This is a genomic window from Pseudomonas sp. AAC (assembly GCF_000725445.1).
In the GTDB taxonomy this organism is placed as follows: Bacteria; Pseudomonadota; Gammaproteobacteria; order Pseudomonadales; family Pseudomonadaceae; genus Pseudomonas; species Pseudomonas citronellolis.
Genome location: NZ_KL647098.1, coordinates 406,032 through 463,327, shown reverse-complemented (window position 1 = coordinate 463,327; position 57,296 = coordinate 406,032). Strand labels below are relative to the sequence as shown.

Here is a 57,296-nt window from a genome sequence, read left to right as displayed (position 1 = left end):
CGCCAGCGCCGTGAGCAGCAGGGTGCGCGAGGCGGGCATGGCGGCTCCCTAGCGGCGCAGGTAGGCGGCGAAGTCGATGTCGCCGGCACTGAGAATGGCCTGCACCCGGTTGTGCACCTTGAGCTTGCGCAGGATCGCCGAGACGTGGGCCTTCACCGTGGTCTCGGCGATCTCCAGGTTGTAGGCGATCTGCTTGTTCGACTCGCCCTTGGTCATGCGTTCGAGCACCAGCAGCTGCTTGCGCGTCAGCGCCTGCAGCAGCTCCGGCGGGATGCCGTGCTCCTCGTGGCCGTTGCGCCGCGGCGAGGCCTTCTGCGTGCGGATGATGTCCGAGGGCAGGTAGACGTTGCCGTTGAGGATCTGCTCGATGGCCTCGGTCATCTGCGCCCGCGGCGAGGACTTGGTGATGAAGCCCACCGCGCCGTAGGTGATGGCCTGCAGCACCACCTGCTTGTCCTGCTCGGCCGAGACGATCACCACCGGGATGGTCGGCGCCTCGTTGCGCAGGTTCATCAGGCCGCTCAGGCCGTGCATGCCGGGCATGTTCAGGTCGAGCAGGATCAGGTCCAGGTCGTCGTGCTCCTGGGTCAGGCCCAGGGCGCTGTCGAGGTCGGCGGTCTCCATCACCTCGCTGCCGGGGAAGCCGTCGGCGATGACGTTGTGGATGGCCTCGCGGAACAGCGGGTGATCGTCGGCGATCAGGATCTTGTACATGGCCTACACCTCGTTGTTGTCGTTATGGGCGGCGGCTAGCCGTTGCCGGGTGTGCTCAGGGGAAAGGGTGCGGCTGGGCGTCCTGCAGGGGCAGGCCGGCCTGTTCCCAGGCGTCTACTCCGTCACGGTACCAGTAGAGCCTGGAATAGCCCAGCGCATGGGCGCGGCGGACCGCGTTCCAGCTGGCCCAGCAGTCCGAGCGGCAGTAGAACACCAGCGGGCGCGTCGGGTCGCCCTCGCTCAGCTGCCGCAGGTTCTCGCGGAAGTAGGCCTGCCAGGGCGCGCTCAGCACGCCGTCGCCGGTGTTGGCCAGCCACAGGCTGCCGGGCAGGTTGCGGTGCGCTTCGTTGGCCACGAACCGGCCGTTGAGCCAGGTGCGGCGGTACACGTCCACCAGGCGCGTGCGCGGCTCGCGGGCCAGCAGCGCTTGCAGGGCGGCGGTGTCCAGGGTGGTGGCGTGGTCGGCGCTGGCCGGGGTCGGGCTGCGGTACTGGCTGGTGCGGTAGCCGTCGCTGGAGAACAGCGCTTCGTCCGCATGGGCCAGCGGCAGGCCCAGCAGCGCGCAGAGCAGGGCAGGGGCTAGGCGGGGCATGGTGGCATCTCGATATTTATTCTTCTGCCCGCCATTACATGCCAGGGGCGCTGCTTTGGAAATTCGACGTCCGGAGGGTTGATCCAGTACCAAAGTAGGAGTTTTCAGCCCTTGCGCAGCGCCGCGTGCTGCGGGTTGAAGGTGAGCAGCGCAAGGCCGGCGAACAGCAGCGTCAGCCCCAGGCACACCGCCAGCGCAAGCGGGTTGAAGCGCTGGTACAGGGCGAAGCGCACCAGCTCCACGGCGTGGCTGAAGGGGTTGAGCGCGCACAGCCAGTACAGGCCCACGCTGGCCTCGCGCATCTTCCACAGCGGGTACAGCGCCGAGGACAGGAAGAACAGCGGGAAGATCACGAAGTTCATCACCCCGGCGAAGTTCTCCAACTGGCGGATGGCGTTGGACAGCAGCAGGCCCAGGGCGCTGAGCAGCAGGGCCGCCAGCAGCAGCGCCGGCAGCGCGGCGAGCAGCCCCCAGGCCGGCGGCTGCACGCCGTACAGCCAGGCGATGGCGAGGAAGGCGTATACCTGCAGCAGCGACACCAGCGCCGTGGCCAGCAGCTTGCCGGCCAGCAGGAAGGCGCGCGGCAGCGGGCTGGTGAGCAGCACGCGCATGCTGCCCATCTCGCGGTCGTAGACCATCGACAGCGAGCCCTGCATGCCGTTGAACAGCAGGATCATGCAGCACAGCCCGGGGACTATGTAGGTCTCGTAGGTCACGTAGGTGTCGTAGGGCTCGATGATCGAGATGCCCAGCGCGGCGCGAAAGCCGGCGGCGAACACCAGCAGCCACAGCAGCGGGCGCACCAGGGCGCTGAGGAAGCGCGAGCGCTGCAGCACGAAGCGCAGCCACTCGCGCATCACGATGCCGCGCAGGCACTGCCAGTAGGCGGCGGGGCCGAAACCGAGGGTGTCGTATGGCTTCATGCGCAGGCTTCCAGGCGGGTGAGGCGGGCGAAGGCGCGGGGCAGGTCGCCACCGTCGGCGGCGCTGACCTGGGCCGCTTCGCCCTGGGCCACCAGGCGGCCGCGGTCGAGCACCAGCAACTGGTCGTCGCCGCGCACCTCGTCCAGCAGATGGGTGGTCCACAGCACCGCCAGGCCCTCGTCGCGGCACAGCTGGCGCACGTGTTCGTTCAGCCCCTGGCGCGCCGCCGGGTCCAGCCCCACGCTGGCCTCGTCGAGCAGCAGCAGGCGTGGGCGGTGCAGCAGCGCGCGGGCGATCTCCACGCGGCGGCGGTGGCCGCCGTTCAAGGTGCGCACCTTGTCGCGGCGGCGCTCCTGCAGTTGCTGGCGGGCCAGTTCCTGCTCGATGCGGCCGGCCGCCAGGGCCCGCGGCAGGCCGTGCAGGGCGGCGTGGTAGCGCAGGTTCTGCTCCACGCTCAGGTCCAGGTCCAGGGTGCTCTGCTGGAACACCACGCCCAGCTGGCGCAGGGCCAGGCGCGGCTGGCGGGCCAGGCTGCAGCCGCACACCTCGATCTCGCCGACCTGCAGGTCGTACAGGCGCGTGAGCAGGGCGATCAAGGTCGACTTGCCGGCGCCGTTGGGCCCCAGCAGCGCGGTGAAGCGCCCGGCCGGCAGGGCGAAGTCGATGCCGTCCAGCGCCTTGCGCGCGCCGTAGGCGAAGCCCAGGCCCGCCACCCGCAGGGCGTTCATGGCGTCACCACCACGCCCCAGGGGTAGCGCCCGACCTTGATCGAGCGGGTCACCTTGAGGTCTTTCACGTCGATCACCGAGACGTCGCCGCTGACGCCGTTGGTGGCCAGCAGCAGGCTCTCGTCCGGGTTGAACGCCAGGTGCCAGACGCGGCGGCCCACCAGCAGGTAGTCGAGCACCTCGAAGGTCTTCGCATCCACTACCGCAATGTGGTTGGCCGGGCCCAGGGCGACGAAGGCGTACTTGCCATCGCTGGTCAGCTTCACGCCCACCGGCTGGATCTTGTCCGGGTGCACGCCCTTGATGGCGAAGCGCAGGCTCTTGAGGATCTTGCGGCTGGCCACGTCCACCACGCTGACGCTGCCGCCGATCTCCGCCGACACCCAGACCTGGCTGCCGTCCTTGTTGAACTCCGCGTGGCGCGGGCGCTGGTCCACCAGGGTGCTGTCCACCAGCTTCTGCGTGGCGGTGTCGATCCAGTGCAGCATGTTGGTGGTCTCGCTGGTGTTCACCGCCCACTTGCCGTCGGGGCTCACCGCCATGCCCTCGGGCTCCACGCCCACGTCGATCTGCCCGAGCACCTGGGCGGTCTGGGTATCGACCACGGTCACCAGCGCGTCGTCCTCGTTGGAGACGTACAGCCAGCGGTCGTTGGGGTGCAGGGCGAACTGCTCGGGGTCGGCGCCGGAGGGCAGCTGCCTGACGATCCTGCCGCTGGCCAGGTCCATTACCTGCACGGTGTCGGAGTCGCTGGCGCAGATGTACAGCAGCTTGTTGTCGTGGGACAGCGCCAGGCCGCGTGGGCGCTTGCCGGTCTCCAGGGTGCCGGTGACGGCCATGCTGTCCAGGTCGATGACGCTGATGTTGTTGTCCTTCTCGTTGGACACGTAGGCCTTGGCGGCGAAGGCCGGCGGCGCCAGGCACAGGGCGGCAGCCAGCAGGGAAGGGACCAGGGTGGCCTGGAGCATGGCAGGTCGGAAAATGGCGGCGCGGAACATGGCGTATCTCCAGATCAGGGCTTGGCGTCGGCGAGGCGGCAACGGCTTTCCGGGGCATCCAGGCCGAGGCTGTCGAGTTCGCTTGCGGGATGCAGGAAGCCTTCCTGCGGGGAGGTGCTGACCAGCGCGCGCGGCTGCACCAGGGGAATGGGTTGGCGCAGCTGGCCGTCCCAGGGGCGGTAGCTGAGTTTGTAGCCCTTGAAACCGTCCAGCGGCAGGTCCGGCGACAGCGCCAGGGCGCGGATGGCTTGCGGCTCGGCATTGCGCAGGCGCGTCACGGCGCTGGCCACGCTGCGCACGGCGACCCAGGCGGCGAAGTCGCGGTCGTTCATCCAGCGCTTGGCCTGGGCCTCGAAGCGCTTCTGCAACTGGGCGGCGCCGAAGGTTTCCACGGTCTTGTGCCAGCCCGTGGCGACCAGGCCCTGGGTGCCGGCCACCGGGCGCGGCAGCCAGGTGTTGTAGGGCACGTACTCGCCGAAGTCGCCGTGCTCGTCGGCCACCAGCACCACGTCGTAGTCGTCGCCGGCCTGGGTGAACAGCGGCATGTCGGCCTGGGCGCTGCGGCGTTGGTCGTTGGCGAAGGTGAAGGCCTTCTCCTCGACTATCTTCGCCCCGAAGCGCCTGGCCGAGCGGCGCAGGGCGGCGGCGTAGGCCTTGTCCCCGGGGCGCTGGCCGATGATCAACAGCCAGTGCGTCCACTTGCGCAGCACCAGGAACTGGGTGAGGGCGTCGGTCAGCATCAGCCGGCTGGGCAGGGTGTGCAGCACGTTGGCCGGGCACTGGTCGGCGCGCAACTCGTCGTCGGCGGCGCCGGCGTTGAACAGCAGGCTGTCCGGCAGCGCGGCGGCCAGTTGGCGCAGGCTCTCGGCCGGGGCGTTGACCACGAACAGGCGCAGGCCGTCGTCGTGCAGCTTGCGCGCCTCGGCCAGCAACTGCTGGGCATCGGCGCTGGTGGCGCTGACCAGGCTGTAGCGCTGCTTGAGGAAGCGCCCGGTGGTGTTGCTGTCGTCGATGGCCAGCTCGGCGCCGCGCAGGCCGGCGTCGGTAGGCTCGGGGATGATGTTCGACAGCAGCGGGCCGGGGTCGGGCGTGTAGCCGAGGTAGGCGATGCGCACCTGCAGTTCGGCCGGGGCATCCTCGGCACGCACGTTCAGGCAGAGCAGGGCAGCGCAGGCGACCGCCAGCAGGTAGGCCACGCCGTGCAGGGCGAACTGGCGCATGGGCGACTCCATTGTTGTTGTGTCGCCAGCATAGGAACGCGCCAGGGCCTGGGAAATATGCAGAAAGTACCGCCGGGGCAATACCAAGGTAGTAGATCGCCGCCGGCGGCCGCGCCCTAGCATGGCCCTACAACAACAAAGACAACGGGAGCCGAGCCATGCGTATCGCCGTCACCCTGGTACTGCCCATCCTGCTGATCCTCAGCCTGCTGGGCTTCGATTTCATGTACAGCCTGCACACCCGCCCCGGCGTGCCCAGCGCCTGCGTCGCCGGTCAGCCCTGCCGCGTGGGGCCCTAGGGCGCGGCCATGTCGGCGCTGTGGCGGATCAACCTGCTGGTCGGGCTGTTCTTCGCCCTGGTCGCCGCGCTGTGCGTGGCCGTGCTGCTGCACCAGGGCGACGAGGACGTGCGCCGCGAACTGGACGCCGCCCGCGCCGTGGTGGAATACCTGCGCGAGGCGGCGCTGCGCGACCCGGCCAGCCTCGACCAGAGCCTCACCGGCGGCCTGCGCCACGTGCGCGTGCACTGGCTCGACCAGCCGCCGCCGGCGCCGCGCGGCTGGCTCGACGAATGGCTGGCGGCGCGCCTGTACCCGGACGTCTACCACGCCGCGCCGCTGCAACTGGCCGACGGCCGCCGCGTGCAGCTGAGCGTGGACCCGCGCGACGAAATCGACGAAGTCCGCGACTCCCTGGTGCAGCTGCTGGCGCTGTTCGGCGTGGCCCTGGCGGTCAGCCTGCTAGCGATCCGCTGGGCGGTGCGCGGCGGGCTACGGGTGGTGGAGCAGTTGCAGGCCGCGTTCGGCGAGATCGCCCAGGGCCGCCTGCAGGTACGCCTGCCCGGCCATTCGCTGCCCGAGGCGCAGCGCCTGGCCGGGCGCTTCAACGGCATGGCCGAGGCCCTGGAGCTCGCCTGCCAGGAAAACGCCGAACTGACCCGCTCGCTGCTCGCCGTGCAGGAGCGAGAGCGCCAGGAACTGGCCCAGGCCCTGCACGACGACATCGGCCAGTACCTGGCCGGCATCCGCGCGCAACTCTTCCTGCTGCACAGCCTGCACGACCAACCCGCCGCGCAACCCACCCTGGAACGCATGGACCAGCACTGCCGCGGCCTGAACGACAGCTTCCGCGCGCTGATCCGCGACCTTTACCCGGTGGTGCTGGAGCACCTGGCCCTGGACGAAGCGGTGCGCGCCTACGTCGAGGACTGGCAGGCCAGCCAGGGCATCGCCTGCACCCTGCGCCTGCCCGACAGCCTGCCGCCCCTGGGCGACGCGGCCAAGGCGCACCTGTACCGCCTGCTGCAAGAGGCGCTGACCAACGTCGCCCGCCACGCCGGCGCCACCCGCGTGTGGGTGCGCCTGCAAACCCGCGGCGGCCACCTGTACCTGGCCGTGCGCGACGACGGCCGCGGCAGCGACGGCCCGCCCCGCGCCGGCATCGGCCTGCGCTCCATGCGCGAGCGCGCCCGCTGCCTGGGCGGCGAACTGCAACTGCGCAGCCAGCCCGGCCTGGGCCTGGCGCTGCGCCTGCGGGTGCCGCTGCCGGTGGCGGCATGAGAGGAGAGAAAGCGATGAAAATCCTGCTGGTGGACGACCATTTCGTGGTGCGCGAAGGCATAGCCGCCCTGCTGCGCGGCCTGCTGCCGGAAGCGGACGTGGTGGAAGCGGGCGACGGCGAGGAAGCGCTGCAAGCGGTGCAACGCGAGATTCCCGCGCTGGTCATCCTCGACATCGGCCTGCCCGGCATCAGCGGCCTGGAAGTCACCCGCCGCCTGCGCCAGCGTCTGCCGCAGTTGCGCGTGCTGTTCTTCAGCATGCACGACGAACTGCCCCTGGTGCGCCAGGCCCTGGACGCCGGCGCCGCCGGCTACGTGACCAAGGGCGCGGCCCCGGCGGTGCTGCTCGAAGCGGTGCGCCGCGTGCTGGCCGGCCAGCTCTACATCGAACAACCCCTGGCCACCCGCCTGGCCTGCCAGCCCAGGGGCCTGGAAGCGGGCGACCCGCGCCTGCACGGCCTGACCCGCCGCGAATTCGAAATCTTCGTCATGCTCGCCCGCGGCCTGCCGGCAAGGCAGGTGGCCGAACACCTGTGCGTGAGCGCCAAGACGGTGTCCAACCACGTGACGCTGCTGAAGCAGAAGCTGCAGGTGAGTTCCCACGCGGAGCTGGTGCACCTGGCGATCGATAGCGGGGTGCTGCGCGTGAGCGGCGAGGCATTGGCAGGGTAGGGACCTGGCTTTGCAGGGAATGGTGTGGATGGTGCCGCGTAGGAGCGAGCATGGCTTTTCGTAGGATGGTGTTGAGCGAAGCGATACCCATCACCATGGTCCGATGGGTATCGCAAGCTCAACCCATCCTACGAAAAGCGCCCCGGCGCAGCCGGCAAGGCAGTCGCTCCCCCAGGGGCTGGGAGGCGCAGGCGTAGGATGGCGTGGAGCGCAGCGATACCCATCTTGTCCCACGCATAACCTGCTTGGGTTTCCAACTACCTGTTGCTTGGCGTGATGTATTGCATCACACTTCGCCGCATGATCGTCAGCTTCCAGCACAAGGGCCTGGCGCTGTTCTTCAGAACTGGCTCCACCCGAGGAATCCGTGCCGACCACGCCAAACGCCTGGCGCGTATGTTGCCGTTCCTCGATCGAGCGGCCGCTCCGGACGACCTCAACCTGCCGGGCTGGCGTCTGCATCCCTTGAAGGGAGAACTGGACGGTTTCTGGTCACTCACCGTCAGCGGCAACTGGCGGGTGATCTTCCGCTTCATCGGCAACGACGTGGAACTTGTCGACTATCTTGATTACCACTGAACAGGAGGGGGTGCCCATGGTCATGTTCAATCCACCACATCCTGGCGAAACCCTGCGCGAAGACGTGCTGCCGGCGCTCGATATCAGCGTCACCGAACTGGCCCGCCGCCTGGGCTTCGCGCGCGAAACCCTGTCGCGGGTGCTGCACGGCCGCGCGCCCATCAGCCCGGACCTGGCCGTGCGCCTGGAGCTGGCCGGCATCGGCACGGCGCGCACCTGGCTCGGCGTGCAGGCCGACTACGACATCTGGCAGGCCAGGCACCGCGAACAACCACATATCGAGCGCTTCGCCGATATCGCCTGAAAACTGAAAAGCTCCGCGAATGCGGGGCTTTGCCTGTTCCGAAGCATCAGGGAGCTGCTTCGTAGGATGGCGTGGAGCGCAGCGATACCCATCGCCCCCCTGCGCACCACCTCCCCTGTAGGAGCGGACTTCGTCCGCGATCCGCGGCCACTCCCCCTGCAACGGTCGCCCTCAAGGCTCGAAAGTCACCGGCCGCAGCGGTGCGGTATTCACCTTCAGCTCGAACACATCCGGCCGCGCGTAGTGGCCGCAGGCGTCGAAATCGAGGTTGCCCTTGCTCAGCTGGGCCATGTCGAGGTCGGCGTAGAGTTCGGTCTCGCAGTCGAACACCGGGCCGGCCAGCACTTCGCCCTGCGGGCTGACGATCATGCTGCCGCCGCGCATCACGTACTCGTCCTCCTGATAGTCCAGGCCGAACGCCTCGCGATGCTGCTGCGGGTACTCGCCCAGGCGGATCGCCTGGCAGGCGGAGAGCACGAACACCCGGCCTTCCAGGGCGATATGTACCATCGAGCTGGCCCAGGACGGGCGGTCGTCCGCGGTGGGCGCGCAATACAGTTGCACGCCCTGGGCGTACATGGCCTGGCGCAGCGCCGGCATGTAGTTCTCCCAACAGATCACGCTGCCCAGCACGCCGAACTCGGTGTCCACCGGCGCTATCGTGGAACCGTCGCCGAAGCCCCAGATCAGCCGTTCCTGCCCGGTGGGCATCAGCTTGCGGTGGTAGCCGGCGATGCCGCGCCCCGGCGCCAATGTCACGGCGGTGCAGTAGAGGGTGCGGCCGAAGCGCTCGATGATGCCCACCACCACGGTCACGCCGGTCTGCTCCACGCACTCGGCGAGCACCGCCAGTTCCGGGCCGTCCAGCGCCACGGCGCCCTCGACGTAACGCTGGTACAGCTCGCGCCCCGCGGCGCTGCGGTTGCCCACCACGCTGCCGAAAGCCACTCCCTTGGGGTAGCCGCCGATGAAGGCCTCGGGGAACACCGCCAGCTTCGCGCCCTGTTCCGCCACGCGGCGGAGGATGCCGCAGGCCTTCTCGACGCTGGCCATCGGCTCGTAGGGAACGGAGGCGGCCTGGATGATTGCTACACGGGTCATTGGGGGCTCCTGACTGTCTGTTGAAAGGCCTAGAAACGGCTGATGTCGTTGTCGCGGGTTTCCGGCAGGGTCTTCCACAGCACCACCAGGCACACCAGGGAGACCGCCGCCAGGTACGCCGCGGGCAGGTTCGCGTCGCCGGTCTGGCGAATCAGCGCGGCGGCGATGAAGGGGCCGGGCCCGGCGAGGATCGCCAGTGCCAGGTTGTGGCCCAGGGCCGCGCCGGTGGAGCGGATCGAGGCCGGGAAGACTTCCACCAGCAACACCACGTCCATCACCGCGGTGATCGCCACCAGCACGCCCATCACGATCAGCCCGGCGAGGATCGCCAGCGGGTTGCCGCTGTTGAGCAGCAGGAAGATCGGATAGGCCAGCAGCGTGAGCGCGGCGGCAGCGCCCAGCAGCAGCTTGCGCCGGCCGATGCGGTCGCTGAGTTGGCCGATCAGCGGGTTGACGATCACATAGACCACCAGCGCCGCGCTGCACAGCCACAGCGCGCTGCTGCGCGGCAGGCCGACGGTGGAGACCAGATGGTTGTTGGCGTAGGTGATGAAGTAGTAGAGCGAGACGCCGAACAGCGCGGAGAAGGCGAAGGTGGTGACGAAGGCGCGGCGGCGCACGGCGCGGCTCGGGGCTTGCGCCTTGTGCGAGTCGCGCTGGCGGACCATCTCTTCGTAAACCGGGGTGTCGCCCAGCTTGCGGCGGATGAACACGGCGATGCCGGTCATCACGATGGACGCCACGAACGGCAGGCGCCAGCCCCAGGCCGCCAACTGCTGGTCATCCAGCGCCGAGGCGATGCTCGCCGCGGTGAAGGTACCGAACAGGAAGGCCAGTCCCGCCGTCCCGGTGATCACGCTGGCGGCGGTGGCGCGGCGGTTGGACGGGGCGCTCTCGACGATGTAGATGCCGGCGCTGGACCACTCGCCACCGACCATCATGCCCTGGATGAAACGCATGGCGATGAGCAGGATGGGCGCGGCGATGCCGATCGCCTCGTAGGAGGGCAGCAGGCCGATGATGGTGGTGCACACGCCCATGCCGAACACCGTGATGATCAGCACCGCGCGGCGGCCGAAGCGGTCGCCGATGGGCCCGAGGATCAACGCGCCGAAAGGCCTGGAGAGAAAGCCGACGGCGAACACCGCCAGCGATGAGAGTAGCGACACGCCCGGCGCGCTGGAGGGGAAGAACAGCATGCCGATCACCGCGGCGAAGTAGCCGTAGATGGCGAAATCGAACCATTCCATGAAATTGCCGATGCCGACCGCGATGGCCCGCTTGCGGATATCCGACTGTCCGCCCCTGGTCCGGATGCCGCCTGCACCCATGCTTTGCTCAATCGCGTCCACAGAATTCTCCAGCGCTTGTTATGTTGTTGTGGACGCCAGACTAGGAATCTCCTCGGGCACGGGGCAAACGATTAGCAAATATGAGCCGGATTAACGTACGTAATATCTCGCGGATCGACCTCAACCTTCTGCTCACCTTCCACTGCCTGATGACCGAGCGCAGCGCCACCCGCGCCTCGGCGATGCTGCACGTGACCCAGGGCGCGGTGAGCGCGGCGCTGCGCCGGCTGCGCGAGCATTTCGGCGACGAACTGTTCATCCGCACCGCCTCCGGCATGCAGCCTACGCGCAAGGCCATGGAGCTGGCGCCGAAGATCGCCGAGGCGCTGACCTCCATTTCCGCCGTGCTGGGCGCCGAGCCGGAGTTCTCCCCGCGCGATTCCAGCTACCTGTTCAACATCGGCCTGTCCGACGACATCGAGTCCTACCTCGCCCCGCGCATCGTCAGCGCGGCGGCGGAGCAGGGCCTGGGCGTGACTTTCGCCTTCCACCAGAGCAACAGCTCGCTGTGGAAGCAGTCGCTGCAGGATCCGGACATGGACCTGGTGATCTGCAGCGAGCCGAAGGACTTCAACACCAGCTATTCGTCCCAGGTGCTGTTCTCCTCCTCGTACTCCTGCCTGTTCCATCCGCGCGCCGGCGCGGCGGACGCACCCATCGGCCTGGAGGAATACTTCGCCGCCGACCACGTGCGCATCTCCTACGACGGCCGCCGCGGCTTCATCGACGACATGTTCGAGTCCGCCGGCTACGCCCGCCGCGTCATCGCCTCCTTCACCCACTTCAGCGGCGCCTTGACCACGCTGGTGAGCAGCGAGGCCATCGCCACGCTCCCGACCTTCGCCGCCGAGAGCTACGCGGCCATGACCCAGCTGCGCGCGAGCCCGGCGCCGCTGCCGGTGCCGTCCTTCCGCTGCTTCATGGTCTGGGACATCGCCAAGCACAGCAAACCGCACCACGAATGGCTGCGCCAGTTCATCGGCGAGCTGGCGCAGAAGCTCGGCTAGCCGCGAGAGGGCCATCCATTCGGCATCAACCTGTAGGCGTGGATCTCATCCGCGAATCGCGCCGGGACGTCCGGCTATCGCGGACAAGGTCCGCTCCTACGGGGGCAGGTCCCCTCGTAGGATGGTGTTGAGCGAAGCGATACCCATCGCCATGACCGCATGGGTTTCGCAAGCTCAACCCATCCTACGAAAAGCACCTCGACGCAGACAGTTGCTCCTACGGTTACAGGGAAGCACGGGCGTAGGAGCGGACTTCGTCCGCGATTGGATTCACCGGCCACGCCGGACGCCTCGGTGGCACGGCCGACGGCGGATAACCGCGAACGGTTATGCGCCCTACGTCCGGCCGCGCTCCTCTGCGGCGGCATACAACCGCTCGGCATCGGTCGCCAGGTATTCCAGCGCGCTGAAGGTGCCGTCCAGCACATCCTCGGCAGGCGCTCCCAGGTCCGGCGCGCCGGCCAGCAGGCGCAGCAGATTGATCAGGGCGGATTGACGGGATTGGGCAGCGTCGTAGAAGTCCGATGGGGCAGCGTGCTTGAGGGGATGGAGTAGAACTTGGGCAGAAAGGCTCATGAAAATCTCCCAGATTGATTCAGTCTTCCGCCTCCCGACGCCAATCGGGGAGGGCGGACCGTACAGGTTGGCGTACCGGAATCTGGGAACCGGCGCATCCGAAGATGCCCCGCACGGCCCGCCCATGACACGGGTGCAGCCACGCAAGGTGCCGGAGATTGACCCAGACACCTTCCAGAATTCCGGGACGCCAATCCCACACCGTTCTGTTGAGCGGCTGAGCAACGTCAGGGAGTTGCCGTGAGGCTGTCAATCGGGCGTGGCAAAGAGCGAGGCGGTTGGCCTGCATAGCCGCCGTAGGCGAATGGCTGCTTCCGACCCATAGCCGCCCTTCGCAGATGGCAGCTACCGGTCAAAAGCAAGCTGTCAAACGGCCCGTTGATGTAGAACAGGTTCGGCAACGCGACGGACTTGTAGTTCATGAACACATTGGCCCAGAATTCATCGAGATCTACACTCTCCTTGCCAATGACCGGCATCGGACGAAGGAATCCATCAGCATCGAAGCCGGTCCCCAGGATGATTGTGTCCAGCGGCTGGAAAGACCCATCCCTCAAGCGGATGCCATTTGTCTCAATCGGCTCGATACCTTCGGTCACGATCGAGACGATCGGCTGCTGTACCGCTTCATGGAATCCGCCAGATACGACAATGCGCTTGCAGCCAGCTTCGTAGTCCGGCGTTAGGGCATGCACAAAAAATAGGAATGGCCGGGTGTTGCGGTGCAACGTGACTGGCTTCAGACCACTAAAATGATGCAATTCGACAGAATAAGAATGAGTGGTTGTATACGCCGTGAGAATCCAGCCTCTTCCGCCTCTCAACAGCCTGCTTGCCTTTGAATCTGCAGCCCGTCATTTGAGCTTCACCCTTGCCGCCAAAGAGCTGAACGTCACGCAAGGGGCGATCAGTCGCCAGATTCGACTGCTAGAGGACTATCTCGGGAAGACGCTCTTCGAGCGAACGACCCGAACCATCAACTTGACCCCGGCAGGCGCTCAGTACCACGAGACCGTTCGAGAATGCCTGCTTCATCTGGCCCGCTCCACTGGCGAGATCCGGCAATGGCGAGGCGATCAGCAAGTGACGGTGGCCACCAGCACGGCCATGGCATCGCTCTGGCTTCTGCCCAAGGTTGCGGAGTTTCAAAGTCAGCACGAGGAGATCGATCTGCGAATAATCGCGCTCGACCATGTGAAAGACTACTCCCGACTCGATTGCGATCTGGCGCTGTACTACTGCAGTACCCCGCCCAAGGACATGGAAGTGACACCGTTGTTCTCGGAGGAGATCTATCTGGTCTGCAGCCCCGCTTACCTGGCGAAGAATCCCCAGCTTTCGTCGATCGACGGACTGTCTTCCTGCACTTGGTTGTGGCTCGAGGACTCGCAGCGCGACTGGATAGGTTGGCCGGAGTGGTTTAAGCGTCTGGGGCATGAGCCTGGGATCCCGAAGCATCGGGTCAATATCAATAGCTACAGCATGCTGATCCAGTCCGCCGTTAGCGGTCAGGGGGTCGCGCTGGCCTGGGACCGGTTGGTCGATGAGCCATTGAGCACAGGCAGCCTCGTACGACCGAATGATCTTTCTCTACAGACAGATGCAAAGTTCTGTTTGCTGGAGCCGCTGAGTGCGCGTAGGCCACGACAGAGCGTGAGGTTGTTCCGCGACTGGCTCATGGGGCTACCTTCGGTTCAAGGTTGAGGGGGCTACTATCGACAATCAAAGATCAGGACTTTCAGGCGCAGAAACGACCAAGGCCGTCAGCTTGTGGCTGACGGCCTTGGTGCTGTCAGGTGGCTAGTGGCTCTTCCGGTTCATTGCGTCCAGCCAATCGGGAAGGGCCACGGTATTGCCAATGTCAGCCGGCTCTTCGTGCGGTCATTGGGGAGACCGCAGCAGCCCCGCCCAGTACTGGTCCGCGAAGTTGCGAGACGCCCTTCTGGGAATGCTCCTGAACGAGTAGACGGCCGCCTGGGGGTAGGTCGGGCTGGCCGTTGAGCGACTCCTGCCGCAAGGTGCGGACCAGGGTGTAGCTCATTACGGTCATCAGGATTGCGATTGGCAGGCCGACGGCGATGCTCGCCATTTGGATCGCCTTGAGTCCTCCCGCCAGCAGCAGGCCGGCGGCGATGGCGCCTTCCAGCACGCACCAGAGCAGCCTGATCCAGTTGGGCGGATTGGTGCTGCCCAGCGCGTTCAGCGTACAGAGCACCTGTGTTCCCGCATCGGCCGTGGTGACGAAGTGCACCGCGAGCAGCAGGCAGACGAGGACGGACAGCACCGCGCCGACGGTCGGGCCATCCAGTTGCCCCAGCAGGGTGAACATCGCCGCAGTGGTTTCCTTCTTGGTCGCCAGGAGAACGGTGCCGCCTTCGAACCTGGTCTGCTCCTGGGCCACTTGGGCACTGGCAACTGTCTTCTGGTATTGCTGGCGTTCGGTCTGCTCGTTCTTCAGCGCCGCGCCACCGAACACGGACATCCAGAGGATGGTGACCAGCGTGGGTACGAAGAGGGCGCCTACGATCAGCTCGCGGATGGTGCGGCCCTTGGAAATGCGCGCGATGAACAGGCCCACGAACGGACCCCAGGTCATCCACCACGGCCAATAGAACGCCGTCCACCAGTTCTGCCACTGGGTGTCCTTCTGCGTGTCCATCCAGAGGCTCAGGCTCGGCAGGGTCTGGATGTAGTCGCCGGTGGATTCGAACATCAGGTTGAGGATGTAACGGGTCGGACCGATGGCCAGGACCACCAGCATCAGCGCGAAGGACATGTACATGTTGAGCGTCGAAATGCGCTTCATGCCCTTGGAGAGGCCGGCCAGCAAGGAAATGGACGCGATGATGGTGACGACCAGGATGATCGACAGCTGCAGCACGATGCTGATCGGCAGGCCGAACACCTGGTGAAGGCCGGTGTTGATCTGCGCCACGCCCAGGCCCAGCGATTGCGATACGCCGAACGCGGTGATGGCGACGCCCATGATGTCGACCACATGGCCGATCCAGCCATAGATGCGGTCACCGATCAGCGGGTAGAGGATGGAACGCAACGCCAGCGGCAGGCCGCGACGGTAGGCGAAGTATGCCAGGCTCAGGCCGATGAGGCTGAAGATCGCCCACGGATGCAGACCCCAGTGGAACAGGGTGATGCGCATAGCCGCGGTGGCGGCTTCGTCCGTCAGGCCCGCGGCGAACGGGTTGCCGGCGTAGTGCAGCATCGGCTCGGCCACCGACCAGAAGATCAGTCCGATGCCCATGCCGGCGCTGAACAGCATGGCGATCCATGAGCCGAAGCTGAACTCGGGCTCGTCATCGTCGGCACCCAGTTTCAGGTCGCCGTACTTGCTGGTGGTGAGGTACAGCAGGAGGCAGAGAATACCGCTTACCAGCGCTAGGTAGTACCACTTGAAGTTGTCGAGGATGAAGGTCGAGGCTGCTTCGAAAGTCTTCGCGGCTTGCTCGTTGGTGAACGCGCAGAACAGCACGAACAGCACCACGGTGACTATCGAGGCGAGGGTTACGGTGGGGTTGAGGCCTTTCAAAGGGCCCGTTTGTGCACGCATGGTTGTTGTCCCCTTTTATTTTTGTTCAGGGCTTTTTTTCGTGTGGAGCGAGGGTCAGGCATTGGCATCTGCCTGAATCACGGAGGTCGCTTCACGCTGGAATGATCCCGGGATGATCGTGCCCGAGATGTGGCAACAAAATGGTCGACGCTGGGCCTGGCGACAAATCATTTCTGCTCATCAATTAATTACCATGACTCATTAAATTGGGCGAGCCGCCTTTGTTTCAAATTCACGAACTGCGATGCTCACAAGGTTATTCGAAAATTTCACATTAATGAGAAAAGGTAATTAATTAGGCCGAAAAAATCGTTTGTCCGCTGCTTCCTCTCTTGCCGAAACTCGCCGCCATGCAGCAGGCCGAATCGGCTGCGCATTTCCTTCCGTGCCAAGCAAGAGAGAACAACAATGACTTCGACTGCCCCTCGCCTGATTCCGACCCATGCCCTGGAAACCGTCCTGGCTCCCATCCACGAAGCCCACGGTCTGACCAACGAGTTCTATACCGAGCAGCGCTATTTCGAGCTGGAGCGCGATCACGTGCTGGGCCGCAACTGGGCCTGCATCGGTTTCGCCAGCGACCTGCCGAAGAACAGCTACGTGAAGCCGGTGGATTTCATGGGGCTGCCGTTGCTGATGATGCGCAACCGCGAAGGCGTGGTGCAGGTCTTCCACAACGTCTGCAGCCATCGCGGCGTGAAGCTGGTGCAGGAAGCGGGCGAGGTGCAGGGCGTGATCCGCTGCCCCTACCACTCCTGGACCTATGACCTGAACGGCGGCCTGAAAGGCACCCCGCACGTCGGCGGCATCAACCAGCACAAGGACGAACGCTTCGCCTGCGAGAAGCACGGCCTGAAGGCGCTGCGCAGCACCATCTGGATGGACATGGTGTTCATAAACCTGTCCGCCGATGCGCCGGCGCTGGAAGAGCAGCTCGCGCCGCTGACCGAGCGCTGGACCCAGTTCCTCGGCACCGACGGCATGGACCTGATTCGCCGCGAGGCCAACAGCGGCGCGCTGAGCATCGAGGTCAACTGCAACTGGAAGCTGGCGGTTGAGAACTACTGCGAGTCTTACCACCTGCCGTGGGTGCACCCGGCGCTGAACACCTACTCGCGCCTGGAAGACCACTACAACATCATGTTCGACCAGTTCGCCGGCCAGGGCAGCCATGCCTACAACTTGTCCGACGTTGCCGGCACGCACCTGCCGACCTTCCCGTCCTGGCCGCAGGATCGCATGCGCACCGCCGAGTACGTGGCCTTCTTCCCCAACGTGCTGCTGGGCATCCAGGCCGACCACGCCTTCGCCATGATGCTGGAGCCGGTGGCGCCCGGTAAGACCATCGAGCACCTGCGTCTCTTCTATGTCGGCGACGAGGCCCTCGACTCCCGCTTCGAGGCTGCCCGCGACGCAGTGAAGGAATCCTGGCGCGTGGTGTTCGCCGAGGACATCGCTTCCGTGGAAGGCATGCAGAAGGGTCGCCAGTCCCCCGGCTACAACGGCGGCGCGTTCTCTCCGGAGATGGATCTGCCGACCCACTACTTCCACAAGTGGGCCGCCCAGCAGCTGCTCGACTACGCGCAGAAAGCCTGAGGTGAACGCCATGCATCAGATCGCATCGCACTGGCTGAACTTCATCGACGGCCAGTGGACCGACAGTGAGCAGCGCCTCACCGTCAATAATCCCGGCACCACCGAACCGGTCGCCACCATCGCCCAGGCCACCGTGGCCGACGCCGAGCGTGCCGTGCAGGCGGCGCGCCGCTGCGCCGACAGCGGTGAGCTGACCTGCGCCCGTCCGGCGCAGCGGGTCTCCTGGCTGCTGGAGATCGCCGCGCAGATCCGCGCGTTGACCGAGGAGGGCGCCTGGGTCCTGTGCCAGGAGAACGGCAAGCGCCTGCGCGATGCCCGCGACGAGTTCGTCGAGGCTGCGCGCTACTTCGAGTACTACGCCGGTATGGCTGACAAGATCGAGGGGACCTCCATTCCCCTTGGCAACGGCTACATGGACTTCACCGTCTACGACCCGATGGGCGTGTCGCTGCAGATCGTGCCGTGGAACTTCCCGGTTTCCATCTGTGCCCGCTCGCTGGCGCCGGCCCTGGCTGCCGGCAACGCGGTGGTGGTCAAGTCGCCGGAGCTTTCGCCGCTGGGACTGTGCGTCCTGCTTAAGGCCATCGAACGTGCCGGCCTGCCGCGCGGCGCGGTGAACCTGATCTGCGGTCGTGGCCGCGAAGTCGGCGCCTATCTGGCCGGGCACCGTGACATCGATCAGATCGTCTTCACCGGCTCGGTCGGCACTGGCCAAAGCATCCTGCGCACTGCCGCCGAGCATGCGATCCCCAGCGTCATGGAACTGGGTGGCAAGTCGGCCGCGCTGGTCTTCACCGACGCCGATCGCGAGCAGGTTCTGACGAGCGTCAGGAACGGCATTTTCTTCAATGCCGGCCAGGTCTGCTCGGCCATGTCGCGCCTGCTGGTGCAGCGCTCGGTGTATGACGAGGTGGTGGCCGACGTGGCGGAGATGGCCAAGGGGCTGAGCGTCGGTCTCGGCCAGGACGATCCAGACCACACGCCGGTGATTTCCGCAGGCCAACTCCAGGGAATCGAGGCCATGTGCCGGCGCGCTCAGGAACAGGGCGCGGTGGTAGCAGCTGGCGGCGAAGCGATCAGCGGGCTCCGTGGGCATTTCATGGCGCCCACGGTGCTGCGCAATGTGCACCCGCAGATGGAAATCGCCCAAGCCGAGGTGTTCGGGCCAGTCCTTGCGGTGATTCCGTTCGACACCGAAGAGGAAGCCATTGCCATCGCCAACGGAACCGATTTCGGCCTGGTGGCGGGCGTCTTCACTCAGGACCTCAACCGCGCGCTGCGCTGCGCACGGCGCCTGCGCGCTGGCCAGGTGTTCGTCAACGAGTGGTACGCGGGTGGCATCGAAACGCCGTTCGGCGGGGTAGGTCTGTCCGGTTTCGGCCGGGAGAAGGGGCAGGAGGCTCTCTACAGCTACGTTCGGACCAAGAACCTGGCCCTGCGTATCAAGGGCGAGTGAGGGCGCGGCTATGAAAAAGTGGCTCTGCATCATCTGTGGCCTGATCTATGACGAGGCCGTGGGCTGGCCGGACGACGGCATCGCTGCCGGAACCCGCTGGGAGGACGTTCCCGAGGATTGGCTGTGCCCCGACTGCAAGGTCGGCAAGTCCGATTTCGAGATGATCGAGATCAGTGAGCCGGTCACCGCCGTTGCCACTCCGCCGGCTGCGCTGAAGCGGCCGGTGGCGGCCGCAGTTACTGCCGGGCCGGTGGTCATCATCGGCAGCGGCTATGCCGGTTACGGCCTGGCCCAGGAACTGCGCAAGGCCAATCCGCAACTGGATATCCGCGTGCTGACCCAGGAGTCCGGGCACAACTACTCCAAGCCGGCTCTGTCCATCGCGTTGGCGCAGGGCCGCAGTGCCGCGGCGCTGGCCACGGAAAGCCCGATGGCGCTGGAGCGGCGCCTGGGCATCCGCATCTATACGCACTGCCGGGTCGAGCGGATCGATACCGAGGCGCGGCGACTTCACACCAGTCTCGGCGAGATGGATTACGGCCAGTTGGTGCTGGCCAGCGGCGCCTCGCCCGTGCGCCTGCCAATCGAGGGCTGCGCCGATGCGCTGCTCAGCGTCAACAACCTGCAGGACTACCACCAGTTCCGCGAGCGCCTGGAAGGCGTACGCAGCGTGGCAATCCTCGGCGACGGGCTGATCGGTTGCGAGTTCGCCAATGACCTGGCGAGCAGCGGTTATCAGGTACGGATCATCGGCCTGGGCGCCTGGCCGATGGAACGGCTGCTGCCGGAACAGGCGGGCCTGCAACTACAGCAGGCGCTGTCCGGCCTCGGCGTGCAGTGGAACCTGTACAGCACCTTGCAGCGTATCGAGCAGGATGGGGACGGCTATCGCCTGACCCTCTCCGACGGCCAGATCGTCGAGGCGGATCTCGTCCTCTCGGCTGTCGGCCTGCGACCGAACCTGCAATTGGCCGCGGACGCCGGTCTGGAGTGCGGGCGCGGCATCAAGGTCGACGCCAGTCTGCAAACTTCGAAACCAGGCATCTATGCCCTAGGCGACTGCATCGAGATCGACGGACAGCTGCTGCCTTACCTCGCGCCGATCAACGAAGGCATCCGCGCGCTTGCCCGGACCCTGCTGGGCCAGCCGACTCCCGTCAGCTACCCGCTGATGCCGGTCACGGTGAAGATTCCGGCCGCGCCGCTGTGCCTGCTGCCGCCGCCGGTCGATTGCGAAGGCCAATGGCGCTGCGACGCAACCGCAGACGGTCTGAGCGCGGCCTTCCATGACCCTGCTGGCGCCATGCGCGGCTTCGTCCTGCTCGGACGGCAGGCGCAACAGAAACGCAATGCCTGGCTGCAGAGCTGCCAGGACACCCAACAGAACGTGGCGTGAGTGCCGAACAATGAACAGTATCGTTAACCTGCCTCATGATGACCGCAGTTGCGGCTGGTACGCCGCGCTGCCCGAACCCTTCCCCTGCAAGCGTCTAGTAGGCGAGCAGAAGGCCGACCATGTGGTGATCGGCGCTGGCTTCGCGGGACTCGCCGCGGCGCGCCGGCTCGCCGAACACATGCCGCAATCGCGCATCCTGCTGGTGGATGCCCAGCGCATCGGCTACGGCGCCTCGGGCCGCAACTCCGGCTTCGTCATCGACCTGCCGCACAAGTTCGCCCTGGAGCATCCCGATCCGCAGCACAAGCAGCGCCTGTTGGGCCTCAACCGCGCCGCTATCGACCAGCTGCAGACCCTGATCGGACGCCATGGCATCGACTGCCAGTGGTCCCATGCCGGCAAGTACCAGGGCGCTGTCGGTGAGCGCGGTCTCGCCTACCTCGATCATTTCGAGAAGCTGATGGCTGACCTCGGCGAACCCTACCGCCTGGTGGAGCGCAATGAGCTGGCCGGAGTGCTGGGTACAAACTATTACAGCCGCGCCATCTTCACGCCGGGCTGCTACCTGATGCAGCCGGCCGCGCTGGTGCGCGGGCTGGGCGATTCGCTGCCGCAGAACGTCGAGGTGCTGGAGGAATCGCCGATCCAGCGTCTGGAGCGCGACGCCAACGGCCGCTGGGTCCTGCATGGCAACGAGGGGCTGATCCGCACTCCGCAGGTGCTGCTGGGCACCAGCATCTTCACCCAGGAGTTCGGCTTCCTGCGCAATCGCCTGCTGCCCGTGATGACCTTCGCCAGTTGGACGCGTCCGCTCACCAATGCCGAGATGAGTGCCGTCGGCGTCCAGGCCGACTGGGGGCTGACCCCGGCCGACCATGCGGGCACCACAGTGCGGATGACCCAGGATCGCCGCTTGATCATCCGCAATACTTACAAGCATGTACCGCGCTATGGTCGCAGCGTTGACGAAGGAACGCGCGCGAAGATCCGTAATGACCACCGCAAGGCATTCCTCTCGCGCTACCCGCAGCTAGCCCAAGTGCCATTCACGCACACATGGGGTGGCGTCTATGCCATCTCGCGCAACTTCACCAACTACTTCGGTCAATTGGATGATGGCGTATTCGCGACGGCATGCGACAACGGCGTAGGGGCGGCTTGGGGCACTATTTCCGGAGCGCTGCTAGCTGATCGGGTAGTTGGGGCCGAGTCTTCGCTGCTCAGCGACATCCAGACGGTGACCGGCATGCCCTCCCTCAACCCGCCGGAGCCGCTCCTTGGCCTTGGCGTACGTACGCGCATCCGCTGGGCGGCCTGGAACAGCAGGAGTGAGCTATGACGACGGCACCCGGTAGCAAGGGGCCGGTACTCCTCGTCGACCATCGTAATTTGGACTTCGTTCACCGTGGGGGCCCACCGGGTAATGCCAGCGTGGCCCGTGCCATCAGCAACGAAGTCTCACCCAACCTGGGCATTGGCTTCGCTCTCTGGGACGGTGCCGAGGTTGCCTGGACGCTGCTGTACGACGAAGTGATTTTTGTCATCGAAGGTTGTTTCGAACTCAGGGCGAACGGTGAGCTGTACCGGGTGGAGCCGGGGCAACTGCTGTGGATCCCCGAAGGGACTGAACTCGTCTACGGAGGCCACGCGTTGTTTGGCTATGTAGTACATCCCGGCGACTGGAAACAGCGTCACGGCCTCGCATAGAGCAGAACTGGGGATTTCAATTGTTCGCACTCGCCAAGGCATTCGGAACGATCTATGCCGCGACTCTGCTTATGCAGCTGGGGTCCAGTCTGCTCATGACGTACCTGGCTCTGCGTCTGGACGCTGAGGGTATTGCGGAACTTTGGGGGGGCGGTCTCATGGCTGCCCATGCCCTAGGCATGGTGGTGGGAGGACGCATCGGCTACTGGCTGATCAATCGGGTCTCCCATGCATTTGCATTCGTGATAGCGGCCGGTGTGATTGTGGCGGCCGTACTCAGCCATCAGCTAAGCGACTGGTTGCCGCTCTGGCTTGCTCTGAGGTTCGTCGTTGGGGCGGCGATGATGTGCCAGCTGATGGTCATCGAAAGTTGGCTCAACGACTGCTCGCCGAGTGATCGTCGTGGTGGCGCCATGTCGCTGTACATGGTGGCGAGCTACGTCGGCATGATGCTGGGGCAGTTGCTGATCGGCCTCGGCGATGGACTGAACGCATTGGTCCTGTCCGGGGTCGCCATCGCTGTCGCCATCGGCATGATACCCATGGCTATGCACAGAGGCAGGCGCCCGAGCGCAATCAGCCAGGTGCGCGTGCGGCCAATGTTCTATATCCGCCGACTACCCCAGGCGTTGGGCACTGTTCTTGCGTCGGGACTATTGAATGGCTGCTTCTACGGATTGACTCCGATTTTCGCCGCTCAGTTGGGATTCACTCCCGCACAGGTTGGTCAGTTCATGGCACTTAGCGTGGCAGCGGGGCTGGTTGCCCAACTCCCGCTCGGAATGCTTTCGGATCGATATTCTCGGGTGGCGATAATTCGAGCAACCTCGATCCTGCTCTGCGTCGCCTATTTGCCATTGGCTTTCCTCAATGCTCCGGAGGTGGGCTGGATCATGTTCGCAGGGGCTGCCGTAGGCTTTCTGCAGTTCTGTCTGTATCCACTGGGTGTCGCGCACGCCAACGACAACCTTGAAGTCGAGCTTCGAGTATCCGTCGCCGGAATGCTGCTGGTAGCGTTTGGTATTGGCGCGGCTATTGGCCCACTTGTCGCAGGAACGCTGATGGAGCGCCTTGGCCCGCAAGGCCTTTACCTGTTCGGTATTGGCGTCACGGCGCTTTTGACTGTGCTGATCCGCGATGGGCGCAAGAGCAGTGTTTCGATAGTCCACGCAAGTCAGTCTATTTCCACAAGCTGAGGTGCAAGAGATATCTCAGAAGAGACCGCGCTTGAGGGGCACGAGTGCAATTTGGGTCTTGGTTTAACCTCTACTAGTTAACTACCTAGGAATTAGGCCCCTAAAGCAAGGGACTGATAAAGCTTGCGCGCTGCCAATCAGCCTCGTTTGACGGTGACGTTGGATGTCTGCTCCTGGCCGAAAGCTGCCTTCGTTAAGCGGCAGCTCTTGACCCATAGCGAACGTTGCGACGCCCCGTCTCGGCAATGACGACGGAAGCTCGCTGCCTGCTCATCCGCGCTTTCCCGGAGGCGCTTTGTATTCCAGTGTGTCCGCAGCGCGTTTTGACATTCGCAGAGATGGCTACGCCTTTTCTCGACACGGTGCAGATACCCCAAGGGCTTTTAATTCACTCCAACAGGACATCGGCGCGCGGTTGGAGCCAGCACTCTTCCAGAGCGTTCTTTCCCACTCCGATGGACTGTTCCCCCTAACCCTTGAGGAACAATGCCATGAACACTCTGAAGACCCTCGTGACCGCCATTACTTTTTCGCTGGCCGGTGTAGCGGTGCATGCGAGTGCAGCCGAAGCGCGCTGCTCCCACGGCACCGTCTGCTTCCAACTGACGCCCCTGGCTGAAGAAGGCGCAACCCCGCAACTGGCGGAAGATGGCTTCAGCAGGACGCCCCTGGGCATGCGCGTGAACTCGGCAGCGCCTGCGCAACAGACCATTGCCGCAGATGGCTACAGCCGGACGCCGTTGGGCAAGCGCGTGGCGTCGTCCCATGAATCGGTAACCGTCTGATTTCCGGGTTTTCACGTTTTCAGTCAATGAAGGTGAGGCGATGAAGCGAGACGAAGCAGGGAATGACAAGGTCGCCATTGTTTTTGGTGGCTCCCGGGGCATCGGCGCGGCAGCGGCGAGGCAACTCGCCGCCGACGGTTTCTCGGTGGCGCTGACCTACGTGTCCCGGCCGGACAGCGCCAAAGCGCTGGCCGACGAGATCGAGGCGGGTGGCGGCCGTGCCCTTGCGTTCCAGGCCGACAGCAAGGATGCCGCTGCCATCCGGAATGCGGTGGCGGCGGCGGTCGAGCGCTTTGGCGCGATAGACGTGGCGGTGGTCAATGCCGGCGTGCTGCGGCTCGCCCGCATCGATGCCCTTGGCGTCGAGGACCTCGACCTGATGCTCGACGTGAACATCCGCGGCGTCATTCTCTCGATCCAGGCCGCCGTGGCCAGCATGCGCGACGGCGGGCGGGTGATCACCATCGGCAGCAATTCGGCCTCTGGGCGCACCTCGGTCGAAGGCGCGGTGTACGCGATGACCAAGGCCGCCGTTGCGCGCCTGGTGCAAGGGCTCGCGCTGGATCTCGCGGCGCGCCGGATCACCGTCAACAATATCCAGCCCGGCCCGACCGCGACCGACATGACGCAAGCGCACCTGGACGCGCTGGCGGAACTCGTCCCACTCGGACGCGTCGCCCAGCCCATGGAGATCGCCGGCCTGGTCGCGTATCTCACCAGCCCGGCAGCGGCCCACATGACCGGGGCGAGCCTGACGCTGGATGGTGGCTATGCCCTGTAACGCCAGAAACGCCCGGGGGCCGCGACGCTCAAGGGCTTGAACGGCAATGACGCAGACGCCCCATTGTGGAAGAGGAACAGATTTATTCCTTCTGCTCTAAAGCTGTCCGGATGGACGAGACTAGAATGCTGAAAATAAACCTGTCTTGCACGGACACCATACCGGTGGGCACGGCTTCTCGTAGGAGCGAGCTTGCTCGCGAACAGGCTCCGCTGCGGGCTCATTCGCGAGCAAGAACCAGGCGTCCCCCCTCGATCCTACGAAGAGCCCCCGCACGGCCGGTAAGAGAGTCGCTCTTACGGCACCAGGGCGGGCCGTGCAGGTTGGCGTACCGGACTCGGACCGGCGCATCCGAAGATGCCCCACACGGCCCCCATGGCGGGCATCCACGATAAGGCGCGCTGATCCCGGCCCGAATGCCTTGATGGAAGAGGTGGCATAAAAATATAATGCGAGTCATTCGCATATGATGGAATGCCACTCCATGCACGCTACTGCCGCTACAGAGGATCAGCTGCTCGGCCGGCTGTACCAGGACCACCACGGATGGCTGCGCGGATGGCTCCATCGTCGATTGGGCAATCGCTGCGATGCGGCCGACCTGGCCCAGGATACCTTCGTCCGGTTGCTCGTTTCGCCCGCTGCGCTGCAGCAGCCAATCGCGACGCCGCGAGCCTACCTGCTGACCATCGCACGGCGGCTGGTGATCAATCTCTACCGTCGGCGCTCGCTGGAGCAGACGTATCTGGAAGTCCTGGCCAGCCTGCCAGAGGCGTGCACGCCTTCGCTGGAGCATCAGGCTCTGGTGCTCGAAGCCCTGCATGAGGTCGACGCGGTACTGGCCCGCCTACCGAGCAAGGCACGCCAGGCGTTCCTCCTGTACCAGCTCGAAGGGCTCACCCAGGATGCCATCGCCCAGCGGTTGGGCGTGAGCGTACGTAGCGTTCAGCGTTATCTCGTGCTGGCTTTCGAAGAGTGCATCGTGCTGGCTGCAGAAGTGCCGGAGCACCCGTGAGCGCGCAACCCATCGACCGTGATATCGCTCGCCAGGCCGCGCGCTGGTATGTGCGCCTTCAGGGGCCGCGCGTCAGCGAGGCGCAACGTCGCGATTGCGAGCGCTGGCGCGCAGCCGACCCGGAGCACGAGCGCGCCTGGCAGTTGGCGGAGGGCTTCAACCGGCGACTGGGGCTGATCCCGCCTCAGCTGGGGCTTGAAACGCTGGATCGTTCCCATGCCGCTACGCGCCGACAGGCCCTCAAGTTGCTCGCGCTGCTGCTGGCAACGGCGCCTGCAGCCTTGCTGATTCGCCGTACGCAGTCCTGGCAGCAGCTCAATGCCGATGTTCGCAGCGGGGTAGGCGAGCAGCGCCAGATGTCTCTGGCCGACGGCACGCAGATTCATCTCAATACCGACAGTGCCGTCGATGTGGCCTTCGACGGTGCGAGCCGGCGGGTACGGCTGGTTGCAGGCGAGGTGCTGATCATCACCGCCAAGGACCCCGCCGGCAGACCCTTCATTGTGGAAACTGCCCAGGGCGAGATCGAGCCCATCGGCACGCGCTTCCTGGTGCGGCAATGGCCCGAGGACAGCCAGGTTGCGGTGCTCGAAGGCGCGGTGAAGCTGAACTCGCGGGCTGGAGAATCCCAGCTGCTGAAGGCCGGCGAACAGGCGAGATTCAACGCCCGGCATGTGGGCGGCGTCGAGCCGCTCGATGCACGCATCGCCGATTGGACCCGCGGCGTGATCAAGGCTGAGCGTATGAGCCTGGCAAGCTTCGCCGCCGAACTGGGGCGATACCGGCCCGGCCTGTTGCGCTGCGACCCCGAGGTTGCGCAACTGGAAGTCTCCGGGGCGTTTCAACTGCACGACACCGACCAGGCGCTCCATGCGTTGACCCAGGTGCTGCCGGTGGAAATCCGCTATCGCACCCGTTACTGGGTCACCATCGCGCCCATTTCCAGCTGATCGGCCCAGCTGATTGGCGCTGCCGAATTTATTTTGTCGCCTTTTTCGTCTCTCGCGTGTCACCCGAGCACACAACGAAAAAACATGCTCGACACAGGGAGTCACTCATGCAGCTTCACCCCTTCGCTTCGCGCCGCGCAGCACGACCCAGCGAACTCGCCCAGGCATTGCGCGCCGCTGCGCTCGGGCTGTGCCTGGGCCCGATCGGCTTCGTCGCCTGTGCGCAGGCCGACACCGTCGATCAGGCCGGCCGGCAACGCCACTTCGAGATAGCCCCTGGCCCGCTGGGCGCTGCGCTGGCGGAGTTCGCGAGCCAGGCGGGCATCACACTGCCGCTGCAGCCACAGCGGGTGCAGGGGCTGAAGAGTCGAGGCCTGAGCGGCGATGCCGACGTCGACACCGGCCTGAGCCGGCTGCTCGAGGGGACTGGACTGCGCGCCTCACGGCAGGGCGACGGCCTCTATGTTCTGCGTCCGGTAGCCGAGGCCGAGCAGCCACTGAAGATGGACAGCAGCGAAATCGTGGGCGTTCGCCAGGATGGCCTGACCGCGGGAACGGGCTCCTATACGACCGGTGCCATGCAGACCGCCACCAAGCTGAACCTCTCGCTGCGTGAAACGCCGCAGTCGGTCACGGTGATGACTCGCCAGCGCCTCGACGACCAGGCCCTGGCCGACCTCAACGACGTTGTGCAGAGCACCCCGGGCATGGTCATCCGGCGCACGGGGCCGGAGCGTTCCACCTACTACGCCCGCGGCTTTGCGCTCGACAACATCATGTACGACGGCCTGCCCACCAGCCTCGACAGTTCCCAGCTGTCCCAGGACCTGCTTTCCGCAGACATGGCCATGTACGACCGGGTGGAGGTGGTGCGCGGCGCCACCGGCCTGATGCAGGGCGCCGGAAACCCGGCCGCGGCCATCAACCTGGTTCGCAAGCGTCCTACACCAACGTTCCAGGCCAGCATCCAGGGCAGCGCCGGCACCTGGGACCGCTACCGCACCGACGTCGACCTGTCCGGCCCGCTGACCGACAACGGCGCTGTGCGCGGTCGCCTGGTCACCGCCTACCAGACCCAGGGCAGCTTCCGCGACTCGCTGGATAACGAGCGGAACCTGTTCTACGGGATCCTAGAGGCCGACCTGAACGACAGCACCACCCTGACGCTCAGCGCTTCGCGCCAGCAGGACGACTACAACGGCAACGGCTGGACCGGCCTGCCGGTGGGCTTCGACGGCAGCGACCTGAAGCTGTCGCGCTCCACTTCCCTGAGCAATGACTGGGAGTACTGGAACAAGACCAGCACCTCCGCATATGCCGCCATCGAACACGCCCTGGACAACGGCTGGAAACTCAACCTGTCGGCCACCAAGACCTGGGCCGATCTGGACATGCTGGGCACCTACATACTGGGGCGCACCGCCACCCAGACCTATGACCAATACGTCGGCGCCGGCCACTATCGGGAAAGCCAGAACAGCTTCGATGCCTACGCCAGCGGCCCGTTCCGCCTGATGGACCGCGACCACGAACTGGTGTTCGGTGCCAGCCATCGCCGCGTGGTGTTCAATGGCGACGTGCCGGCAAACGTGCTGCTGCACAGCAATATCGATATCTACAACTGGAACGGCGACACCCCGAAAGTCGCCAGCCAGACCAAATACGGCTGGCAGAACACCAACGCCAAGCTCAACAGCGTTTACGCCACCACCCGCCTGAACCTGGCCGACCCACTGAAACTGATTCTGGGCAGCCGCCTGGACTGGTACGAAAACGATACCAGCGCCCCCTACAAAGGCACCGAGACCGAACTCAAGGTCAACCGCCACGTCACCAAGTACGCCGGCCTGATCTATGACCTGGACGCGCATCACTCGGTGTATGTCAGCTACACCGACATCTTCAAGCCGCAGAGTTACTTCGACACTTCAGGCTCGGTCATCGAACCCATCACCGGCAAGAACTACGAGCTGGGCATCAAGGGCGAGTATTTCGACGGCGCGCTGAACGCCTCGGCCGCCATCTTCCAGCTGGACCAGGAAAACCGCGCCAAGGCCATCACCGACCAGAGCCTTTGCCCCAGCTATCCCACCACTTCCTGCTACGAGGCGGCCGGCGAGGTGCGCAGCAAAGGCATCGAACTGGAACTGCAAGGGCAACTCACGCCCAACTGGCAACTGGGCGCCGGCTACACCTTCACCGAAGCCAAATACCGCAAGGATGCGAACAAGTCCAACGAAGGTCGCCTGTTCGATACCGACATCCCGCGACACCTGTTCAAGATGAGCACCACCTACACCCTGCCAGGCGCGCTCGACCAATGGCGCATTGGTAGTTCCCTGTACCGGCAGAACCGCATCTACAACAAAGGCACCACCTACATGATCGAGCAGGACGCCTACACGCTGGTGGACTTCATGCTGGGGTTCAAGCCGACTGCCCATATCGATGCGCAGCTGAACCTGAACAATGCGTTCGACAAGAAGTACTACAACTCCTTGAGTTCGTCTGTCACGGTGCCGAGCAACGTGTATGGGGAGCCGCGGAATCTGATGTTGTCGGTGAAGTACAGTTTTTGAAGCGGCCGCGAGCGCAGGCCTGACCGAGTGGGGAAGCGCAAGCGCAGGAGGCCTATGGACGCCTGGCATCAGCCGGCTTAGCGCTTGGCATCGCGGCGGTATGGCTGCCATGGGGCCGTTAGCAGACACTCAAAGCCGAATCCGTTTCCGCTGGCTGTCAGTGCAGCGTGGGGAAGCGCTCTTTCACCAGCGCCTGGGCCTGATGGGCCATCTGGTCAAGCAGGCGGTCGCGTTTTTTCTCGGCATCGGCCATGGCCTTCCGGCCGTGTTGCTGCACCAGGTAGGCGTGGATCTGCCGCACTTCCTTGGACTGATAGATCGGGGCCAGGTCCTGCACCGCGACCATGCCGTCGGAGCGGTGATCGCGGGTGTTGAGCAGCACGTGCGGCCCCTGTGCCGCCAGGACCTGAAAGCCCATCGACTCGAAGGCCGGCACCTTGCTCGCCGCGCAGGCGAGTTCGACGTGGGGCCGATGTGTGGCCACCTGTTGCAGCATGGCCCGCGCGATGCCGTGCCGGCGATGGCTGGCCGTGACGGCCAGGTAGGCCAGCGTGCAGGCCTGGGCATCGTCCTGGCTCGGCAGGTACAGGGCAAAGCCCAGGACCTGGGAGGGATCCTCGTCGTCCAGGGCCAGGACCAACCGTGCGCTGCTGTCCACGGTGCTGTCCATGGCCTGCAGATACAGGTGCACCTCGTAGCCGATCACGTACTGGTACAGCTGATAGAGCGGGTTGCTGGGCGTCAGCGGCACCGGGCTGATGTCGCTGAAGTAGTCCACCACCATTTGCAGAACCTGATTCTTCAGGGACTCCGGTGGTGGTGCGTCCAGGGTTACGAGGGTGAACATTTGAAGCTGGCTCCGGGCGTGCCCGATCGGGGGAGATCGGCGCGGGCGCCATTGTAGCGCCCATGCGTGCCGAGCGTTGCAGCCGTTGGCGGAGTTCGGCGCGTAGGGCGAATAACGCTCCGCGTTATCCGCCGATTGGATGATCCATGTGATCGGGATGACGGCGGATAACCGCGAACGGTTATCCGCCCTACGCCCGGTCCGTCGTAGGAGCGGGCCCTGCCCGCGATTTCGCGCGCAGGGCGCGCTCCTACAAGAGGCAAGGTGTGGGGCTGTCTATTGGATTTCCGCGTTCGCGGCTAGGCGTATCAGGATGACACTGAGCTTGCCGAACGCTCCGAACGGCCCCCTCTCCCTTCAGGGAGAGGGTTGGGGAGAGGGGACGGAGTTTATCCAAACACCAACGGCGCCCGGGAAGCGCCATTCGCGAGCAAGCTCGCTCCTACGAAGAGCGCCTCGGTGCCGCCTACAGGATCGATATGAAGCGAAGCGCCACCCACCACCAGCGGCTGACGCTTCGCATCACGTTCCCTACGCCCGGCCGCCTTTCTCAGCCGCGGCATACAACCGCTCTGCATCGGCCGCCAGGTACTCCCGCGCGCTGAAAGTGCCATCCAGCACATCCTCACTGCGCGCCCCCCAGGTCCGGCGCTCCGGCCAGCAGGCGCAGCAGATTGACCAGGGCCGATTGGCGGGCCTGGGCGGCGTCGTAAAGCTCCGACGGGGCGGTGCTCTTGAGGGGATGGGAACTTGGGCTGCAGGGAGGGCGGATCGTACAGGTTGGCGTACCGGCCTAGAGTTCCGGCGCATCCGAAGACGCCCCGCACGGCCCGCCCATAACACAGGTGCAGCCATGCTAAGTGCCCGAACACTCGCTCAGGCACCTGAATCCAGTGTCGGGACGCCAATCCCGAACCGCCCTGTTGGGCGGCTGGGCGACGTTAGGGAGTTGTCGTGGGGCTGTCAATCGGAGGCGCAAGGAGGAGGGGGGAACACAGTTGACGATATGGCAGCCGAAGGCGGATGACAGCTTCCTGCCCCCCACGTCCGATACCCAGCCCAATCCACCCCGGATTTTTCACGCACCAATACGGGCTCAAGCCGACTTCACCTCCCCTATTCGAACTGCTGCCATGCCGGGTTATCCCGCCTCGGCGGTTCGTATAGGAGCGCTTCATGATCAGCAACCCCAACCGCCTGCACGGCATGAGCCATGACGACGCCCGCAACCCGATCGCCAGTTGCCCGGCGCGCCAGAACGAGCTGTACGTCGTCCCGGCGCGCTACGCCCTGGCCGAGCACCCCGCCCGCCACGCCAGCCTGCAACCGGCCGTGCGCGCCAGCAGCCACCCCATGGCCCTGCGTCGCCTGCGCGGTGGCTTCCTCTACCTCTGGCATGGGCAGGGGCCGCTGCAACGCTATGCCGTGGCCGCCGACGGGCTGCTGCAGTCACAACCGCTGACGGCCGACGAGAGCGTCCTGCTGCACGGCAGCCAGGCCGGCTTCGCCCTGGACAAGCGCCACGATGCCTGGCTCCTGTACAGCGAAATCCCCCTCGGCGCAGACGCCAGCGCCCAACTGGCGGAGGCCGGCATTCGCCAGCGGCGCATGCGCCACATCGCCCTGGGCGAGGTCGCCCTGCGCCTGCAGGCACCGCACTGCCCTCCGCTCGACGCAAGTGAAACGCTGCTGGCCGAACTGATGCCGGAGGTTCGTGAACGTGTTCTGGCCAAGGAACATGCGCAGAACCACGAGGCGGACAAACGACGGACCCGGGAACTGGCCGAGCGGATGAACGCTGCCCCCACCCAGGAGAACGTGCGCGCCTATATCCACGCCATGGAGTGGTACAACGCCGGCTCGCAAGCCGCCATGCGCCACCCCCAGGCCGAGCAGGAGGACGCGCCGGGCGCCTGGAGCGCCCAGGTGTGGGAAGTGCCCGCCACCTCGGCGTGGCTGGACAGCGCACGCAGCGAGGCCGGGGAACTGCATGCGGTGCTCGCCGTACTCGACGACGACCTGGGCGTGCTGCGCGACCTCAACCACGAGCAGGAACAGCTGGAAGCCCGCCATGAAGCCTGGATGGCCGACAACAACCTGCGCCAGAACGTCGGCGGCTTCATCCGCAGCCTGGTCCGCGAGGACGGTGGCGAGCTGGCCAGCCTGCTCAATTACCGTTACCGCGAACACGATATCCAGCTCACCCCCGAGCAGGGCGAGCAATTGCTCGCCGCCCAGGCGCCCCTCAAGGCCCTGCTGGACGAAGAGACCCAGGTCAACGTCCACGAGCGCCAGCGCATCGGTCACGCCGCCGCCGACGAGCGCATCGCGGATATCGCCCGCCGTCGCGAACAACGCCTGGCGCCGCTGCGCGCCTTCATCCCCGCCGAGTTGCAGCAGCAGGTACAGGACATCGTGCGCGACTACCGCCAGGACAAGGCCAGCCAGCTCGCCGGCGGCCGGGCCAGCGCCAAGGTCGCCGAATACATCGACCTGGAACGCATGGATCGCTGGCTGGACGAGCAGGCCCCGGCGCATTTCCGCCAGGTCGAGGCCCGCCATGCCAGCCTCTATGCCGACCGCCAGGCCTTCCTGCCGCGCCACGACCTGGGCAGTTGGTTCGTCGAGCACGACAACCCGCAGCACCAGTGCTGGCTGGACGAACTGGCCGACGCCTGCCTCAGCGCCCAGTGCCATCGCCGCCAGGGCGTCGAGCAGTTCGGCGACTTCCTGCGCGCCAAGGACGGCGGCGTCTTCCGCTTGCTGTTCCTGGGCTGGAGCCCATCGCTGGAAGCGGCGGTGAACAACACCGCGCGCCTGGGCGAGCTGCAGGCGGTGCTCGCCCAGGACAACCTGAGCGCCACCCACGAGGCCCTGACCCACCTGCTCGGCGCCGCGACCGTGCAGGCGCTGCAGCGCCTGGCCAGCGACGTCGACGGCTACTGGAGCCTCACCGTGGCCCGCCTGGGCGCCGTGCTGCTGGCGCTGCAGCAGAAGGGCGTCCTGCCGGGGCAATGGCTGGGCACCCTGCTGGTCACCCGCCTGAGCGCCGGTGCCCCGCTGGTCCGCACCCTGAACAACGGCGTGGCCACCTGGCGCCTGCTCGGCCAACAGGCGCAACAGCTCGGCCAGTGGGTCAACAACACCGCCCAGGCCATCGGCCAGGGCCGCGCCGCCGGCATCCTGCAAAGCCCCGCGGTGCAGAATAGCGGCGGCTTGCTGCCGCTGGCGGCGCTGCTGGTCAACGCGCTCAATGCCGAGAGCTACCTGGCGCAGGCCCATGCCCTGGAGCGGATGGATACCCAGCGCCGGGCCGAGACCATTTCGGCCACGCTCTATGCGGGAGCGGCATTGGTGGCGGTGGTGCAGAATTGGGTGATTGTTGGGCGGGGCATCCAGGAAATCGGGGGAAGTATCCCAGGAGTTGGACCTGCCATTGCACCTACCCTAACGCTGTTTGGTGGATTTATCGGTTTGCTATCTCTTGGCGCTTCGGGGACAGAGTTTTTCAGCCTTGGCCGCCAGATAGAGGCGGCCCAGAGCAGCATCGATCCTTGGGTAGAAATCCGTCGGCTGGCTGTGGCGGGGCAGATCACCGCTTACGGTGCCCAGGCCACCCTGGGGCTCGGTTTGACTTTTCTACGCTTGGCCAAGCGCATTGATACGCCCACAGCCATCCGCCGCTTCCGCCTGGGCATGGGGCCGATCAATCTGTTGCTGCTCGCATTGGGCGGAGTCTACCTTTTTGCATGGTGGCGGCAATCCACACCGCTGCAGCAGTACCTGGCCAACTGCTGCTGGTCCAAGGCTCGCGCCGGCAATACCGATCCCATTCCCGCCGAGCAGCAGCAACGGGAGTTCGACCAGTTGCTGACATTGCTCTACCAACCGCGCGTCAGCGTGGACAGCAAGTCCCAGCGGGTGCCCGGCTCCCTGGGCGACACCGTCAGCCTGGAGGCCATCCAGCGCCTGACCATCGACCTGCCGGGTGCCGAACCGTCCAGTGTCGAACTGGACCTGGGCCTGATCGGCACTCCCATACCCGACCACTTCCGCATGTTCCGCAGCAACGACCAGCCCAACCTGGATATTGGCGATCTCTGGCTGGAGCGCAGCCAATGCACCTGGATACCGGCGGACCAAGGCCAGGGCCTGCGCCTGAGCGGCACCTTTCGCCAGGCCCAGGTGCGTCTCTCGCTACGCCTTCACTACCACAACCCGCTGGCAGACCTGGCCGGTATCACAACCATTGGTGGAGAACAGGGCCTGGCCTATGTACTGACGGCGGAAAGTGCACCGATTGTATTACGCCCCGGCGAACCCACCCCGGAACTGGACCGTGCGCAAACCTACCGCCTGACTGGCGAGAACTACCTGCATCCCAAGGAAACTCGATGACACTTCCCCCCGCCGGCAGCCAGAAGAAGGGCCTGTTCTCCCGCGAGGACTACCTGGCGCCACCGGCCATTCCCACCGGGCAGCCGCCTAGAGATGTACTTCGTATTATCTGGAGAAAGAACGAGGTATTTCTTGATATTGGCGACTACAGCATCGGCTCCTTTGTGATAATTGCATGGCCCATGGTTTTACTCCTTTTAGCGATGGGACTTCCATTCAGGGAGTCATTGCCAGAGTTCTCCACATTCATGTTGCTGACCGGCCTTATCATTGTCGGGATTCCTTCCTCGTTCGTACTCTATAGCTTGACTAAGCCTGCCCCCCCTCCCACTCGCTTCAACCGCCAGCGTCGCGAGGTCTGTATACCGCAAAAGGATGGTAGTTATTGGATAGTGCCCTGGGAGACCGTAGCGGCGCAGGCCATTGCCATGGACTCGGTGGGGCGCCATGGCAAGATGACCCAAGGCATGCTGGTAGTGGGCTTCAAGAACCCGGATCCGAAAGCGAAGGATGGCGAGCAAGATTTCAGTATGGGGTTCAGTTGTGGTGGCGGTACTACTGCCATGGCGCTGTGGGAGTGCATACGTAGCTACATGGAGGTTGGGCCTGAGTCGATCAATCATTTGGACAGTTTTGAGAAAGTTCGCTCAAACCTGAGAGGAAAGAATGCATTCTGGGGCGTGTGGTGGTTTTTCTTCGTGGGCATCAGGGATCACCTGAAAGCGAAAGAGTTTGGCAAAGCAATCTGGCTTATATTTTCGGCAGTTGCACTAGGGACACCTTTGGCAGCGATGCTACAAACTTGGAAGCTGGCGCCTCCCCCCGATTTGAGTGATCCCAATATCGTCGAATGGTCCAAACCCCTGCCACCCGAACAATGGGCCAAGCGTTCCCCCGAGTGGGACGAAGCCATTCGACAACGAGAGGCAGAACTGGCACGAGAGGCTGCGACATGACGCTTCCCCCCGCCGGCAGCCAGAAGAAGGGCCTGTTCTCCCGCGAGGACTACCTGGCGCCACCGGCCATTCCCACCGGGCAGCCTACAAGGGATGTGCTTAATACCATCTGGCGCAAGAACGAGGTGTTTCTTGATATTGGCGAGTACAGCATTGGCTCGTTTGTGATGATTGCGTGGCCTATGATTCTCCTGTTGCTGGCTATGGGGGTGCCATTTAGGGAGTCGTTGCCCGAGTTTTCTCTGTTCATCCTGGTAGCTGGTCTGATCATTGTCGGAATTCCTTCCTCGTTCGTGCTCTATAGCCTGACCCAACCTGTCCCTCCACCTACCCGTTTCAACCGCCAACGCCGCGAAGTCTGTGTACCACAGAAGGATGGCAGCTACTGGATAGTGCCCTGGGAAACCGTGGTGGCGCAGGCCATTGCCATGGACTCGGTGGGGCGCCATGGCAAGACGACCCAAGGCATGCTGGTGGTGGGCTTCAAGAACCCGGACCCGAATGCGAAGGAAGGCGAGCGGGACTGCAGCATGGGGTTCAGTTGCGGTGGCGGTACTACGGCGATGTGTCTGTGGGAGTGTATTCGCAGTTATATGGAGATCGGTCCCGAGGCGGTACCTAAATGCCATTTCGAAGGAGAGAAAACCGGTAGAAGTCTACTGGGTTGGTTCTTGAGCATCATGGGCGATGTCATTCGTTCCCTATTGAAGGGAAACGTCAAGTCCGCGCTCAAGGATGTTTTCTTCACCTTCTTTCTAGGCGCTCCGCTAGGTTTTTATCTACAGGAGCGAAAGCTGATCCCCCCTCCCGACCTGACCGACCCCGCCATAGTCGAATGGTCCAAACCCCTGCCATCCGAACAATGGGCCAAACGCTCCCCTGAGTGGGACGAAGCCATTCGACAACGTGAGGCAGAGTTGGCAGGGAAGGCTGCGACATGACGCTTCCCCCCGCCGGCAGCCAGAAGAAGGGCCTGTTCTCCCGCGAGGACTACCTGGCGCCACCGGCCACTCGAAATAGGTCCCGCTGTTGGCCTTGGGGAATGGCGTCGGGGCCGTTCCCCAAGGCGTGGTTCGTTCGCGAGCAAACTCGCTCCTACAGTTGATGCCGCTCAATCCCACCCGCCGGGACACCCCTTGCACCCCTGCATATTCGTCCCCTGGAAGTTCCCGAACCTCGGCTTGCTGCCGCGCAAATCCGCATCCTCCAGATTTGCCTCCGCCAGCTTCACCTCCTGCAGATTCGCATCGCGCAAATCCGCTCCCTTCAGGTCCGCACGGGACAGCCAGGTCATCTCCAGGTCCGCCGCGCGCAGGTTGGCCTGGTGCAGTTTGCCGCCGCTCAGGCGGGCGAATTCGAGGTAGGCGGCGGTCAGGTCGGCGCCTTGCCATTGGGCGCCCTGGGCGAACAGGCCCCAGGCCTGGATGGCCACCAGGCTGGCGCCGGAGAGGTCGGCGGCGCGCAGGTTGGCTTGTTGCAGGCTGGCGCGGGTGAGGTTGGCGCCGCGCAGGTTGGCTTTTTCCAGGTTGGCCAGGTCGAGGGTGGCGTGGCGCAGGTCGGCGCCTGAAAGGTCCGCGCCGGCGAGGTTCATGCGGCTGAGGTCCTGGCCTTTCAGATCGGCGCCGCGCAGGTCGGCGCCGGGGCATTGGCTGCCGGGCTCGATGCGGCAGTGGGCGATGACGGTGGCGTCGTCGTCGGTGTCGGCGGATTCGTCGCTGGCGTGGGCCAGGCCGGCCAGCAGCAGGGCGGCGAGCAGGGTGGTGGTTTTCATGACGGTCTCCCGGGGCATGGAAAACCGCGCCCCAGGGGGCGCGGTCGGTGGGCTCAGCGGCTGGCGGTCTTGTTGTCCCAGCTGGGCAGCTTGAACACCCAGAAGGACCCGCCCTGGGCCACCGGGCGCGTCAGGTCGGCCATGTCGCCGCCCCACAGCGGCACGGCGCCGCCGTAGCCGACGGTCACGCCGATGTACTGCTCGCCGTCCTGTTCCCAGGTGATGGGCGGGGAGACGATGCCGCTGCCGGTCTGGAACTTCCACAGTTCCTTGCCGTTCTTCGCGTCGAAGGCCTTGAGGAAGCCGTCGCCGGTGCCGGTGAACACCAGGTTGCCGGCGGTGGCCAGCACGCCGGCCCACAGCGGCAGGTGCTCCTTGTGTTCCCACACCACCTTGCCGCTGGTGGGGTCCATGGCGCGCAGGCTGCCGACGTGGTCGTCGTACATGCGCTTGATGCGGAAGCCCATGCCCAGGTAGGCGCTGCCCTTGGTGTAGCTGACTTCCTCGGTCCAGTAGTCCTCCTTCCAGTGGTTGGCCGGCACGTAGAACAGGCCGGTGTCCTGGCTGTAGGCCATGGGGTTCCAGTTCTTGCCGCCGAGGAAGGGCGGCGAGACTTCCACCGCCTTGCCGTGCTTCTGCCCCGGTTCCGGCAGCGGCGGGCGCTGGCCTTCGCGTTCCACCGGGCGGCCGGTCTTCAGGTCGATGTGGCTGGCCCAGGTTATGTTGTCGACGAAGGGGAAGGCGTTCTGCAGCTTGCCGTTGCTGCGGTCGACCACGTAGAAGAAGCCGTTGCGGTCGGCGTGAGCGGTGGCCTTGACTATCTTGCCGTCCTTGGCCTTGTAGTCGAACAGCACCAGTTCGTTGTTGCCGGAGAAGTCCCAGGCGTCGTTCGGGGTGTGCTGGTAGAACCACTTCACCTCGCCGGTGCTCGGGTCCACGCCCACTTGCCCGGACGTATAGAGGCTGTCGTAGTCGTGCGGGTTGCCGCCCTTGGCGGTGCGCGCCCAGGTGTTCCACGGGCCGGGGTTGCCGGCGCCGACGATGATGGTGTTGGTCTCGGCATCGAAGCTGGCGCTCTGCCAGGGCGCGCCGCCGCCGTGGTTCCAGGATTCGACCTTGCCGGTGGGCGAGTTGGCGTCGTCCGGCCAGGACGGCGCCTTGACGTTGCCGGTGACGCTGCTGTCCTTGCCGTTGAGGCGGCCCATGTGGCCTTCGACGAAGGGCCGCATCCAGATTTCCTCGCCGGTGTCCGGGTCGCGGGCGAACAGGCGGCCGACCACGCCGAACTCGTCGCCCGAGCTGCCGTGGATCAGCAGCACCTTGCCGGTCTTGCCGTCCTTCACGATGGTCGGCGCGCCGGTCATGGTGTAGCCGGCGCCGTGTTCGCCGAACTTCTTCTTCCATACCACCTTGCCGGTGTTCTTGTTCAGCGCCACGACCGAGGCGTCGAGGGTGCCGAAGAAGATCTTGTCGCCGTAGATGGCGGCGCCGCGGTTGACCACGTCGCAGCACGGGCGGATGTCGTCGGGCAGGCGGTGGTTGTAGGTCCACAGGCGCTTGCCGGTCTTGGCGTCGAGGGCGAACAGCCGCGAGTAGGAGGCGGTGACGTAGATCACCCCGTCGCTGACGATGGCCTGGGATTCCTGGCCGCGCTGCTTCTCGTCGCCGAAGGAGTAGGACCAGGCCGGGGTCAGCTTGAACACGTTATCGGCGTTGACCTGCTTGAGCGGGCTCCAGCGCTGGGCGTTGGTGCCCATGCCGTACTGCAGCACGTTGCTGGTGGTCTTGTGGTCGTTGGCGATGTCGTCCCAGCTGACGTCCTTGGCCAGCGCCGCGCCGCCGGCGCCCAGGGCGATGGCGAGGGTCAGGCTGTGCAGGGCGAGGCGCAGGGGGCCGGCAGGCGTTGGTGAAGAGGCGGGGGAGGTTCTTGTTGTCATCTTCGGGTTCCCGTTTTTGGTGTTGGGTCGAGAAACGGCGGGCCGCTGCTCGGGCCGCGGCGGTTCCATGGTGGGAGCCAGCCGCCCCAGCGGAAACGGAAAAGCTCCCGCATCGGCCGGGACAAGTTCCCGGTCGGGGCATGACTTGGACTTGCTGCCGAAGGCCCCTGGAGCGGCAGCCCTGCGCCCTAGTACGAAGGGAGTAGGCGGGGGCATCCAAAGCAGCATTCGGGGCGGGGGCGGGGCTTCCTAACATGGTCGAGGAGCGCCTCCGGTGGCGCCCGTGCCTTGTCCTACCCCCAGAGGAATGAAGTGATGAACAAGAAGAACTCCTTGCGCGGCCTGCTGGTGCTGGCCGGCCTCAGCGTCTCGGCCCTGGCCCTGGCCCATGGCAACGTGACCCCGCAAGCGGTGGATACCAAGGGCCTGGAGCCCCTGGGCAAGGAGTGGCGCGACACCAACCCGTACCGCGAGCCCTACGCCAACCACAAGCTGGCGGTGGAGATCGGCTCCTCCGCCTACAACCAGAACTGCGCGCGCTGCCATGGCCTGGAGGCCAAGTCCGGCGGCATTGCCCCCGACCTGCGCAAGCTCGACCTGGGCGCCGAGGGCGACGAGTGGTTCAAGGAGCGGGTGATCAACGGCGCGGTGCGCGACGGCGCCGTGTACATGCCGAAGATGGCCGACTTCATCAGCCAGGAAGGCCTGTGGGCCATCCGCAGCTACCTGGAAAGCGTCCACGTGGACGAGTGACGCCGCCATGCGCCTGCTCAGCCTGCTGTGCGGCCTGCTCCTGTTGCTGGGGCAGGCCGAGGCCAAGGTCCGGCCCTACGAAGACATGGTCGCTTCCGGCGTATTGCGGGTGGCGGTCTACCAGAACTTCCCGCCCTACAGCTTCATGCAGGGCGGCCAGCCCCACGGCATCGACGTGGATCTCGCCACGCGCCTGGCCCAGGGCCTGGGGCTGCGCGCGGAGTTCCTCTGGGTGATTCCCGGCGAGCGCCTGGACGACGACCTGCGCAACTTCATCTGGAAGGGCCACTACCTGCGCCCGGGCGTGGTCGCCGACGTGATGCTGCGGGTGCCCTACGACCGCGACTATTCGAACAAGCGCAACGACGTCGGCGAGCTGGCCAACGACCAGGTGGTGATGTTCGGCCCCTACCAGCGCGAGCGCTGGCAGGTGGTCAACGACGCCCGCCGGCTACCGCAGGTAGACACCATCGCGGCGTTCCGCGAGCACCGCATCGGCGTGGAACTGGACAGCGTGCCCTCGTTCTACCTGACCTCGGTGCTGGGCGGCCAGCTCAGCGCCATGACCGTGCACTTCCCCAGCACCCAGGCGGCCTTCGACGCCATGCGCGCCGGCAAGGTGGACGCGGTGATGGCCCTGCGCGGCGAGCTGGACTGGATGCGCGCCCAGGCCCACGACGACCAGCTGAAGAACGCCGAGAACACCTACCCCAGCCTCGGCCAGCCGGACTGGGACATCGGCATGGCGGTGCACGAGAGCAACCGCCAGCTCTCCAACGCCCTCGACGGCGAGCTGGAGGAACTGGTGCGCAGCGGCGAGCTGGCCAGGCTCTACGCCGGCTACGGCGTGCGCTACGAGTTGCCGGGGCTGTACCAGGACGTGCAATAGCACGAGGAGGAGGGATGCGTAGACGTAGCCTGCTGTTGGGCCTGTGCGGCCTGCCGCTGCTGGCCGCGGCGGTGGAGGGCGACCCGGTGCCCTCGGTGATGTGGGACTACCACCACAAGCGCCTGCTCGGCGGCGAGCCCTTCGTCTTCGACGAGCGGGTGAAGCTGGGCGTGCCGCCCTTCGCCGAGGACGCGCGGCAGGTGCCGGTGGAGGTGGACGCGCGGCAGCTGCCCGGGCGCTTCGAGCGCCTGGTGCTGTGGGCCGAGCTGAACCCCATCCCCCACGTGCTGACGCTCTACCCGGGCAAGGACCTGGAGGCGCTGCTGGCGGTGCGCATCCGCATCGAGCAGGCCACTGCCATCCGCGCCGCGCTGCGCGGAGAGGATGGCGTGTGGCACGTGGGCTCGGCCTGGATCGACGCCGCCGGCGGCGGCTGCACCGCGCCCAGCGTGGTGCGCGCCCAGGCCGGCTGGGAGCAGCGCCTGGGCCAGGTGCACGGCGGGGCTTTCTCGCGCGGGCCGAACACCCGGCTGCGGCTGAAGGTGGACCACCCGATGGACAACGGCCTGGTCGGCGGCATCCCCGAGTTCTACCTCGACCACGCCGAGCTGCGCACGCCCGAGGGCGAGGTGCTGGCGCGCCTGGACCTGTTCCCGGCGGTGAGCGAGAACCCTAGCTTCAGCTTCGAACTGCGCGGCCACCCCCACGCGAAGCTGTTCCTGCACGACAACAACGGCAACGAATTCGAGGCCGCCCTCTGAGGCGGCCGGCCCGCCCGCGAGGTGCCCATGCGTTACCTGCTGACCTTCCTGCTGCTGCTCTGCACCCAGGTCGTCGCCGACCTGCAGTACCACCTGCAACCCCGGCAGATCGCCGAGGGCACCTGGCTGGTGGAGGGCAGCACCGACAACTTCGCCAAGGACAACGGCGGCAACATCGTCAACGTCGCCTTCGTCGACACCGGCGACGGCATCCTGGTGATCGACACCGGCCCCTCGCGGCGCTACGGCGAGGCATTGCGCGCGGTGATCCAGCAGACCACCGGCAAGCCGGTGAAGCAGGTGCTGCTGACCCACCATCATCCCGACCATGTGCTGGGCAACCAGGCCTTCGCCGACGTGCCCATCGGCGCGCTGGCCGGCACCGGCAAGCTGCTGAAGGAGCAGGGCAACGCCATGGCGGAGAACATGTACCGCCTGGTGGGCGACTGGATGCGCGGCACCGAGGTGGTGCTGCCGACGCAGACGGTGGAGCCGGGCGAGCTGCAGGTCGGCACGCACCGTTTCCGCCTGCTCGGCCTGCGCGGGCACACCGGGGCGGACCTGGCGATCCTCGACGAGACCAGCGGGGTGCTGTTCGCCGGTGACCTGGTGTTCTACGAACGCGCTTTGACCACGCCCAACAGCCCGGGGCTGGACGTCTGGCTGGCCGATCTCGATACCCTGCAGGCGCTGCCCTGGAAGCTGATCGTCCCCGGCCACGGGCCCATCGCCACAGACGCCAGGCCCTTCGCCCAGATGCGCGACTACCTCGTCTGGCTCGACAGCGTGATGCGCGAAGGCACCCGCGAAGGCGCGGACATGAACGACCTGCTGCGCACCCCCATCCCCGAACGCTTCGCCGGCATCAGCCTGACGCGCTACGAGCTGATCCGCAGCGTCACCCACCTGTACCCGCGCTACGAACAGCAGGCGTTGCCGCGTATCGACCAACAATGAGCCGCCCCGGCTCTTCGTAGTCGCGTAGGGCGTATAACCGTTCGCGGTTATCCGCCGCTACACCGAGGCCATGACCAACGCCCAGGTCAACCCCGGAGCCGCCGGGCACCGAGGTCAAACGGCGGATAACGCCGTAGGCGTTATGCGCCCTACGCTACGCCAGGGCGCGGTATTGCTACCAAGGAACTAGGGAATTCGGCAAAGCGGTCAATTGTTGGCCCACCGCACCGGGCCAAGAATCTGCGGCAGACCGGGAAAACTTCCCGGGTACAACAACAAATCCGCAGAGGTAGCCGCAATGAGACATGCAGGTCCCACCCCTTCCTTCGCGCGCAGCGCGCTCTTCGCCGCACTCGCCCTGGCCAGCCTGGGCGCCCAGGCCGCGGTTACCGACCAGGACATCAGCGACAGCGCCAAGCGCACCGACCAGATTGTGGTCAACGGCATCAACCAGCAGGGCCAGCGCTTCAGCCCGCTGAAGACACTCAACAGCGACAACGTCAAGGAACTGCGCCCGGTGTGGGCGCTGTCGTTCGGCGGCGAGAAGCAGCGCGGCCAGCAGGCCCAGCCGCTGGTCAAGGACGGGGTGATGTACGTCAGCGCCTCCTACTCGCGGGTGTTCGCCGTGGACGCGCGCACCGGGCGCAAGCTCTGGCAGTACGACGCGCGCCTGCCCGACGGCATCATGCCCTGCTGCGACGTGATCAACCGCGGCGTGGCCCTGTACGGCGACCTGGTGATCTTCGGCACCCTGGACGCCAAGCTGGTGGCGCTGAACAAGGACACCGGCAAGGTGGTGTGGAAGAAGACCGTGGCCGACTACAAGGCCGGCTACTCCATCTCCGCCGCGCCGCTGATCGCCAAGGGCAAGCTGATCACCGGCGTGGCCGGCGGCGAGTTCGGCGTGGTCGGCAAGATCGAGGCCTACGACCCCACTAACGGCGAGCTGCTGTGGAGCCGCCCGACCGTCGAAGGCCACATGGGCTACGTGTACAAGGACGGCAAGGCCATCGAGAACGGCATCTCCGGCGGCGAGGCCGGCAAGACCTGGCCGGGCGACCTGTGGAAGACCGGCGGCGCCGCGCCCTGGCTGGGCGGCTACTACGATCCTAGCACCGATTCGCTGTTCATCGGCACCGGCAACCCGTCGCCGTGGAACTCGCACCTGCGCCCGGGCGACAACCTGTTCTCCTCCTCGCGCCTGGCGCTGAACCCGGAGGACGGCTCGATCAAGTGGCACTTCCAGACCACCCCCCACGACGGCTGGGACTTCGACGGCGTGAACGAGCTGGTGTCCTTCGACTACAAGGACGCCGGCAAGACCGTGAAGGCCGCGGCCACCGCCGACCGCAACGGCTTCTTCTACGTGCTGGACCGCACCAACGGCAAGTTCATCCGCGGCTTCCCCTTCGTCGACAAGGTCACCTGGGCCAAGGGCCTGGACCCGAACGGCCGGCCGATCTACGACGACGCCCACCGCCCCGGCGCGCCGGGCGAGGGCGCCAAGGGCAGCTCGGTGTTCGTCTCGCCGTCCTTCCTCGGCGGCAAGAACTGGATGCCCATGGCCTACAGCCAGGACACCGGCCTGTTCTACGTGCCCTCCAACGAGTGGGGCATGGACATGTGGAACGAGAACGTGACCTACAAGAAGGGCGCGGCCTACCTGGGCGCCGGTTTCACCATCAAGCCGCTGAACGAGAAGTACATCGGCGTGCTGCGCGCCATCGACCCGAAGACCGGCAAGCAGGTCTGGCGCTACGAGAACTACGCGCCGCTGTGGGGCGGCGTGCTGGCCACCCACGGCAACCTGGTGTTCACCGGCAACCCCGAGGGCTACCTGATGGCCTTCGACGCCAAGACCGGCAAGAAGCTCTACGAGTTCAACACCGGCTCGGGCGTGATCGCCTCGCCCATCACCTGGGAGATGGACGGCGAGCAGTACGTCACCGTGCTCTCCGGCTGGGGCGGTGCCGTGCCGTTGTGGGGCGGCGAGGTGGCCAAGCGCATCAAGGACCTGGACCAGGGCGGGATGATCTGGACCTTCAAGCTGCCGAAGGATCTGGTGAGCAAGCGCTGAGTTCGCAGGGGTAGGGCAGGGGGCTGGCTGGTGCCGGCCCTTTGCTTTTCGTAGGAGCGAGCTTGCTCGCGAACGGTGTCTCCCGGTTGCAGTGGTGCAAGCGTTGACTCCGGCCCCTCTCCCTAACCCTCGGCTGCGCGCCCCGCCCTGAAGGGAGAGGGGACCGTTCGGTGTGCGCTGATGCTTCGGCGTTAGCCGGCTTGTACCGAGTGGCCGGCTGACACCAAGTCCTCTCTCGGCACGGACAAGCCCCCTCTCCCTTCAGGGCGGGGCGCGCAGCCGAGGGCTGGGGAGAGGGGGCGAGATTCGAGCCTGCACTGGAATCGCCGGCAGACTCCATGTGGTGGTTCGCGCAAGCAAGCTCGCCCCCACGAACACCCCCCTCTACTACCAAATAACTACCCCCTCACGCCCATGGGCGCATTCCTGGCCGGCAAGGGCGCTGCCTAAGATCGCCGCAAGGCCCGGGCTTGGTGCGCCGGGACGCCACAGGAGAGCTTCGCCATGATCTACGCCCCACCCGGAACCCCCGGTGCCGTCGTCACCCTCAAGCCGCGCTACGGCAACTACATCGGCGGTGAGTTCGTACCGCCCGTGCTCGGCCAGTACTTCACCAACACTTCCCCGGTGAACGGCCAGCCGATCGCCGAATTCCCCCGTTCCACCGCCGAGGACGTGGAGCGCGCGCTGGACGCCGCCCACGCCGCCGCCGATGCCTGGGGCCGCACTTCGGTGCAGGAGCGCTCGCGGGTCCTGCTGAAGATCGCCGACCGCATCGAGCAGCACCTGGAACAGCTGGCCGTGGCCGAGACCTGGGACAACGGCAAGGCCGTGCGCGAGACGCTGAACGCCGACGTGCCCCTGGCCGCCGACCACTTCCGCTACTTCGCCGGCTGCATCCGCGCCCAGGAAGGCGGCGCCGCCGAGATCAACGACAGCACCGTGGCCTATCACATCCACGAGCCGCTGGGCGTGGTGGGGCAGATCATCCCGTGGAACTTCCCGTTGCTGATGGCCGCCTGGAAGCTGGCCCCGGCCCTGGCCGCGGGCAACTGCGTGGTGCTCAAGCCGGCCGAGCAGACGCCGCTGTCGATCATGCTGCTGGCCGAGATCGTCAACGACCTGCTGCCGCCGGGCGTGCTCAACATCGTCCAGGGCTTCGGCAAGGAAGCGGGGCAGGCGCTGGCCACCAGCAAGCGCATCGCCAAGATCGCCTTCACCGGCTCCACCCCGGTGGGCGCGCACATCCTCCACTGCGCGGCGGAGAACATCATCCCCTCCACTGTGGAGCTGGGCGGCAAGAGCCCGAACATCTTCTTCGACGACATCATGCGCGCCGAGCCGAGCTTCATCGAAAAGGCCGCCGAGGGCCTGGTGCTGGCCTTCTTCAACCAGGGCGAGGTGTGCACCTGCCCGTCGCGCGCGCTGGTGCAGGAGTCGATCTTCGAGCCGTTCATGGCCGAGGTGCAGAAGAAGATCGCCCAGATCAAGCGCGGCAACCCGCTGGACACCGAGACCATGGTCGGCGCCCAGGCCTCGCAGCAGCAGTACGAGAAGATCCTGTCGTACCTGGACATCGCCCAGAACGAGGGCGCCCAGCTGCTGGCCGGCGGCCAGAGCGAGCGGCTGTCCGGCGACCTCGCCAGCGGCTACTACATCCAGCCCACGCTGCTGAAGGGCCACAACGGCATGCGCGTGTTCCAGGAGGAAATCTTCGGCCCGGTGGTGGGCGTGACCACCTTCAAGGACGAGGCCGAGGCCCTGGCCATCGCCAACGACACCGAGTTCGGCCTGGGCGCCGGCGTCTGGACCCGCGACATCAACCGCGCCTGGCGCATGGGCCGCGGCATCAAGGCCGGCCGCGTATGGACCAACTGCTACCACCTGTACCCGGCGCACGCCGCCTTCGGCGGCTACAAGAAGTCCGGCGTCGGCCGCGAGACGCACAAGATGATGCTCGACCACTACCAGCAGACCAAGAACCTTCTGGTGAGCTACGACGTCAACCCGCTGGGGTTCTTCTGAGGTAGACCGGCCGCCCGCGACCCCGTCCCCATCCGGGGGCGCGGGCAGGTTCCGGCAAGCGTGTTCAACACCCGCGCCCGGCGCTCCACCGGGCCACCTTTTTTCGATGCGCCCGAGCGTGGGCGACCCGTGCGCCCCTCCCACTTCCGGGCGCGGCGGGACTGTCGAGCGCGGCTTTGGCCGCGTTTTTTGTTTTTGGGAGGGAACTGCAAGGGTGTTTCCCGGTGATCGCGGTGTCTTGGTGTGACTCCGCTCCCTCTCCCCAGCCCTCGGCTGCGCGCCCCGCCCTGAAGGGAGAGGGGGCTAGTCCGTGCCGAGAGTAGTGATGGTTTCAGCCGGCCACTCGGTGCAAGCCGGCTAACGCGGAAATACCAGCGCATGCCGAACGGTCCCCTCTCCCTTCAGGGCGGGGCGCGCAGCCGAGGGTTAGGGAGAGGGAACGGCATCAACGCCTGCACCCCTGCAACCGGGAGGCACCATCCCCAAAAAAGCCCCCTCAACACCCATCCCCCTCCCTACCAAATCAGGGGGAAAACTCCTTCGAAAGTATCATTCGGAGGGCTCCCCCCTGGTGTTTAACTCGACCTGCCGGAATCGCCGGCCAACAAGAAGAGGACAGACCCATGTGGACCAAGCCTAGCTTCACCGACCTGCGCCTTGGCTTCGAAGTGACCCTGTACTTCGCCAACCGCTGATCCACCCGGCCCCGGTCTTCCGGGGCCCCTGCCCACGGGGCACTGTCATGCACATCCGTATTCTCGGTTCGGCCGCCGGTGGCGGCTTCCCGCAGTGGAACTGCAACTGCCGCAACTGCCACGGCGTGCGCAGCGGCCAGGTGCTGGCGCAGCCGCGCACCCAGTCGTCCATCGCCCTGTCCGACGACGGCGAGCGCTGGATTCTCTGCAACGCCTCGCCCGACATCCGCGCCCAGCTCGCCGCCTTCCCGGCCCTGCAGCCGGCGCGCAAGGTGCGCGACACGGCCATCGCCGGCATCCTCCTGCTGGACAGCCAGATCGACCACTGCACCGGCCTGCTCAGCCTGCGCGAGGGCTGCCCGCACGACGTCTGGTGCACGCAGATGGTCCACCAGGACCTGACCAGCGGCTTCCCGCTGTTCAACATGCTGCAGCACTGGAACGGCGGCCTGCGCCACCACCTGATCGAGCTGGACGGCGCGCCCTTCACCGTGCCCGCCTGCCCGAACCTGCGCTTCACCGCCATCCCGCTGCGCAGCGCCGCGCCGCCGTATTCGCCGCACCGCCACGACCCGCACCCGGGCGACAACATCGGCCTGTTCGTCGAGGACTTGGGCAGCGGCGGCAAACTGTTCTACGCCCCCGGCCTGGGCCAGGTGGACGAGGCGCTGCTGGGCTGGATGCGCCGCGCCGACTGCCTGCTGGTGGACGGCACCCTGTGGCGCGACGACGAGATGCGCCGCTGCGAAGTGGGCGACAAGCTCGGCAGCGAGATGGGCCACCTGGCTCAGAGCGGCCCCGGCGGCATGCTCGAAGTGCTGGACGGCGTGCCCGGGCCGCGCAAGGTGCTCATCCACATCAACAACACCAACCCCATCCTCGACCCGGCCTCGCCCGAACGCGCCGAACTGGACGCCCGCGGCGTCGAAGTGGCCTGGGACGGCATGGCCATCCACCTGTAGAGGGAGCGCGCGATGAACGCCGCCATGAGCCCCGCCGAATTCGAGCAGGCGCTGCGCGCCAAGGGCGCCTGCTATCACATCCACCACCCGTTCCACGTGGCCATGTACGAGGGCCGCTGCACCCGCGAGCAGATCCAGGGCTGGGTGGCCAACCGCTTCTACTACCAGCTGAACATCCCGCTGAAGGATGCCGCCATCCTCGCCAACTGCCCGGACCGCGACACTCGCCGCGAGTGGGTGCAGCGCATCCTCGACCACGACGGCCGCCCCGGCGAGCCCGGCGGCATCGAGGCCTGGCTGCGCCTGGCCGAGGCGGTGGGCCTGGAGCGCGAGCAGGTGCTGTCGCAGGAACTGGTGCTGCCCGGCGTGCGCTTCGCTGTGGACGCCTACGTCAACTTCGCCCGCCGCGCCAACTGGCAGGAAGCGGCCAGCAGCTCGCTGACCGAGCTGTTCGCCCCGCAGATCCACCAGTCGCGGCTGGACGCCTGGCCGCAGCACTACCCCTGGATAGACGCGGCCGGCTACGACTACTTCCGCAGCCGCCTGTCCCAGGCCCGCCGCGACGTGGAGCACGGCCTGCGCATCACCCTGGAGCACTACCGCACCCGCGAGGCCCAGGCGCGCATGCTGGACATCCTGCAATTCAAGCTCGACGTGCTCTGGAGCATGCTCGACGCCATGAGCATGGCCTACGAGCTGGACCGCCCGCCGTACCACACGGTGACCCGCGAGCGCATCTGGCACAGGGGGCTGCTGTGATGAGCCTGCCCGCGCTGGACAGCGTGCCGCGCATCCGCCGCGGTTTCCGCCTGCAATTCGAACCGGCCCAGGGCTGCCACGTGCTGCTCTACCCCGAAGGCATGGTCAAGCTCAACGACAGCGCCGGGGAAATCCTCCAGCGCATTGATGGCCAGCGCGACGTGGCGGCCATCATCGCCGAGCTGAGCAAGCGCTTCCCCGGCGTGCCGGGCATCGACGAAGACATCCTGGCATTCCTCGAGGTGGCCCATGCGCAATTCTGGATCGAGCTGCACTGAAAGCGCCGGCCCGCCGCTGTGGCTGCTGGCTGAGCTGACCTACCGCTGCCCGCTGCAGTGCCCGTACTGCTCCAACCCGCTGGACTTCGCCAGGCAGGGCGGCGAACTTTCCACCTCCGAGTGGATCGAGGTGTTCCGCCAGGCCCGCGAGCTGGGCGCCGCGCAGCTGGGCTTTTCCGGCGGCGAGCCGCTGCTGCGCCAGGACCTCGCCGAGCTGATCGGCGCGGCCCGCGGGCTGGGCTTCTACACCAACCTCATCACCTCCGGCATCGGCCTGAGCGAGGCGCGCCTGGCGCAGTTCGCCGAAGCCGGGCTGGACCACATCCAGATCAGCTTCCAGGCCGCCGACGAGGAGGTGAACAACCTGCTCGCCGGCTCGCGCAAGGCCTTCGCCCAGAAGCTGGCCATGGCCCGCGCGGTGAAGGCCCACGGCTACCCGATGGTGCTCAACTTCGTCACCCACCGGCACAACATCGACAACATCGGGCGGATCATCGAGCTGTGCATAGAGCTTGAGGCCGACTTCGTCGAACTCGCTACCTGCCAGTTCTACGGCTGGGCCGAGCTCAACCGCGCCGGCCTGCTGCCCACCCGCGCGCAGCTGGAGCGCGCCGAGCGCATCACCCACGAATACCGCGAACGCCTGGCCGCCGAAGGCAACCCCTGCAAGCTGATCTTCGTCACCCCGGACTACTACGAGGAACGCCCCAAGGCCTGCATGGGCGGCTGGGCCAGCGTGTTCCTCGACGTCACCCCCGACGGCACCGCGCTGCCGTGCCATAGCGCGCGGCAACTGCCGGTGCAGTTCCCCAACGTGCGCGAGCACAGCCTCAAACACATCTGGTACGAATCCTTCGGCTTCAACCGCTACCGCGGCGACGCCTGGATGCCCGAGCCGTGTCGCTCCTGTTCGGAGAAGGTGCGCGACCACGGCGGCTGCCGCTGCCAGGCCTACATGCTCACCGGCGACGCCGACGCCACCGACCCGGTGTGCGCCAAGTCGGCCCACCACGGGAAGATTCTCGACGCCCGGCGCCAGGCCGAGGAAGCGCCGCTGGGCCTGGACCAGCTGACCTGGCGCAACCAGCGCGCCTCGCAACTGATCTGCAAGGCCTGAGGGTGCGCAGCCTGGCCCATGGCGACTGGCCCAGCGCCTGGAGCGCCGAGCGCGCGGTGGCGGCGGGGCGCGACTTCGCCGAACTGCACGCGGCCCACGGCGGGCTGCTGTGGCTGGAATTCGAGCCGCGCAGCGCGCGCTGCCGCCTGTACCTGTGGCGCGACGGCGCGCTACAGGAACTGACGCCACCCGGTGCCTCGGCGCGCAGCCGCGTCTACGAATACGGCGGCGGCGCCTGCTGCGCCACGGCCGAGGGCGTGGCCTGGGTGGAGGAGGGCGACCAGCAGGTGCGCTGGCTGCGCTTCGACGAGGCGCCCCGGCAGCTGACCGCGCGCCCGCAGTGCCGCTATGGCGACCTGCACTACGTGGCGGCCTGGAATGCGCTGCTGACGGTGGAGGAAAGCCGCGAGAACGATGCCGTGATCCACCGCATCGTGCGCCTGGACGCCGATGGTGCGCGCCAGGTCATCGCCGAAGGCGCGGACTTCTACGCCGCACCGACAGCCAGTCCCGACGCGGCGCGTATCGCCTGGGTGGAATGGGACCGCCCGCAACAGCCCTGGACCGCCACGCGCCTGTGCCTGCTGCGGGATGGCACGCAGTGTTGCCTGGCAGGCGAGGGCGGCGAAGAATCCATCCAGCAACCGCGCTTCGACGACCAGGGCCGCCTGCACTGGCTCAGCGACCGCAGCGGCTGGTGGCGCCCCGAGGCCGAGGACGGGCAGGCCGGTGCCTTCGCTGCCGCCGACCACGCCCCGGCGCCCTGGCAACTGGGTGGACGCAGCTACCTGCCGCTGGCCAATGGCGAGATGCTGCTGAGCCGCTTCGAGGAAGGCCGCGGCCTGCTCATCCTGTGCACCGCCGATGGCAGCGAACGGCGCCTGGCCCCGGACTTCTCGCGCTTCCGCGCCCTGGCTGCCGACGCCGGGCACTGCTACTGCATCGCCGCCGCCGAGGACCGCCTGCCGGCGCTGCTGGCCATCGGCCGCGAGAGTGGCCAGGTGCAGGTAATCGCCGGCGGCGAACATCCGCTGGACGAGGCCGAGCTGTCGCGCCCGCAACCCTTCGGCTACCCGGTGGCCGGCAACGAGCGCGGCCACGGCTTCTTCTACCCGCCACGCAACGCCCAGTGCCGCGGCCCGGCGGGGCGGCCGCCGCCGCTGGTGGTGTTCCTGCATGGCGGGCCGACCTCGGCCTGCTACCCGGTGTTCGATGCGCGCATCCAGTTCTGGACCCAGCGCGGCTTCGCCGTGGCCGACCTCAACTACCGCGGCAGCGCCAACTTCGGCCGCGCCTACCGCGAACGCCTGCGCGGCGAATGGGGCAGGGCGGAGGTGCAGGATATCTGGGCGGCGGTGGTGCAACTGGCCGCCGACGGGCTGATCGACCGCCAGCGGGTGTTCGTCCGCGGCGCCAGCGCCGGCGGCTACAGCGCGCTCTGCGCCCTGGCCTTCGTCGGCGGCTTCCGCGGCGGCGCCAGCCTCTACGGCGTCAGCGACCCGCTGGCGCTGGGGCGGGTGACGCACAAGTTCGAGGCCGACTACCTCGACTGGCTGATCGGCGACCCGCAACGCGACGCCCGCCGCTACCGGGCGCGCACGCCGCTGCTGCACGCCGCGCGCATCCAGGCGCCGGTGATCTTCTTCCAGGGCGAGCTGGACGCGGTGGTGGTGCCCGAGCAGACCCAGGCCATGGTCGCCAGCCTGCGCCAGCGCGGCCTGGCCGTGGAATGCCACCTGTACCCCGGCGAGCGCCACGGCTTCCGACAGGCGGCCAACCTGGCCCACGCGCTGGATGCCGAGTGGCGCTTCTACCGCGCGCTGCTGGGCGGCTGACGGCCGGGCCAAGGTCGCATTGCAATCAGCGCAGGATGCAGTAGGCTCGCGGAAATATTTCATAACAAGAACAAGCACCCCATGAGCCACGACCTCAGCCTGCTGCGCAAATTCGTCTCGCCAGAGATCATCTTCGGTGCCGGTTGCCGGCACACCGTCGCCAACTACGCCAAGACCTTCGGCGCCCGCAAGGTGCTGCTGGTGTCCGACCCCGGCGTGCTCGCCGCCGGCTGGGTGGCCGACGTGCAGGCCAGCCTGGCCGGGCAGGGCATCGAGCACTGCCTGTACACCGACGTATCCCCAAACCCGCGCGTGGAAGAAGTGATGCGCGGCGCCGACATCTACCGCAGCGAGGGCTGCAACGTGATAGTCGCGGTCGGCGGCGGCAGCCCCATGGACTGCGCCAAGGGCATCGGCATCGTCGCCGCCCACGGCCGCAACATCCTCGAGTTCGAGGGCGTCGACAAGCTGCGCGTGCCCAGCCCGCCGCTGATCCTCATCCCCACCACCGCCGGCACCTCGGCCGACGTCTCGCAGTTCGTCATCATCTCCAACCAGGACGAGCGCATGAAGTTCTCGGTGGTGAGCAAGGCGGTGGTGCCCGACGTGTCGCTGATCGACCCGGAAACCACCCTGAGCATGGACGGCTTCCTCTCCGCCTGCACCGGCATCGACGCCCTGGTCCACGCCATCGAGGCCTTCGTCTCCACCGGTCATGGCCCGCTCACCGACAGCCACGCGCTGGAGGCCATGCGCCTGATCGATGGCAACCTGGTGCAGATGATCGCCAACCCCGACGACATCACCCTGCGCGAGAAGATCATGCTCGGCAGCATGCAGGCCGGGCTGGCCTTCTCCAACGCCATCCTCGGCGCGGTGCACGCCATGTCCCACAGCCTCGGCGGCTACCTCGACCTGCCCCACGGGCTGTGCAACGCGGTGCTGGTGGAGCACGTAGTGGCCTTCAACTACAACGCCGCGCCGGAGCGCTTCAAGGTCATCGCCGAGACCTTCGGCATCGACTGCCGCGGGCTTGGCCACGCGCAGATCCGCCAGCGCCTGGTCGAGCACCTGATCGCCCTCAAGCGCGCCGTGGGCTTCCACGAGACCCTCGGCCCGCACGGCGTGGGCATCTCCGACATACCCTTCCTGTCGCGCCACGCCATGCAGGACCCGTGCATCCTCACCAACCCCCGCGAATCCAGCCAGCGCGACGTCGAGGTGGTCTATGGCGAGGCCCTCTGAGCCGCAGCAGGACGCCCTGGCGGCGCTGCTCGGCCTGGGCAGCCACTCCACGCGCAAGAGCCACTACCCCGAGCTGCTGGCGCGCCTGGAAGAGCTGGAAACCGAGCGCAACCGCTACAAGTGGCTGTTCGAGCACGCCGTGCACGGCATCTTCCAGGCCAGCCTCAGCGACGGCCTGCGCGCGGCCAACCCGGCCCTGGCGCGGATGCTCGGCTACGCCGACCCGCAGCAGGTGTTGTGGAACCTGCAGGACATGGCCACGCAACTGTTCGCCGGCGGCGAGGCGGAGATGCGCCGCATCCGCGACCTGCTGCGCGAGCAGGGCGGGCTGTTCGGCTACGAGACGCGCCTGCTGCGCAAGGACGGCAGCCACGTCGACGTGCTCATGAACCTGCTGCTCAAGCCCGACGAAGAAGGCCTGGTGGAAGGCTTCGTCGCCGACATCACCGAACGCATCCTGGCCCAGCAGCGCCTGCAGACCCTCAACGAGGAACTGGAGCAGCGCGTCGCCGAACGCACCGGCGAGCTGGAAGCGCTGAACCAGCAACTGCGCGAGGCGCGCGACGCCGCCGAGGCGGCCAACCACAGCAAGGACAAGTACCTGGCGGCGGCCAGCCACGACCTGCTGCAGCCGCTAAACGCCGCGCGCCTGCTGGTGGCCACCCTGCGCGAGCGGCAATTGCCGGGCGCCGAGCAGCAACTGGTGGAACGCACCCACCAGGCCCTGGAAGGCGCCGAGAACCTGCTCACCGACCTGCTGGAGATCGCCCGCCTGGACCAGAGCGCGATCCGCCCGGACCTGGACGTGCATGGCCTGGACGAACTGCTCGGCCCGCTGGCCTCGGAGTTCGAAAGCGTGGCGCTGTCGTCCGGCCTGCAATGGCGCGTGCGCATCCCCAATCTCTCGGTGCGCACCGATGCGCGCCTGCTGTCGCGGATCCTGCGCAACTTCCTCAGCAACGCCTGCCGCTACACCGGGCGCGGTGGCGTATTGCTGGCCGCACGGCGGCGCGGCGCCAGCGTGCGCCTGGAGGTGTGGGACACCGGCCGCGGCATCCCGGCGGACCAGTTGCAGGCGATCTTCCTCGAATTCAACCAGCTCGACACCGGCCGCGCCGCCGAGCGCCAGGGCGTGGGCCTGGGCCTGGCCATCGTCGACCGCATCGCCGGGCTGCTCGGCTGCGCGGTGCAGGTGCGCTCGGTGCCCGGGCGCGGCTCGCTGTTCGCCCTCGAAGTGCCCCTGGCCGAGGCGCTGCCGCCGCGCGCCGGCGGCGATGTTGCGCCACGCCCTAGCACCGGCGACCCGCTGCCGGGCCGGCGCCTGCTGGTGGTGGACAACGAAACCTCGATCCTCTTCAGCATGGCCGCGCTGCTCGGCCAGTGGGGCTGCGAGGTGCTCACGGCCACCGACCGCGACGCCGCCCTGGCGCTGCTCGGCTCGCAACCGCCGGAGGCGATACTGGCCGACTACCACCTGGACCACGGCGCCACCGGTTGCGAGCTGGTGCGCGACCTGCGCCGCCACTACGGCCGCGAGATCCCCGCGGTGATGATCAGCGCCGACCGCAGCGACGAATGCCGCCGCGCCCTGCAGCGCCTGGGCATCCCGCAGCTGAACAAGCCGCTGAAGCCGGGCAAGCTGCGCGCGGTGCTCAGCGCGCTGCTCGATACGCCGGCCTGACCGCCCGGTCATGGGCGGATTCGCCCACGCGGGCTAGAATACCCGCTGCGCGGGCCATGCCGTCCGCTACGGATTACCCCGCGTCGAGCCCGTGATGTCGTGAAGCGTGATACCCGCGTAGCCTCCCTGCTGCTGTTCATGATCTGCGTCTCCCTGGCCCTGCTGACCGCCTGGCAGACCTGGTCGGCGCGCGAGCGCACCCTGGGCGAAGTGAACACCGACATGCTCAACCTCTCCCAGGCGCTGGACTCCTACGCCGAGGGCGTGGTGCGCCAGTGCGAGGTGCTGCTGCTGGACCTGGCCGACCGCATCGAGAGCGACGGCCTGGGCCCCGCGCAGCTGGCGCGCCTGCAGCGGCTGCTGGAGCGTCAGCAGAAGGTGCTCAGCCAGGTGGTCGGCATCTCGCTGTTCGATGCGCAGGGCCGCTGGCTGCTGCTCTCCCACGGCGCCATCCCGCCGGGGGCGAACAGCGCGGACCGCGCCTTCTTCATCCACCACCGCGACAACCCCTCGCGGGACATCTTCATCGGCCCGCCGATCCGCAGCCGCTCCAGCGGCCTGTGGGTGATCACCGTCAGCCGCCGCCTCGACCACCCCGACGGCAGCTTCGCCGGCGTGGTGGCCACCACCCTCGGCATCGAGAACTTCCTCAGCCTGTTCGGCCGCCTGGACATCGGCCAGCACGGCGCCATGAGCCTGAGCCAGGGCAACGGCCAGCTGCTGGTGCGCTATCCCTTCCGTGAGGCCGACCTGGGCCGCGACCTGTCGGGCTCGCCGCTGTTCACCGACTACCTGCGCCACGCCGACTCCGGCAGTGCCAGCAGCACTTCGCGCTTCGACGGCGTGGAGCGCATCTACGTGTTCCGCCGCAACGACCACTACCCGCTGGTGACTACCGTGGCGCTGAGCAAGGCGGAGGCCCTGCAGGACTGGCGCAAGCAGGCCCAGCTCAACGCCGGCATCGTCCTGGTGCTGCTGGCGGTGCTCGGCCTGACCGGCCAGCGCCTGCTCATCGACATCCGCCAGCGCACCCGCACCAGCCGCCAGCTCGCCGCCGCCCGCGAGGAACTGCTGCGGGCCAACGACCAGTTGCGCGTGCTAGCAGCCCAGGACGCGCTGACCGGGCTGGCCAACCGCCGCAGTTTCGACGAAACCCTGGCCACCGAGGCGCGCCGCTGTGCCCGCGAGGGCGCGCCGTTGTCGCTGTTGCTGGTCGATATCGATCACTTCAAGCGCTACAACGACAGCTACGGGCACCAGGCTGGCGATGACTGTCTGCAAGTGGTGGCCGGGTTGCTTGCGGCCTGCGTGCGGCGACCGGGGGACCTGGTGGCGCGTTACGGTGGCGAGGAGTTGGCGGTGATTCTGCCCAGCACTGATAGCGCTGGCGCTGAGGCGGTGGCTAGGGCCTTTCTGCAGCGGTTGGCGGGTGAGCGGCTGGCGCACCGTGAGAGTCCCTTTGGGGTGGTTACTGCCAGCATCGGCCTGGCCACTGCTCCGGCTACGGTGGCGGGGGGGCAGGAGTGGCAGTTGGTGAATGCTGCTGACCGGGCTCTGTATCGTGCCAAGGCTGGTGGGCGTAATCGCTTGGAGGTGGAGCGCCTGGAGGGGTGAGGGTGGTCTTCTACGGATTCTCAACCTCCACTCCAGCCTCAACCCCATCGAAAATCTGTAGGGCGGATAAGGTCCGCTCCTACGCTGCCCCACCCACGCCATTCCCATGTAGGAGCGCGCCCTGCGCGCGAAATCGCGGGCAGGGCCCGCTCCTACAGTTGACGCCGAATTTCTCGTTCGCGCCGGACGGCTCCCTCTCCCTCCGGGAGAGGGTTGGGGTGAGGGGGCGGGGTCAACCCGAAACACCGCTGTCGCCGGTAAGCACCGTTCGCGAGCAAGCTCGCGCCTACGAGAAGCCGTGCCCGCCCGTGCGGTTGTGGTGATGGGTTTCGCTGTCGCTCAGCCCCGGGGCAACAGCACCCGGGCCGAGGGGTAGAGGCTGGCGG

At 66.5% G+C, this 57,296-nt stretch carries 51 protein-coding genes and 1 pseudogene (1 of these 52 only partly in view); 37 read left to right on the top strand and 15 right to left on the bottom strand.

Annotation, left to right across the window (positions count from 1 at the left end):
* The 7 genes from FG99_RS19675 to FG99_RS19645 form a co-directional block, all read right to left on the bottom strand.
* Window positions 1-39, bottom strand: the 5' end (the start) of a protein-coding gene (locus tag FG99_RS19675) for a DMT family transporter (protein ID WP_043271962.1). It extends 822 nt beyond the left edge of the window; the window shows 39 of its 861 coding nt (coding positions 1-39); the start codon lies at window positions 37-39; its stop codon lies beyond the left edge, outside the window.
* Between the two features lie 9 nt (window positions 40-48).
* The gene (gene agmR / locus FG99_RS19670; protein ID WP_009622977.1) at window positions 49-714 is read right to left on the bottom strand and encodes a response regulator AgmR; all 666 of its coding nucleotides are present in this window, start codon (window positions 712-714) and stop codon (window positions 49-51) included.
* Between the two features lie 55 nt (window positions 715-769).
* Complete coding sequence (locus tag FG99_RS19665) at window positions 770-1,306, bottom strand: PQQ-dependent catabolism-associated CXXCW motif protein (protein WP_043271961.1); 537 nt, start codon at window positions 1,304-1,306, stop codon at window positions 770-772.
* Between the two features lie 104 nt (window positions 1,307-1,410).
* Window positions 1,411-2,229, bottom strand: coding sequence for an ABC transporter permease (locus FG99_RS19660; RefSeq protein ID WP_051879079.1), 819 nt, complete (start codon window positions 2,227-2,229; stop codon window positions 1,411-1,413).
* Window positions 2,226-2,957: an ABC transporter ATP-binding protein gene (locus FG99_RS19655; protein ID WP_043271959.1), complete on the bottom strand. Its 732-nt coding sequence runs from the start codon at window positions 2,955-2,957 to the stop codon at window positions 2,226-2,228. The genes FG99_RS19660 and FG99_RS19655 overlap by 4 nt, the downstream gene beginning before the upstream one ends.
* Window positions 2,954-3,925, bottom strand: coding sequence for a YVTN family beta-propeller repeat protein (locus tag FG99_RS19650; protein ID WP_043272235.1), 972 nt, complete (start codon window positions 3,923-3,925; stop codon window positions 2,954-2,956). Before FG99_RS19650 ends, FG99_RS19655 begins: the two co-directional genes overlap by 4 nt.
* Window positions 3,926-3,969: 44 nt before the next feature.
* Window positions 3,970-5,175, bottom strand: a complete 1,206-nt coding sequence (locus FG99_RS19645) for an ABC transporter substrate-binding protein (RefSeq protein ID WP_043271957.1) — start codon at window positions 5,173-5,175, stop codon at window positions 3,970-3,972.
* 158 nt (window positions 5,176-5,333) lie between these two features.
* Between FG99_RS19645 and FG99_RS32515 the strand changes: the two genes are divergently transcribed.
* From FG99_RS32515 to FG99_RS19625, 5 genes are all read left to right on the top strand, one after another.
* Complete coding sequence (locus FG99_RS32515) at window positions 5,334-5,474, top strand: hypothetical protein (protein WP_009622964.1); 141 nt, start codon at window positions 5,334-5,336, stop codon at window positions 5,472-5,474.
* A gap of 9 nt (window positions 5,475-5,483) precedes the next feature.
* Complete coding sequence (locus tag FG99_RS19640) at window positions 5,484-6,734, top strand: sensor histidine kinase (protein ID WP_043271955.1); 1,251 nt, start codon at window positions 5,484-5,486, stop codon at window positions 6,732-6,734.
* 14 nt (window positions 6,735-6,748) lie between these two features.
* A complete protein-coding gene (locus FG99_RS19635) occupies window positions 6,749-7,405 on the top strand; it encodes a response regulator transcription factor (RefSeq protein ID WP_009622960.1) in 657 nt (218 codons plus the stop codon).
* Between the two features lie 300 nt (window positions 7,406-7,705).
* Window positions 7,706-7,984, top strand: coding sequence for a type II toxin-antitoxin system RelE/ParE family toxin (locus FG99_RS19630; protein ID WP_024128692.1), 279 nt, complete (start codon window positions 7,706-7,708; stop codon window positions 7,982-7,984).
* A gap of 16 nt (window positions 7,985-8,000) precedes the next feature.
* Complete coding sequence (locus FG99_RS19625) at window positions 8,001-8,288, top strand: HigA family addiction module antitoxin (RefSeq protein WP_009622956.1); 288 nt, start codon at window positions 8,001-8,003, stop codon at window positions 8,286-8,288.
* A gap of 171 nt (window positions 8,289-8,459) precedes the next feature.
* Here FG99_RS19625 and FG99_RS19620 read toward each other — a convergent pair whose 3' ends face one another.
* Window positions 8,460-9,389: a carbon-nitrogen hydrolase family protein gene (locus FG99_RS19620; protein ID WP_043271953.1), complete on the bottom strand. Its 930-nt coding sequence runs from the start codon at window positions 9,387-9,389 to the stop codon at window positions 8,460-8,462.
* A gap of 29 nt (window positions 9,390-9,418) precedes the next feature.
* The gene (locus FG99_RS19615; protein WP_225617253.1) at window positions 9,419-10,720 is read right to left on the bottom strand and encodes an MFS transporter; all 1,302 of its coding nucleotides are present in this window, start codon (window positions 10,718-10,720) and stop codon (window positions 9,419-9,421) included.
* A 101-nt stretch (window positions 10,721-10,821) separates the two neighbouring features.
* On the opposite strand from FG99_RS19615, the gene FG99_RS19610 reads away from it, so the two are divergent.
* Window positions 10,822-11,748, top strand: coding sequence for a LysR family transcriptional regulator (locus FG99_RS19610; protein ID WP_043271949.1), 927 nt, complete (start codon window positions 10,822-10,824; stop codon window positions 11,746-11,748).
* A gap of 336 nt (window positions 11,749-12,084) precedes the next feature.
* On the opposite strand, the gene FG99_RS19605 is transcribed toward FG99_RS19610, so the two are convergent.
* Both FG99_RS19605 and FG99_RS19600 read right to left on the bottom strand, forming a co-directional pair.
* Window positions 12,085-12,324 carry a hypothetical protein gene (locus FG99_RS19605; RefSeq protein ID WP_043271948.1) on the bottom strand — a complete coding sequence of 80 codons (240 nt, stop codon included), beginning with the start codon at window positions 12,322-12,324 and terminating at the stop codon, window positions 12,085-12,087.
* A 227-nt stretch (window positions 12,325-12,551) separates the two neighbouring features.
* Window positions 12,552-13,052, bottom strand: a complete 501-nt coding sequence (locus FG99_RS19600) for an NAD(P)/FAD-dependent oxidoreductase (protein WP_043271946.1) — start codon at window positions 13,050-13,052, stop codon at window positions 12,552-12,554.
* Window positions 13,053-13,119: 67 nt separating this feature from the next.
* Here FG99_RS19600 and FG99_RS19595 point away from each other — a divergent pair, with 67 nt between their 5' ends.
* Window positions 13,120-14,028: a LysR substrate-binding domain-containing protein gene (locus tag FG99_RS19595; RefSeq protein WP_043272234.1), complete on the top strand. Its 909-nt coding sequence runs from the start codon at window positions 13,120-13,122 to the stop codon at window positions 14,026-14,028.
* 157 nt (window positions 14,029-14,185) lie between these two features.
* Here FG99_RS19595 and FG99_RS19590 read toward each other — a convergent pair whose 3' ends face one another.
* Window positions 14,186-15,892, bottom strand: a complete 1,707-nt coding sequence (locus FG99_RS19590) for a BCCT family transporter (protein WP_043271944.1) — start codon at window positions 15,890-15,892, stop codon at window positions 14,186-14,188.
* A 408-nt stretch (window positions 15,893-16,300) separates the two neighbouring features.
* Here FG99_RS19590 and FG99_RS19585 point away from each other — a divergent pair, with 408 nt between their 5' ends.
* The 12 genes and pseudogenes from FG99_RS19585 to FG99_RS19535 all read left to right on the top strand — a co-directional run bounded on the left by FG99_RS19585 (window position 16,301) and on the right by FG99_RS19535 (window position 29,353).
* On the top strand, window positions 16,301-17,488 hold the full coding sequence (locus tag FG99_RS19585) for an aromatic ring-hydroxylating oxygenase subunit alpha (protein WP_043271942.1): 1,188 nt from the start codon (window positions 16,301-16,303) through the stop codon (window positions 17,486-17,488).
* A gap of 10 nt (window positions 17,489-17,498) precedes the next feature.
* Window positions 17,499-18,944, top strand: coding sequence for an aldehyde dehydrogenase family protein (locus tag FG99_RS19580; RefSeq protein ID WP_043272233.1), 1,446 nt, complete (start codon window positions 17,499-17,501; stop codon window positions 18,942-18,944).
* 10 nt (window positions 18,945-18,954) lie between these two features.
* Window positions 18,955-19,116 (top strand): annotated as a pseudogene (locus FG99_RS32920) (rubredoxin); the annotation flags it as partial.
* Complete coding sequence (locus FG99_RS19575) at window positions 19,105-20,340, top strand: FAD-dependent oxidoreductase (protein WP_225617252.1); 1,236 nt, start codon at window positions 19,105-19,107, stop codon at window positions 20,338-20,340. The pseudogene FG99_RS32920 and the gene FG99_RS19575, both read left to right, overlap by 12 nt.
* A 10-nt stretch (window positions 20,341-20,350) precedes the next feature.
* Window positions 20,351-21,679 (top strand): NAD(P)/FAD-dependent oxidoreductase, encoded by a 1,329-nt coding sequence (locus tag FG99_RS19570; RefSeq protein ID WP_043271939.1) that lies wholly within the window; start codon window positions 20,351-20,353, stop codon window positions 21,677-21,679.
* A complete protein-coding gene (locus FG99_RS19565) occupies window positions 21,676-22,047 on the top strand; it encodes an ethanolamine utilization protein EutQ (protein ID WP_043271937.1) in 372 nt (123 codons plus the stop codon). Before FG99_RS19570 ends, FG99_RS19565 begins: the two co-directional genes overlap by 4 nt.
* Before the next feature lie 20 nt (window positions 22,048-22,067).
* A complete protein-coding gene (locus tag FG99_RS19560) occupies window positions 22,068-23,243 on the top strand; it encodes an MFS transporter (protein WP_043271935.1) in 1,176 nt (391 codons plus the stop codon).
* Between the two features lie 491 nt (window positions 23,244-23,734).
* On the top strand, window positions 23,735-24,028 hold the full coding sequence (locus FG99_RS19555) for a hypothetical protein (protein WP_043271932.1): 294 nt from the start codon (window positions 23,735-23,737) through the stop codon (window positions 24,026-24,028).
* 40 nt (window positions 24,029-24,068) lie between these two features.
* A complete protein-coding gene (locus FG99_RS19550; RefSeq protein ID WP_177330913.1) occupies window positions 24,069-24,809 on the top strand; it encodes an SDR family oxidoreductase in 741 nt (246 codons plus the stop codon).
* Window positions 24,810-25,293: 484 nt separating this feature from the next.
* Window positions 25,294-25,824 carry a sigma-70 family RNA polymerase sigma factor gene (locus tag FG99_RS19545; protein WP_043271930.1) on the top strand — a complete coding sequence of 177 codons (531 nt, stop codon included), beginning with the start codon at window positions 25,294-25,296 and terminating at the stop codon, window positions 25,822-25,824.
* Entirely contained in the window at window positions 25,821-26,774 is a 954-nt protein-coding gene (locus FG99_RS19540) for a FecR domain-containing protein (protein ID WP_043271928.1), read from the top strand. Before FG99_RS19545 ends, FG99_RS19540 begins: the two co-directional genes overlap by 4 nt.
* 107 nt (window positions 26,775-26,881) lie before the next feature.
* Window positions 26,882-29,353 (top strand): TonB-dependent siderophore receptor, encoded by a 2,472-nt coding sequence (locus FG99_RS19535; protein WP_081884673.1) that lies wholly within the window; start codon window positions 26,882-26,884, stop codon window positions 29,351-29,353.
* A 157-nt stretch (window positions 29,354-29,510) separates the two neighbouring features.
* On the opposite strand, the gene FG99_RS19530 is transcribed toward FG99_RS19535, so the two are convergent.
* Complete coding sequence (locus tag FG99_RS19530) at window positions 29,511-30,200, bottom strand: GNAT family N-acetyltransferase (RefSeq protein WP_043271926.1); 690 nt, start codon at window positions 30,198-30,200, stop codon at window positions 29,511-29,513.
* A 1,176-nt stretch (window positions 30,201-31,376) separates the two neighbouring features.
* On the opposite strand from FG99_RS19530, the gene FG99_RS19525 reads away from it, so the two are divergent.
* Genes FG99_RS19525 through FG99_RS19510 form a run of 3 tightly spaced genes read left to right on the top strand, consistent with a single transcriptional unit; the run spans window position 31,377 to window position 36,495 of the window.
* Window positions 31,377-34,598: a toxin VasX gene (locus FG99_RS19525; RefSeq protein WP_051879076.1), complete on the top strand. Its 3,222-nt coding sequence runs from the start codon at window positions 31,377-31,379 to the stop codon at window positions 34,596-34,598.
* Window positions 34,595-35,554 (top strand): hypothetical protein, encoded by a 960-nt coding sequence (locus FG99_RS19515; protein WP_043271924.1) that lies wholly within the window; start codon window positions 34,595-34,597, stop codon window positions 35,552-35,554. The genes FG99_RS19525 and FG99_RS19515 overlap by 4 nt, the downstream gene beginning before the upstream one ends.
* Complete coding sequence (locus FG99_RS19510; RefSeq protein ID WP_043271922.1) at window positions 35,551-36,495, top strand: hypothetical protein; 945 nt, start codon at window positions 35,551-35,553, stop codon at window positions 36,493-36,495. Before FG99_RS19515 ends, FG99_RS19510 begins: the two co-directional genes overlap by 4 nt.
* Before the next feature lie 170 nt (window positions 36,496-36,665).
* On the opposite strand, the gene FG99_RS19505 is transcribed toward FG99_RS19510, so the two are convergent.
* Together FG99_RS19505 and exaA are read right to left on the bottom strand one after the other, a co-directional pair.
* Window positions 36,666-37,325, bottom strand: coding sequence for a pentapeptide repeat-containing protein (locus FG99_RS19505; RefSeq protein WP_043271920.1), 660 nt, complete (start codon window positions 37,323-37,325; stop codon window positions 36,666-36,668).
* A 53-nt stretch (window positions 37,326-37,378) separates the two neighbouring features.
* Window positions 37,379-39,262, bottom strand: coding sequence for a quinoprotein ethanol dehydrogenase (exaA, locus tag FG99_RS19500; protein ID WP_043271918.1), 1,884 nt, complete (start codon window positions 39,260-39,262; stop codon window positions 37,379-37,381).
* 315 nt (window positions 39,263-39,577) lie between these two features.
* On the opposite strand from exaA, the gene pedF reads away from it, so the two are divergent.
* The 15 genes from pedF (at window position 39,578) to FG99_RS19430 (ending at window position 56,910) form a co-directional block, all read left to right on the top strand.
* Entirely contained in the window at window positions 39,578-40,015 is a 438-nt protein-coding gene (gene pedF, locus FG99_RS19495; RefSeq protein WP_009622924.1) for a cytochrome c-550 PedF, read from the top strand.
* 7 nt (window positions 40,016-40,022) lie between these two features.
* Window positions 40,023-40,904, top strand: coding sequence for a substrate-binding periplasmic protein (locus FG99_RS19490; RefSeq protein ID WP_043271916.1), 882 nt, complete (start codon window positions 40,023-40,025; stop codon window positions 40,902-40,904).
* A 14-nt stretch (window positions 40,905-40,918) separates the two neighbouring features.
* A complete protein-coding gene (locus FG99_RS19485; RefSeq protein ID WP_043271914.1) occupies window positions 40,919-41,665 on the top strand; it encodes a quinoprotein dehydrogenase-associated SoxYZ-like carrier in 747 nt (248 codons plus the stop codon).
* Between the two features lie 27 nt (window positions 41,666-41,692).
* Entirely contained in the window at window positions 41,693-42,622 is a 930-nt protein-coding gene (locus FG99_RS19480) for a quinoprotein relay system zinc metallohydrolase 1 (protein WP_043271913.1), read from the top strand.
* 298 nt (window positions 42,623-42,920) lie between these two features.
* The gene (locus tag FG99_RS19475) at window positions 42,921-44,699 is read left to right on the top strand and encodes a methanol/ethanol family PQQ-dependent dehydrogenase (RefSeq protein WP_043271911.1); all 1,779 of its coding nucleotides are present in this window, start codon (window positions 42,921-42,923) and stop codon (window positions 44,697-44,699) included.
* 504 nt (window positions 44,700-45,203) lie between these two features.
* Window positions 45,204-46,724, top strand: a complete 1,521-nt coding sequence (locus tag FG99_RS19470; RefSeq protein ID WP_043271910.1) for an acetaldehyde dehydrogenase ExaC — start codon at window positions 45,204-45,206, stop codon at window positions 46,722-46,724.
* 623 nt (window positions 46,725-47,347) lie between these two features.
* Window positions 47,348-47,419 (top strand): pyrroloquinoline quinone precursor peptide PqqA, encoded by a 72-nt coding sequence (gene pqqA, locus FG99_RS31475; RefSeq protein ID WP_003106462.1) that lies wholly within the window; start codon window positions 47,348-47,350, stop codon window positions 47,417-47,419.
* A gap of 47 nt (window positions 47,420-47,466) precedes the next feature.
* On the top strand, window positions 47,467-48,381 hold the full coding sequence (pqqB, locus tag FG99_RS19465; RefSeq protein ID WP_043271909.1) for a pyrroloquinoline quinone biosynthesis protein PqqB: 915 nt from the start codon (window positions 47,467-47,469) through the stop codon (window positions 48,379-48,381).
* A 12-nt stretch (window positions 48,382-48,393) separates the two neighbouring features.
* Window positions 48,394-49,140, top strand: coding sequence for a pyrroloquinoline-quinone synthase PqqC (gene pqqC / locus FG99_RS19460; protein ID WP_043271908.1), 747 nt, complete (start codon window positions 48,394-48,396; stop codon window positions 49,138-49,140).
* Window positions 49,140-49,418, top strand: a complete 279-nt coding sequence (gene pqqD, locus FG99_RS19455) for a pyrroloquinoline quinone biosynthesis peptide chaperone PqqD (protein ID WP_043271907.1) — start codon at window positions 49,140-49,142, stop codon at window positions 49,416-49,418. Before pqqC ends, pqqD begins: the two co-directional genes overlap by 1 nt.
* Window positions 49,390-50,535: a pyrroloquinoline quinone biosynthesis protein PqqE gene (gene pqqE, locus FG99_RS19450; protein ID WP_043271906.1), complete on the top strand. Its 1,146-nt coding sequence runs from the start codon at window positions 49,390-49,392 to the stop codon at window positions 50,533-50,535. Before pqqD ends, pqqE begins: the two co-directional genes overlap by 29 nt.
* A 2-nt stretch (window positions 50,536-50,537) precedes the next feature.
* Window positions 50,538-52,370 carry an alpha/beta hydrolase family protein gene (locus FG99_RS19445; protein ID WP_043271905.1) on the top strand — a complete coding sequence of 611 codons (1,833 nt, stop codon included), beginning with the start codon at window positions 50,538-50,540 and terminating at the stop codon, window positions 52,368-52,370.
* A gap of 81 nt (window positions 52,371-52,451) precedes the next feature.
* A complete protein-coding gene (ercA, locus tag FG99_RS19440) occupies window positions 52,452-53,615 on the top strand; it encodes an alcohol dehydrogenase-like regulatory protein ErcA (protein WP_043271904.1) in 1,164 nt (387 codons plus the stop codon).
* Window positions 53,599-55,296 carry a PAS domain-containing hybrid sensor histidine kinase/response regulator gene (locus FG99_RS19435; protein WP_043271903.1) on the top strand — a complete coding sequence of 566 codons (1,698 nt, stop codon included), beginning with the start codon at window positions 53,599-53,601 and terminating at the stop codon, window positions 55,294-55,296. The genes ercA and FG99_RS19435 overlap by 17 nt, the downstream gene beginning before the upstream one ends.
* A gap of 99 nt (window positions 55,297-55,395) precedes the next feature.
* Window positions 55,396-56,910 carry a sensor domain-containing diguanylate cyclase gene (locus FG99_RS19430; protein ID WP_043271902.1) on the top strand — a complete coding sequence of 505 codons (1,515 nt, stop codon included), beginning with the start codon at window positions 55,396-55,398 and terminating at the stop codon, window positions 56,908-56,910.
* The last annotated feature ends 386 nt before the right edge of the window (window positions 56,911-57,296 follow it).

Coding starts and splice junctions, on each gene's coding strand:
- agmR (WP_009622977.1), bottom strand. CDS start 714: ATGTACAAGATCCTGATCGCCGACGATCACCCGCTGTTCCGCGAGGCC.
- FG99_RS19665 (WP_043271961.1), bottom strand. CDS start 1,306: ATGCCCCGCCTAGCCCCTGCCCTGCTCTGCGCGCTGCTGGGCCTGCCG.
- FG99_RS19660 (WP_051879079.1), bottom strand. CDS start 2,229: ATGAAGCCATACGACACCCTCGGTTTCGGCCCCGCCGCCTACTGGCAG.
- FG99_RS19655 (WP_043271959.1), bottom strand. CDS start 2,957: ATGAACGCCCTGCGGGTGGCGGGCCTGGGCTTCGCCTACGGCGCGCGC.
- FG99_RS19650 (WP_043272235.1), bottom strand. CDS start 3,925: ATGCTCCAGGCCACCCTGGTCCCTTCCCTGCTGGCTGCCGCCCTGTGC.
- FG99_RS19645 (WP_043271957.1), bottom strand. CDS start 5,175: ATGCGCCAGTTCGCCCTGCACGGCGTGGCCTACCTGCTGGCGGTCGCC.
- FG99_RS32515 (WP_009622964.1), top strand. CDS start 5,334: ATGCGTATCGCCGTCACCCTGGTACTGCCCATCCTGCTGATCCTCAGC.
- FG99_RS19640 (WP_043271955.1), top strand. CDS start 5,484: ATGTCGGCGCTGTGGCGGATCAACCTGCTGGTCGGGCTGTTCTTCGCC.
- FG99_RS19635 (WP_009622960.1), top strand. CDS start 6,749: ATGAAAATCCTGCTGGTGGACGACCATTTCGTGGTGCGCGAAGGCATA.
- FG99_RS19630 (WP_024128692.1), top strand. CDS start 7,706: ATGATCGTCAGCTTCCAGCACAAGGGCCTGGCGCTGTTCTTCAGAACT.
- FG99_RS19625 (WP_009622956.1), top strand. CDS start 8,001: ATGGTCATGTTCAATCCACCACATCCTGGCGAAACCCTGCGCGAAGAC.
- FG99_RS19620 (WP_043271953.1), bottom strand. CDS start 9,389: ATGACCCGTGTAGCAATCATCCAGGCCGCCTCCGTTCCCTACGAGCCG.
- FG99_RS19615 (WP_225617253.1), bottom strand. CDS start 10,720: ATGGGTGCAGGCGGCATCCGGACCAGGGGCGGACAGTCGGATATCCGC.
- FG99_RS19610 (WP_043271949.1), top strand. CDS start 10,822: ATGAGCCGGATTAACGTACGTAATATCTCGCGGATCGACCTCAACCTT.
- FG99_RS19605 (WP_043271948.1), bottom strand. CDS start 12,324: ATGAGCCTTTCTGCCCAAGTTCTACTCCATCCCCTCAAGCACGCTGCC.
- FG99_RS19590 (WP_043271944.1), bottom strand. CDS start 15,892: ATGCGTGCACAAACGGGCCCTTTGAAAGGCCTCAACCCCACCGTAACC.
- FG99_RS19585 (WP_043271942.1), top strand. CDS start 16,301: ATGACTTCGACTGCCCCTCGCCTGATTCCGACCCATGCCCTGGAAACC.
- FG99_RS19580 (WP_043272233.1), top strand. CDS start 17,499: ATGCATCAGATCGCATCGCACTGGCTGAACTTCATCGACGGCCAGTGG.
- FG99_RS19575 (WP_225617252.1), top strand. CDS start 19,105: ATGATCGAGATCAGTGAGCCGGTCACCGCCGTTGCCACTCCGCCGGCT.
- FG99_RS19570 (WP_043271939.1), top strand. CDS start 20,351: ATGAACAGTATCGTTAACCTGCCTCATGATGACCGCAGTTGCGGCTGG.
- FG99_RS19565 (WP_043271937.1), top strand. CDS start 21,676: ATGACGACGGCACCCGGTAGCAAGGGGCCGGTACTCCTCGTCGACCAT.
- FG99_RS19555 (WP_043271932.1), top strand. CDS start 23,735: ATGAACACTCTGAAGACCCTCGTGACCGCCATTACTTTTTCGCTGGCC.
- FG99_RS19550 (WP_177330913.1), top strand. CDS start 24,069: ATGAAGCGAGACGAAGCAGGGAATGACAAGGTCGCCATTGTTTTTGGT.
- FG99_RS19545 (WP_043271930.1), top strand. CDS start 25,294: ATGCACGCTACTGCCGCTACAGAGGATCAGCTGCTCGGCCGGCTGTAC.
- FG99_RS19535 (WP_081884673.1), top strand. CDS start 26,882: ATGCAGCTTCACCCCTTCGCTTCGCGCCGCGCAGCACGACCCAGCGAA.
- FG99_RS19530 (WP_043271926.1), bottom strand. CDS start 30,200: ATGTTCACCCTCGTAACCCTGGACGCACCACCACCGGAGTCCCTGAAG.
- FG99_RS19525 (WP_051879076.1), top strand. CDS start 31,377: ATGATCAGCAACCCCAACCGCCTGCACGGCATGAGCCATGACGACGCC.
- FG99_RS19515 (WP_043271924.1), top strand. CDS start 34,595: ATGACACTTCCCCCCGCCGGCAGCCAGAAGAAGGGCCTGTTCTCCCGC.
- FG99_RS19510 (WP_043271922.1), top strand. CDS start 35,551: ATGACGCTTCCCCCCGCCGGCAGCCAGAAGAAGGGCCTGTTCTCCCGC.
- FG99_RS19505 (WP_043271920.1), bottom strand. CDS start 37,325: ATGAAAACCACCACCCTGCTCGCCGCCCTGCTGCTGGCCGGCCTGGCC.
- exaA (WP_043271918.1), bottom strand. CDS start 39,262: ATGACAACAAGAACCTCCCCCGCCTCTTCACCAACGCCTGCCGGCCCC.
- pedF (WP_009622924.1), top strand. CDS start 39,578: ATGAACAAGAAGAACTCCTTGCGCGGCCTGCTGGTGCTGGCCGGCCTC.
- FG99_RS19490 (WP_043271916.1), top strand. CDS start 40,023: ATGCGCCTGCTCAGCCTGCTGTGCGGCCTGCTCCTGTTGCTGGGGCAG.
- FG99_RS19485 (WP_043271914.1), top strand. CDS start 40,919: ATGCGTAGACGTAGCCTGCTGTTGGGCCTGTGCGGCCTGCCGCTGCTG.
- FG99_RS19480 (WP_043271913.1), top strand. CDS start 41,693: ATGCGTTACCTGCTGACCTTCCTGCTGCTGCTCTGCACCCAGGTCGTC.
- FG99_RS19475 (WP_043271911.1), top strand. CDS start 42,921: ATGAGACATGCAGGTCCCACCCCTTCCTTCGCGCGCAGCGCGCTCTTC.
- FG99_RS19470 (WP_043271910.1), top strand. CDS start 45,204: ATGATCTACGCCCCACCCGGAACCCCCGGTGCCGTCGTCACCCTCAAG.
- pqqB (WP_043271909.1), top strand. CDS start 47,467: ATGCACATCCGTATTCTCGGTTCGGCCGCCGGTGGCGGCTTCCCGCAG.
- pqqC (WP_043271908.1), top strand. CDS start 48,394: ATGAACGCCGCCATGAGCCCCGCCGAATTCGAGCAGGCGCTGCGCGCC.
- pqqD (WP_043271907.1), top strand. CDS start 49,140: ATGAGCCTGCCCGCGCTGGACAGCGTGCCGCGCATCCGCCGCGGTTTC.
- pqqE (WP_043271906.1), top strand. CDS start 49,390: ATGCGCAATTCTGGATCGAGCTGCACTGAAAGCGCCGGCCCGCCGCTG.
- ercA (WP_043271904.1), top strand. CDS start 52,452: ATGAGCCACGACCTCAGCCTGCTGCGCAAATTCGTCTCGCCAGAGATC.
- FG99_RS19435 (WP_043271903.1), top strand. CDS start 53,599: ATGGCGAGGCCCTCTGAGCCGCAGCAGGACGCCCTGGCGGCGCTGCTC.